General features: G+C 69.0%; 43 protein-coding genes and 3 pseudogenes (1 of these 46 only partly in view). 19 read left to right on the forward strand and 27 right to left on the reverse strand.

What is annotated here, in order from left to right:
* A protein-coding gene (locus tag F0L46_RS12890) for a dienelactone hydrolase family protein (RefSeq protein WP_240539979.1) crosses the window boundary here: on the forward strand, positions 1-273 show its end. It extends 516 nt beyond the left edge of the window; only the last 273 of its 789 coding nucleotides appear in the window; its start codon lies off the left edge, out of view; it ends in the stop codon at positions 271-273.
* Positions 274-282: 9 nt separating this feature from the next.
* Here F0L46_RS12890 and F0L46_RS12895 read toward each other — a convergent pair whose 3' ends face one another.
* On the reverse strand, positions 283-1,005 hold the full coding sequence (locus F0L46_RS12895; RefSeq protein WP_149818121.1) for a protein tyrosine phosphatase family protein: 723 nt from the start codon (positions 1,003-1,005) through the stop codon (positions 283-285).
* 248 nt (positions 1,006-1,253) lie between these two features.
* Between F0L46_RS12895 and F0L46_RS12900 the strand changes: the two genes are divergently transcribed.
* Positions 1,254-1,760: a GNAT family N-acetyltransferase gene (locus tag F0L46_RS12900; RefSeq protein WP_149818123.1), complete on the forward strand. Its 507-nt coding sequence runs from the start codon at positions 1,254-1,256 to the stop codon at positions 1,758-1,760.
* Between the two features lie 3 nt (positions 1,761-1,763).
* Here F0L46_RS12900 and mmsB read toward each other — a convergent pair whose 3' ends face one another.
* From mmsB to F0L46_RS12930, 6 genes are all read right to left on the reverse strand, one after another.
* Positions 1,764-2,645, reverse strand: a complete 882-nt coding sequence (gene mmsB, locus F0L46_RS12905) for a 3-hydroxyisobutyrate dehydrogenase (protein WP_149818125.1) — start codon at positions 2,643-2,645, stop codon at positions 1,764-1,766.
* Positions 2,642-3,076 (reverse strand): DUF4267 domain-containing protein, encoded by a 435-nt coding sequence (locus tag F0L46_RS12910; RefSeq protein ID WP_149818127.1) that lies wholly within the window; start codon positions 3,074-3,076, stop codon positions 2,642-2,644. Before F0L46_RS12910 ends, mmsB begins: the two co-directional genes overlap by 4 nt.
* On the reverse strand, positions 3,073-3,444 hold the full coding sequence (locus tag F0L46_RS12915; protein ID WP_149818129.1) for a DUF5367 family protein: 372 nt from the start codon (positions 3,442-3,444) through the stop codon (positions 3,073-3,075). The genes F0L46_RS12910 and F0L46_RS12915 overlap by 4 nt, the downstream gene beginning before the upstream one ends.
* A gap of 13 nt (positions 3,445-3,457) precedes the next feature.
* The gene (locus F0L46_RS12920; RefSeq protein WP_149818131.1) at positions 3,458-4,609 is read right to left on the reverse strand and encodes an isobutyryl-CoA dehydrogenase; all 1,152 of its coding nucleotides are present in this window, start codon (positions 4,607-4,609) and stop codon (positions 3,458-3,460) included.
* 66 nt (positions 4,610-4,675) lie between these two features.
* Complete coding sequence (locus F0L46_RS12925) at positions 4,676-5,113, reverse strand: hypothetical protein (RefSeq protein ID WP_149818133.1); 438 nt, start codon at positions 5,111-5,113, stop codon at positions 4,676-4,678.
* A 73-nt stretch (positions 5,114-5,186) separates the two neighbouring features.
* Complete coding sequence (locus tag F0L46_RS12930; protein ID WP_149818135.1) at positions 5,187-6,683, reverse strand: CoA-acylating methylmalonate-semialdehyde dehydrogenase; 1,497 nt, start codon at positions 6,681-6,683, stop codon at positions 5,187-5,189.
* Between the two features lie 173 nt (positions 6,684-6,856).
* Here F0L46_RS12930 and F0L46_RS12935 point away from each other — a divergent pair, with 173 nt between their 5' ends.
* Positions 6,857-7,753: a LysR family transcriptional regulator gene (locus F0L46_RS12935; protein WP_149818137.1), complete on the forward strand. Its 897-nt coding sequence runs from the start codon at positions 6,857-6,859 to the stop codon at positions 7,751-7,753.
* A 216-nt stretch (positions 7,754-7,969) separates the two neighbouring features.
* Here the strand turns inward: F0L46_RS12935 and F0L46_RS12940 are convergent, their stop codons facing one another.
* From F0L46_RS12940 to F0L46_RS12960, 5 genes are all read right to left on the reverse strand, one after another.
* The gene (locus F0L46_RS12940; RefSeq protein ID WP_149818139.1) at positions 7,970-8,608 is read right to left on the reverse strand and encodes a GGDEF domain-containing protein; all 639 of its coding nucleotides are present in this window, start codon (positions 8,606-8,608) and stop codon (positions 7,970-7,972) included.
* A gap of 61 nt (positions 8,609-8,669) precedes the next feature.
* Complete coding sequence (gene trpS, locus F0L46_RS12945) at positions 8,670-9,710, reverse strand: tryptophan--tRNA ligase (protein ID WP_149818141.1); 1,041 nt, start codon at positions 9,708-9,710, stop codon at positions 8,670-8,672.
* Positions 9,711-9,784: 74 nt separating this feature from the next.
* Positions 9,785-11,341, reverse strand: coding sequence for a murein biosynthesis integral membrane protein MurJ (murJ, locus tag F0L46_RS12950; RefSeq protein WP_149818143.1), 1,557 nt, complete (start codon positions 11,339-11,341; stop codon positions 9,785-9,787).
* Between the two features lie 609 nt (positions 11,342-11,950).
* Positions 11,951-12,232 (reverse strand): hypothetical protein, encoded by a 282-nt coding sequence (locus tag F0L46_RS12955; protein ID WP_149818145.1) that lies wholly within the window; start codon positions 12,230-12,232, stop codon positions 11,951-11,953.
* Positions 12,233-12,246: 14 nt separating this feature from the next.
* Positions 12,247-12,618, reverse strand: coding sequence for a hypothetical protein (locus F0L46_RS12960; RefSeq protein WP_149818147.1), 372 nt, complete (start codon positions 12,616-12,618; stop codon positions 12,247-12,249).
* A 230-nt stretch (positions 12,619-12,848) separates the two neighbouring features.
* Between F0L46_RS12960 and clpB the strand changes: the two genes are divergently transcribed.
* The gene (gene clpB, locus F0L46_RS12965) at positions 12,849-15,476 is read left to right on the forward strand and encodes an ATP-dependent chaperone ClpB (protein ID WP_149818149.1); all 2,628 of its coding nucleotides are present in this window, start codon (positions 12,849-12,851) and stop codon (positions 15,474-15,476) included.
* 50 nt (positions 15,477-15,526) lie between these two features.
* Here clpB and F0L46_RS27070 read toward each other — a convergent pair whose 3' ends face one another.
* Both F0L46_RS27070 and F0L46_RS12975 read right to left on the reverse strand, forming a co-directional pair.
* Positions 15,527-16,606: a lytic transglycosylase domain-containing protein gene (locus tag F0L46_RS27070; RefSeq protein ID WP_188311951.1), complete on the reverse strand. Its 1,080-nt coding sequence runs from the start codon at positions 16,604-16,606 to the stop codon at positions 15,527-15,529.
* 52 nt (positions 16,607-16,658) lie between these two features.
* Entirely contained in the window at positions 16,659-16,877 is a 219-nt protein-coding gene (locus F0L46_RS12975) for a hypothetical protein (protein WP_149818153.1), read from the reverse strand.
* Positions 16,878-17,139: 262 nt separating this feature from the next.
* Between F0L46_RS12975 and osmF the strand changes: the two genes are divergently transcribed.
* The 7 genes from osmF (at position 17,140) to F0L46_RS13010 (ending at position 22,748) form a co-directional block, all read left to right on the forward strand.
* Entirely contained in the window at positions 17,140-18,081 is a 942-nt protein-coding gene (gene osmF, locus F0L46_RS12980) for a glycine betaine ABC transporter substrate-binding protein OsmF (RefSeq protein ID WP_149818155.1), read from the forward strand.
* Positions 18,082-18,140: 59 nt separating this feature from the next.
* Positions 18,141-19,274, forward strand: coding sequence for an ABC transporter permease subunit (locus F0L46_RS12985; RefSeq protein ID WP_149818224.1), 1,134 nt, complete (start codon positions 18,141-18,143; stop codon positions 19,272-19,274).
* Positions 19,271-20,197 carry an ABC transporter ATP-binding protein gene (locus F0L46_RS12990; protein WP_149818157.1) on the forward strand — a complete coding sequence of 309 codons (927 nt, stop codon included), beginning with the start codon at positions 19,271-19,273 and terminating at the stop codon, positions 20,195-20,197. Before F0L46_RS12985 ends, F0L46_RS12990 begins: the two co-directional genes overlap by 4 nt.
* Positions 20,194-20,934: an ABC transporter permease gene (locus tag F0L46_RS12995; protein WP_149818159.1), complete on the forward strand. Its 741-nt coding sequence runs from the start codon at positions 20,194-20,196 to the stop codon at positions 20,932-20,934. The genes F0L46_RS12990 and F0L46_RS12995 overlap by 4 nt, the downstream gene beginning before the upstream one ends.
* 74 nt (positions 20,935-21,008) lie before the next feature.
* Positions 21,009-21,464: a tellurite resistance TerB family protein gene (locus F0L46_RS13000; protein ID WP_149818161.1), complete on the forward strand. Its 456-nt coding sequence runs from the start codon at positions 21,009-21,011 to the stop codon at positions 21,462-21,464.
* Positions 21,461-22,231 carry a glutamine amidotransferase gene (locus F0L46_RS13005; RefSeq protein ID WP_149818163.1) on the forward strand — a complete coding sequence of 257 codons (771 nt, stop codon included), beginning with the start codon at positions 21,461-21,463 and terminating at the stop codon, positions 22,229-22,231. The genes F0L46_RS13000 and F0L46_RS13005 overlap by 4 nt, the downstream gene beginning before the upstream one ends.
* A 223-nt stretch (positions 22,232-22,454) precedes the next feature.
* The gene (locus F0L46_RS13010; RefSeq protein WP_149818165.1) at positions 22,455-22,748 is read left to right on the forward strand and encodes a hypothetical protein; all 294 of its coding nucleotides are present in this window, start codon (positions 22,455-22,457) and stop codon (positions 22,746-22,748) included.
* A gap of 17 nt (positions 22,749-22,765) precedes the next feature.
* On the opposite strand, the gene F0L46_RS13015 is transcribed toward F0L46_RS13010, so the two are convergent.
* The 7 genes from F0L46_RS13015 to F0L46_RS13045 all read right to left on the reverse strand — a co-directional run bounded on the left by F0L46_RS13015 (position 22,766) and on the right by F0L46_RS13045 (position 29,655).
* Positions 22,766-23,374 carry a DUF2939 domain-containing protein gene (locus tag F0L46_RS13015; protein WP_149818167.1) on the reverse strand — a complete coding sequence of 203 codons (609 nt, stop codon included), beginning with the start codon at positions 23,372-23,374 and terminating at the stop codon, positions 22,766-22,768.
* A 48-nt stretch (positions 23,375-23,422) separates the two neighbouring features.
* On the reverse strand, positions 23,423-24,274 hold the full coding sequence (locus tag F0L46_RS13020) for a DUF1206 domain-containing protein (RefSeq protein ID WP_149818169.1): 852 nt from the start codon (positions 24,272-24,274) through the stop codon (positions 23,423-23,425).
* A 71-nt stretch (positions 24,275-24,345) separates the two neighbouring features.
* Positions 24,346-26,802 (reverse strand): EAL domain-containing protein, encoded by a 2,457-nt coding sequence (locus tag F0L46_RS13025; RefSeq protein WP_149818171.1) that lies wholly within the window; start codon positions 26,800-26,802, stop codon positions 24,346-24,348.
* A gap of 327 nt (positions 26,803-27,129) precedes the next feature.
* Entirely contained in the window at positions 27,130-27,315 is a 186-nt protein-coding gene (locus F0L46_RS13030) for a hypothetical protein (protein WP_149818173.1), read from the reverse strand.
* A gap of 62 nt (positions 27,316-27,377) precedes the next feature.
* Positions 27,378-27,596: a hypothetical protein gene (locus F0L46_RS13035; RefSeq protein ID WP_149818175.1), complete on the reverse strand. Its 219-nt coding sequence runs from the start codon at positions 27,594-27,596 to the stop codon at positions 27,378-27,380.
* A gap of 976 nt (positions 27,597-28,572) precedes the next feature.
* The gene (locus F0L46_RS13040; protein WP_149818176.1) at positions 28,573-28,761 is read right to left on the reverse strand and encodes a hypothetical protein; all 189 of its coding nucleotides are present in this window, start codon (positions 28,759-28,761) and stop codon (positions 28,573-28,575) included.
* Between the two features lie 129 nt (positions 28,762-28,890).
* Positions 28,891-29,655, reverse strand: coding sequence for a thermonuclease family protein (locus tag F0L46_RS13045; protein WP_149818179.1), 765 nt, complete (start codon positions 29,653-29,655; stop codon positions 28,891-28,893).
* Between the two features lie 394 nt (positions 29,656-30,049).
* Here F0L46_RS13045 and F0L46_RS13050 point away from each other — a divergent pair, with 394 nt between their 5' ends.
* The 4 genes from F0L46_RS13050 to F0L46_RS13065 all read left to right on the forward strand — a co-directional run bounded on the left by F0L46_RS13050 (position 30,050) and on the right by F0L46_RS13065 (position 35,245).
* The gene (locus F0L46_RS13050; RefSeq protein WP_149818181.1) at positions 30,050-31,405 is read left to right on the forward strand and encodes a UDP-glucose dehydrogenase family protein; all 1,356 of its coding nucleotides are present in this window, start codon (positions 30,050-30,052) and stop codon (positions 31,403-31,405) included.
* A 106-nt stretch (positions 31,406-31,511) separates the two neighbouring features.
* On the forward strand, positions 31,512-32,141 hold the full coding sequence (locus F0L46_RS26185; protein WP_188311952.1) for a hypothetical protein: 630 nt from the start codon (positions 31,512-31,514) through the stop codon (positions 32,139-32,141).
* Positions 32,142-32,243: 102 nt separating this feature from the next.
* On the forward strand, positions 32,244-34,493 hold the full coding sequence (locus tag F0L46_RS13060) for a polysaccharide biosynthesis tyrosine autokinase (protein ID WP_149818184.1): 2,250 nt from the start codon (positions 32,244-32,246) through the stop codon (positions 34,491-34,493).
* Positions 34,494-34,600: 107 nt separating this feature from the next.
* Complete coding sequence (locus F0L46_RS13065; RefSeq protein ID WP_149818186.1) at positions 34,601-35,245, forward strand: hypothetical protein; 645 nt, start codon at positions 34,601-34,603, stop codon at positions 35,243-35,245.
* Between the two features lie 154 nt (positions 35,246-35,399).
* Here F0L46_RS13065 and F0L46_RS13070 read toward each other — a convergent pair whose 3' ends face one another.
* The 6 genes and pseudogenes from F0L46_RS13070 to F0L46_RS27190 all read right to left on the reverse strand — a co-directional run bounded on the left by F0L46_RS13070 (position 35,400) and on the right by F0L46_RS27190 (position 41,406).
* Entirely contained in the window at positions 35,400-36,533 is a 1,134-nt protein-coding gene (locus tag F0L46_RS13070) for an O-antigen ligase family protein (protein ID WP_149818188.1), read from the reverse strand.
* 350 nt (positions 36,534-36,883) lie between these two features.
* On the reverse strand, positions 36,884-38,131 hold the full coding sequence (locus F0L46_RS13075) for a polysaccharide biosynthesis/export family protein (RefSeq protein WP_240539985.1): 1,248 nt from the start codon (positions 38,129-38,131) through the stop codon (positions 36,884-36,886).
* Between the two features lie 103 nt (positions 38,132-38,234).
* Positions 38,235-39,314, reverse strand: a complete 1,080-nt coding sequence (locus tag F0L46_RS13080; protein ID WP_149818192.1) for a glycosyltransferase family 4 protein — start codon at positions 39,312-39,314, stop codon at positions 38,235-38,237.
* Positions 39,315-39,353: 39 nt separating this feature from the next.
* The gene (locus tag F0L46_RS13085; RefSeq protein ID WP_149818194.1) at positions 39,354-39,797 is read right to left on the reverse strand and encodes a hypothetical protein; all 444 of its coding nucleotides are present in this window, start codon (positions 39,795-39,797) and stop codon (positions 39,354-39,356) included.
* A gap of 165 nt (positions 39,798-39,962) precedes the next feature.
* Positions 39,963-40,664 (reverse strand): annotated as a pseudogene (locus F0L46_RS13090) (transposase family protein).
* A gap of 85 nt (positions 40,665-40,749) precedes the next feature.
* Positions 40,750-41,406: a transglutaminase-like cysteine peptidase gene (locus tag F0L46_RS27190; RefSeq protein ID WP_149818196.1), complete on the reverse strand. Its 657-nt coding sequence runs from the start codon at positions 41,404-41,406 to the stop codon at positions 40,750-40,752.
* A gap of 259 nt (positions 41,407-41,665) precedes the next feature.
* Here F0L46_RS27190 and F0L46_RS13100 point away from each other — a divergent pair, with 259 nt between their 5' ends.
* From F0L46_RS13100 to F0L46_RS26860, 4 genes and pseudogenes are all read left to right on the forward strand, one after another.
* Positions 41,666-43,099 carry an oligosaccharide flippase family protein gene (locus tag F0L46_RS13100; protein ID WP_149818198.1) on the forward strand — a complete coding sequence of 478 codons (1,434 nt, stop codon included), beginning with the start codon at positions 41,666-41,668 and terminating at the stop codon, positions 43,097-43,099.
* Between the two features lie 114 nt (positions 43,100-43,213).
* A pseudogene (locus F0L46_RS13105) lies at positions 43,214-43,928 on the forward strand (IS5 family transposase).
* A 323-nt stretch (positions 43,929-44,251) separates the two neighbouring features.
* Positions 44,252-45,367: an acyltransferase family protein gene (locus F0L46_RS13110; RefSeq protein ID WP_149818202.1), complete on the forward strand. Its 1,116-nt coding sequence runs from the start codon at positions 44,252-44,254 to the stop codon at positions 45,365-45,367.
* A gap of 253 nt (positions 45,368-45,620) precedes the next feature.
* A pseudogene (locus F0L46_RS26860) lies at positions 45,621-46,433 on the forward strand (integrase core domain-containing protein); the annotation flags it as partial.

The raw sequence follows: 46,433 nt of genomic DNA on the forward strand, positions 1-46,433 counted from the left end.
CGGATCAAGGCGCTCGTGGACTATTTCGGGCCCGTGCCCGAGGGCTCGCTCCAGGGCGCCACGCGCCTGCCGCCGACCCTCGTGCTCCATGGCGCGTCGGACCCCATCGTGCCGGTCTCCAACGCCCGCGCGCTCGAGGCCTTCCTGGAGCGCAACGCGGTGCCGCACGAGGTGAAGATCTATCCCGGCGAGGGCCACGGCTTCGGCCGTGCCGCGCAAGGCGATGCCGACGCGCGCGTGGCGGCGTTCCTCGACCGGCACCTGAGGCGCTGAAGCCAGCCGCTATTCGCGCCGGATGATGCGGTCGACGATGATGTCCGACCAGAAGCTCGGCTTGAACTCGGCCCGCAGCGCCTCCGGGTCGTAGACCCGCTCCACCCAGTCCAGGAAGGTGAGCCCCCGCGGCTCGCCCTCCTGGAGGTAGCGCTCGAAGAACGCGTCGAGGATGCCGGTCTTGGCGAAGCGGAAATGGCCGAAGCGCGGATGGAGCTGGCGCATGGCCTCGCGCACGGGCCGGTTCTCGTGGAGCACGAGGAAGAGCGCGGCGAAGAAGCCCGCCCGGTCGGCGCCCGACTTGCAATGGACGAGCACGGGATAGTCCACGCGGGCGAACAGGTCGCGGGCCGCGAGGATCGTCTCGCGGTCGGGGGCGTCGCGCGAGCGCACCACGAACTCGGTGAGGGTGAGCCCGTGCCGCTCGCAAGCCTCCTTCTGCAGCGGCCAGGCGCCGTGCTCGCGCCCGCCCCGCAGGTTGATGATGGTGCGCACGCCCTCGCGGGCGAGGCGCCCGAGCTGGTGAGGCGCGGGCTGCGCCGAGCGCCACATCCGCTCCGAGACCCGATGCAGGTTGAGGTAGGCGAGCCGGAACACGCCGTGATCGACGAAGACCATGTTGGTCCAGGCGCGCAGCCGCGACGCCAGTCCGCTCAAGGGTTGATCCCAGCGCGCGATGCGCGCCAGCCGGCGGGCGCGGCGATCGTCGTCCGATCGGAAGCGGTTGAGCAAGGTGCGGTCGTCTCCTGAGCGATCCGGAGGGCGCGGGAGCGCCGGGCGCGCATAGCAGCGCGCGACCTGTTCGCCAAGCGTTTCGATGGGGCGGATGACTCCGGGCAGGATCTGGGGGGCCACTCGCGCCTGCCGGCGCGGGTGAAAAAAGCCGCGTCGTGGGCCCTCGCACCTGCCCCTGCGGGAGCGCGGGATGCCGCAACGGACCCCTCTTCCGCCCGTGCCGAACCCGTCCTAAGCTCCGATTCATGAGCGAACTCGTCATCGGAATCCGTCACGCCAAGCCCGCCGACGCCGACGCGATCGCGGGGGTTTTCGACACGGCCTGGCGCGAGGCCTATCTCGGCGTGATTCCCACCGTCGCCCTGGAGCGGATGATCGCCCGGCGCGGGCCGGCCTGGTGGAGGACGGCCGTGGGACGGGGGCGCCCCCTCGTGGTGCTCGACGCCGGCCGGCGGATCGCGGGCTATGCGTCCTACGGCCGCTGCCGCGACCGGGCCCTGCCGGCGCAGGGCGAGATCGACGAGCTCTACCTTGCCCCCGAATACCAGGGCATCGGCTTTGGCCGGCGCCTGTTTCGCGCCGTGCGCAACGACCTCGCCGACCGCGGCCTTCACCGCATCGCCGTGTGGGCGCTCGCCGACAACGACCGCGCCCGCGGCTTCTACGAGGGCCAGGGCGGCCGCGTGATCGCCGAGACGAGCGAGCGCATCGGCGGGGTGCGGCTCTCCAAGGTGGCCTACTTCTTCAACTGACCCTCACCCCTCCCCGCGCAGCATCTCGATGATGCCGGAGAAGTCGGCGCCGCCCTCGCCTTGGGCGTTGTGGAGCGCGTAGAGCTGGGCCGCCGCCGCGCCCAAGGGGGTCGCAGCGCCGCTCGCCGCGGCCGCCTCCTGGGCGAGGCGCAGATCCTTGAGCATCAGGGCCGAGGCAAAGCCCGGCTTGTAGCCGTTGTTCGCGGGGCTCGTCGGCACGGGTCCGGGCACGGGGCAATAGGTGGTGAGCGACCAGCACTGGCCCGAGGAGGTGGAGGCGACGTCGAACAGCGCCTGGTGCGAGAGCCCCAGCTTCTCGGCGAGCACGAAGGCCTCCGAGACCCCGATCATCGAGATGCCGAGGATCATGTTGTTGCAGATCTTCGCCGCCTGGCCCGCGCCCGCCTCGCCGCAATGGACGACCTTGCGTCCCATCCGGCTCAGGATCGGCTCGGCCCGCCCGAAGGCCTCCGCCGAGCCCCCCGCCATGAAGGTGAGCGTGCCGGCCGTGGCGCCGCCCACGCCCCCCGACACGGGCGCGTCGAGGGACGGGCAGCCCCGCTCGGCGGCGAGCGCGTGAGCCCGCCGCGCGCTCTCCACGTCCACCGTCGAGCAGTCGACGACGAGCGTGCCCGGCGCGAGCTGCGGCAGGATCTCCCCCCAGACCGCCAGCACGTGACGGCCGGCGGGCAGCATGGTGACCACGGCCTCGGCGTCCCGCGCGGCCTCCACGGCCGAGGCGGCAATCGTCGCGCCCGCCGCGCGCGCGGCCTCGCGGGGGGCGGGGCTGAGGTCGAAGCCGCGCACCGCGTGCCCGGCCTTGACGAGGTTGGCGGCCATGGGCGCCCCCATATTGCCCAGGCCGATGAAGGCGATGACGGTCATGCTGAATCCTCCCCTGTGTTTTTGTCCGTGGCCGAGCGGCCGGAGCCCGCAAGCAGCCAGGCGCCGGTGCCTCCGACCACGAGGCCGCTGACGAGATGCCCGACGAGATAGACGGACAGCCCGCGCCCGAACGCCACGAGCGCCATATCCCCTAGGGGGATCAGCACCGTGACGGCGAGCACGATGCCGGTCGCCCGTCTCGTCGAGAACAGGGCGAGCCCCACGAGATAGAGCCCGAAGGCGACGTCGCGCAGGCCGATCGCCGGAAGGTAGAGCAGCGCCTCGCCCTCGGGCGGGCTGAGGCCGAACAGGGCCGCGCCGGCCCGGGGGACGATGATGAACAGCGCGCCCAAGGCCACGAACCCACCCCCGAGCGCCACCACGGCAAGGCGGGCAGGCTCGCCCCGCCGGAGCGGCCGGTCGGGGATCATCGCGTGCGCCCGGCCAGGGCCGCGCCGGTGAGCGCGAAGCCGTAGAACCAGAGCATCAGCGAGCCGAAGACCTTGTCGAGCGAGGGGTTGAGGCGGGGGAAGAACACCGCGAAATGCGAGCCGACCGCCGCGAGCACCAGGAGCCCCGGGATGGCGGCGAGCGCCACGGCCCGCACGCCCTCCGCGCCCGCAAGCCGCAGGAGGCGGGGCAGGCCGAGGCCAAGCACGAGGCCGAGCGCCGCGCCGGCCGCGAAGTTGAGCTGGAACGGGCGGCGTCCCTCGAGGAAGAACACGGGCCCGGCGAGCCAGAACAGGGCCATGACGGCGCCAGCAATGCCGGTGCCGAGGAGGAGCGGGCGCAGGGTCATGGGCAGGGCCGGTTCACCGGTTTCCCCGGCCCACGAGGCCGCGCGCCACGATCATGCGCATGATCTCGTTCGTGCCCTCCAGAATCTGGTGCACCCGAAGATCGCGCACGATCTTCTCCACCCCGTAATCGGCCAGATACCCGTAGCCCCCGTGCAGCTGGAGCGCCTTGTTGGCCACCTCGAACCCTGTGTCGGTGGCCACCCGCTTGGCCATGGCGCACAGCCGCGTGGCGTCGGGCGAGCCCGCGTCGAGGCTGGCTGCCGCCCGCCACAGGAAGGTGCGCGCCGCCTCCAGATCGGTCGCCATGTCGGCGAGGGTGAACTGCAGGGCCTGGAACTGGTCGAGCCGGCTGCCGAAGGCCTGGCGCTCCCCCGTATAGGCGAGCGCCTTGTCGAGGGCGGCCTGTGCGCCGCCGAGCGAGCAGGCCCCGATGTTGAGCCGCCCGCCGTCGAGGCCCCGCATGGCGATCTTGAACCCGATGCCCTCCGGGCCGAGCCGGTTCGCGACCGGCACCCGGGCCTCCTCCAGGATCACGGCGCGGGTGGGCTGGGCGTTCCAGCCCATCTTCTTCTCCTCCGCCCCGAAGGACAGGCCCGGCGTGTCGCGCTCGATCACGAGGGTCGAGATGCCGCCCGCGCCGCCCTCGCCCGTGCGCACCATGGTGACGTAGAGGTCGGAGGTGCCCGCGCCCGAGATGAACTGCTTGACGCCGCTCACCACGTAATGGTCGCCGTCCCGCACGGCCTTGGTCTTCAGGTTCGCGGCGTCCGAGCCGGCGCCGGGCTCGGTGAGGGCGTAGCTTGCAAGCAGCTCCATGGTGCACAAGCCCGGGAGCCAGCGCCGGCGCTGCTCGTCGGACCCGTAGGCGTCGATCATCCACGCGGCCATGTTGTGGATGGAGATGTAGGCCGAGACCGTGGGGCAGCCCAGGCTCAGCGCCTCGAAGATGAGGGCCGCGTCGAGGCGCGACAGGCCCGAGCCGCCGGCGTCCTCGCGCACATAGACCCCGCCCATGCCGAGGGCCGCCGCCTCGCGCATGACGTCGACGGGGAAGTGCTTCGCCTGGTCCCACTCGACCGCGTGCGGCGCGAGGTTGTCGGCCGCGAAGGCCCGGGCCATGTCGCGGATCGCGATCTGGTCGTCGGTGAGGTCGAAGGCGGACATGGGCTCGTGCTTGCGCTCCAAGGGCGGCGCGGGAGAGGGCTGCTTGCCGGGTCGAGGCTGCGCGGCCTAGCGGTCCGCGCGCGGATCGCCGCCTTGCTCGATGACCCGGGTGCCGGGGGGCAGGATGCGTCCGTCGGGGACGACGGCGGGCCGTCCCTGGGGGTCGCGAACGACGACCGGCGGCGTGGACGGACGGTCCGCGTAGTTCGGGCGCGTGACCGGCCCGGCATAGGGCCGCTGGTAGCCGTAGGACCGCTCGGGATACACCCGCTCGGGGTAGGCCCGCTCGCGGTAGGACCGCCGGGCCGGGTAATCCTCGTAATAGGTTTCCTCGGACCGGCTCCGGTAGGTCGGGCGGGGCGCGTAGTAGGGGTCGTAGCCGCGCTCGACGACGTAGGTGCGCCGGACCGCCGGCGTCTCGACGTAGCTCGCCTCGTAGGTCTGGCAGGCGGTCAGGAGCAGCGGCAGGGCCGACAGCAGCGAAAGACGGATGAAAGGACGCATGACGAACGGCTCCTTGGAGGGCGTGGTGTCGCCTGTAAGCTTAACCACGCCCCGCCTGAATGGATCCTGACGTTTATTGCATGGTCGGGATGACGAAGCTCGCCCCGTCCTTGATGCCCGACGGCCAGCGCGAGGTGACGGTCTTGGTCTTGGTGTAGAAGCGCACCGCGTCCGGCCCGTGCTGGTTCAGGTCGCCGAAGCCCGACCGCTTCCAGCCGCCGAAGGTGTAGTAGGCCAGCGGCACCGGGATCGGCACGTTGATGCCCACCATGCCCACATTCACCTTCGCGGCGAAGTCGCGGGCGGCGTCGCCGTCGCGGGTGTAGATCGCGACCCCGTTGCCGTATTCGTGCTCGTTGGGCAGCCGCAGCGCTTCCGTGTAGTCCTTCGCGCGCACCACCGAGAGGACGGGCCCGAAGATCTCCTCCTTGTAGATGCGCATGTCGGCGGTCACCCGGTCGAAAAGGCAGCCGCCCATGTAGAAGCCGTTCTCGTAGCCCTGCATGCGGAAGTTTCGCCCGTCGACCACGAGCTCCGCCCCCTCCTGCACGCCGATGTCCACGTAGGACCGCACCTTGTCGAGATGCGCCTTGGTGACCAGCGGCCCCAGATCCGCCGACGGGTCGGTGGAGAGGCCGATCTTGAGGCTCTCGACGCGAGGCACGAGCTTGCTCATGAGGGCGTCGGCGGTCGCCTCGCCCACCGGCACCGCGACCGAGATCGCCATGCAGCGCTCGCCCGCCGAGCCGTAGCCCGCGCCCACCAACGCGTCGACCGCCTGGTCGAGGTCGGCGTCGGGCATGATGATCATGTGGTTCTTGGCGCCGCCGAAGCACTGCGCCCGCTTGCCCGTCGCGGCCGCGCGCGAATAGACGTACTCGGCGATGGACGAGGAGCCGACGAAGCCCACGGCGCGGATGTCCGCGTCGTCGAGGATGGCGTCGACCGCCTCCTTGTCGCCGTTCACCACGTTGAGGATGCCGGCCGGCAGGCCCGCCTCGATCATGAGCTCGGCCAGGCGCATCGGCACGCCCGGGTCGCGCTCCGAGGGCTTGAGGATGAAGGCGTTGCCGCAGGCGATGGCGGGCGCGAACTTCCACATCGGGATCATGGCGGGGAAGTTGAACGGCGTGATGCCGGCCACGACGCCTAAGGGCTGGCGCATGGAATACATGTCGATGCCGGGGCCCGCGCCCTCCGTGTACTCGCCCTTCTGGAGGTGCGGGATGCCGCAGGCGAACTCCACCACCTCGACGCCGCGCTGGATGTCGCCCCGGGCGTCGGGGACGGTCTTGCCGTGCTCGCGGGCGAGCAGGTCGGCGAGGCTGTCCATCTCGCGGGCGACGAGGTCGAGGAACTTCATCATGATGCGGGCGCGCCGCTGCGGGTTGGTGGCGGCCCAGGCGGGCTGAGCCGCGGCGGCGTTCTCGACTGCGGCCCGCATCTCGTCGCGGGAGGCGAGGCCCACGCGCCCGATCACCTCGCCCGTCATGGGCTGGAAGATCTCGGCATAGCGGCCCGACCGGCCCTCGACCTCACGGCCTCCAATGAAATGACCCACCGTCCGCATGGCGTCCCCTCCGAATTAAAATCTTGGCTTCCCCGTATCATTGTCATATTCGCACGTCGATACGAGAAACAGAAGCTGTCGCGTGCGTGAATGCCAAAGTTGCGTAGAGGAACGGGGGCGACGATGACGGGTAGGGGAGGAGCCGGCCACGGCCGTCGGGGCCGGAGGCACCGATGAGCCGTTTCGATTGGGACGATCTGCGGTTCTTCCTCGCGGTGGCGCGGGTGGGCCGGCTCACCGTCGCGGCACGGCGGCTCGGCGCGGATCACGCCACCGTGTCGCGCCGCATCACCGCCCTGGAGGACGCCCTCAAGGCGAAGCTCTTCGAGCGCCGGCCGCAGGGCTATGCGCTGACCGAGCACGGCGAGCGGCTGCTTGCCAAGGCGGAGGCGATCGAGACCCAGGCGCTCGCGGTCTCATCCGAGATCGGCGGCGCCGACCTCGCGCTCTCGGGAACCGTGCGGATCGGCGCGCCCGACGGCTTCGGGACCATGTTCCTCAGCCCCCGCACGGCGGCCCTCGCGACGCATTATCCCGATCTCGAGATCCAGCTCGTGGCCATGCCGCGCCTCCTCTCGCTGTCGAAGCGCGAGGCCGACATCGCGATCTCGCTCTCGCCCCCGAAGGAAGGCAAGATCATCGCGCGCCGGCTGACCGACTACCGGCTCGGCCTCTACGCCACGCAGGGCTATCTCGACCGCACGGCCCCGATCCTGCGCCCGGACGACGTCCACGAGCATCAGGTCATCGGCTATATCGACGACCTGATCTTCACCCCTGAGCTCGACTATCTCGACGAGGTCTCCAAAGGCCTGCGGGCGCGGCTCCAGAGCTCGAACCTCGTGGCCCAGATGCAGGCGACGCTGGCAGGCGCCGGGATCTGCGTCCTGCCCCACTTCATGGCCGTCACGGACTCGCGCCTCGTGCCCGTGCTGCCCGACCAGGTGGCGATCACCCGCTCGTTCTGGCTGATCGTCCACGCCGACCTCAAGGACATCGCCCGCATCCGCGCCACGATGGACTTCGTCATCAAGGAAGTCCGCGCCTGCCGGCATCTGTTCCTGCCGTAGCAGGGGCAACTCCCCTCTCCCGGATGGGAGAGGGGTAGGGGGTGAGGGGGGCCAGGGTGGAGGGTTCGCATGACCCATCCACCTGTCATCCCCGGGCTTGACCCGGCCATCCAGTCGAGCCGTCGTCCTGGGTCCCCGGGTCAAGCCCGGGGATGACGGGCGCGCGGCGGTAGAGTGCTGCGAATCTCCCAGCGTGACCCCTCACCCCCTGGCACTCTATGCATCCCTCTCCCATCCGGGAGAGGGGAGGAGCCGCCCGTGCTTTCGCGCGTACATCGCCGCGTCGGCGCGGGCGAGGATGGATTCGGGGGTGTCGTCCGGCTCGATTTGCGACACACCGGCCGAGATCGCGAGGGGAAGGACGCCGTCGCCGTGGGGCAGGGGGGTCGCCGCGACGATCGCCTCCAGCGACGCCGCCTTGGCCGCCGCCGCCGCGGGCTCGATCTGCCAGACGACGAGGCCGAACTCGTCGCCGCCGAGCCGGCCGATCGTGTCGGAGGCGCGGACATGGGCTCTCAGGAGGGAGGCGACATGCGCCAGGGCGCGGTCGCCCGTCCCGTGCCCGTAGGTGTCGTTGACGCGCTTGAAGCCGTCGAGATCGATCAGGATCACGGCGACCGGCGTGCCGTAGCGCGCCCGGTAGGCGAGCGCGCGGGCGAGGTCGCGCCCGAAACCCCGGCGGTTGCACACTCCCGTCAGCGGGTCCTCGTAGGCCAGGGCCTCGAGGCGCGCCGCATGGGCCCGCGCGGCCTCGAGCTCGGCGGCAAGGCGCGCGAGCTCCGAGCGCAGGTCGCCCGCTTCGTCGCGGGGCGCGCGGTCGTCGGAGGGGCGGCGTTGAAGGCGGGTCCGGGTCATGCGGTCCGGAGCCTCGCAGCGGAGGGTAAACGTTCCCTCAAGGGCGCACCCCGCCGCCGGCTCAGCGCCGGCGCACGAAGCCCACGATGTCCTTCACCGCGTCGAGCGTCTCGCGGGCGATGGCGCCCGCGCGCTCGGCGCCCTCGGCCAGCACGCCGTCGATATAGGCCGGATCGCCCGTCAGGCGCTTCATCTCGGCCGTGATGGGCGAGAGCTTGTCGACCGCGAGATCGATGAGCGCCGCCTTGAAGGCGGAGAACTGCGCGCCGCCGTGATCGGCCAGGACCTCGGCCTTCGTCCGGTCGGCAAGCGCCGCGTAGATGCCCACCAGGTTGTCGGCCTCGGGCCGCGCCTCCAGGCCCCGCTCCTCGGAGGGGAGGGGTTCGGGGTCGGTCTTCGCCTTGCGGATCTTCTGCGCGATGGCCTCCGCGTCGTCGGTGAGGTTGATGCGCGAATTGTCGGACGGATCCGATTTCGACATCTTCTTCGTGCCGTCGCGCAAGCTCATCACCCGCGCCGCAGGCCCGCCGATCAGGGGCTCGGTGAGGGGGAAGAACGCCTCACCGAAGCCGTTCGCCGCGATCGCCGCCGACCAGTCGTTGTTGAACTTCTGGGCGATGTCGCGGGTGAGCTCCAGATGCTGCTTCTGGTCCTCGCCCACGGGCACGTGGGTGGCGCGGTAGGCCAGGATGTCGGCCGCCATGAGGGTCGGGTAGGCGAAGAGGCCCACCGACGCGGCCTCGCGGTCCTTGCCGGCCTTCTCCTTGAACTGCGTCATGCGGTTGAGCCAGCCCATGCGGGCGACGCAGTTGAAGATCCAGGCGAGCTCCGCGTGCTCGTGCACCTGGCTCTGGTTGAAGACGATGTTGCGGGCGGGGTCGATGCCCGCGGCGATGAACGCGGCCGTGACCTCGCGGATCTGGCCCCGCAGCTCGTCCGGGTTCTGCGGCACGGTGATGGCGTGCAGGTCCACCACGCAATAGATGCAGTCGTAGCCGTCCTGGAGCGCCACGAACCGCTTGATGGCCCCCAGATAATTGCCGAGATGCAGGTTCCCCGTCGGCTGGACGCCCGAGAACACGCGCTCCTTGAACCCGCTCATGCCTGATCCTCTGCCCGAGCAGGGGGCCTTATGGCAAGGGTGGCGGGAACGCAAGCCGCGAGCGTGCCGCGCCCTCAGCCGCGCCCGCGCAAGGCCGCGAGATCCGCCCGCGTCACGGCCCCGAACAGGAGCGCGGCGCCCGCATAGACGGCAAGTCCCAGGGCGCAGAAGCCGCCCAGCAGGAGCGTGTCGATCCAGCCCTGGCGAAGCGAGCCCACGAGCCCCTGGAGGAGGTCCCGCATCCCGAACAGCGCGGCCCCCATGGCAAGGCAGGCGCCCGCCATGCGGCCAAGGCGCTCGCGCAGGCGCGCATCGACCCGCCACAGGCCCTCGGCCGCTAGGACCAACCCCAGCGAGACCGCGTGCGCCGCAAGGCCCAGCGCGGTGCCGATCCCGATGCCTGCGACCCCGACGATCTCGGCCAGCACGAAGGCCGCCGCCGCGGTGACGAGCACGGCGAACCCGCCCGTCGCCAGCGCCGCCCGGGCCCGTCCGCGGGCGAAGAGCGACTGCGAGAGCACCTTGCCCACCGCCGCGAAGGGCAGCCCGAGGCTGAGGCCCGCCAGGATCAGCGCCGTGCCCGTGGAATCCACGGGCCCGAAGGCGCCGCGCTGGAACAGGACGACGGCGATGGGGTAGGCCAGGAGCCCCAGGGCCAGGGCGGCGGGCAGCGCGAGCAGGAGCGCCGCCTCCAGGGCCCGGTTCTGGGCGTCGAGAAAGCGCGCCCTGTCGCCCTCGGCCTCCCGGGCCGCCATCTCGGGCAGGAGCACAAGCCCCACCGCGACGCCCACGAAGCCCAGGGGCAGCTGGAACAAACGGTCCGCGTAGTAGAGCCAGGACACGGCGGAGGGGGTGAAGGAGGCGACCTGCGTAGCGGCCACGATCATGAGCTGCGCCGCCGCGCTCGCGGCGAGCGCCGGCCCGCCATGGGCGAGAAGCCGCCGCACCTCCGGCGAGAGGCGCGGGCGCGCGAGCCCGAGGCCCGGGATCCCCCGGGCCGCGACCGCCACGACGGCAAGCTGCACGAAGCCGCTCCCCGTGACGGCCGCCGCAAGCCACATGGCCCGGGTCTCGGGCGCGAGCCCGCCGATCCGGTTCAGGGCCGCAAGCACGAGGATGAGACCCGCATTCACGGTGAGCGGCGCGAGCGCGGCGGGCAGGGCGCGGCGATGGGCCGTGAGCAGCGCGCCGAGGAACGCGGCCGCCGAGACGCCGAGCACGAAGGGAAAGGCGAGCCGGATCAGGGTGGCGGCAAGCTCCCGGGTGCCCGGATCGCCGGCATAGCCGCCCGCCAGGAGCAGGACCACGCCGCCCGCCGCCACCTGCACCACGGCCACGAGCGCCAGCACGAGAACCACGAGGCCCATGAGGGCCTCGCCCGCGAAGCGGCCCGCGGCCTCGTCCCCGCGCTCGGCGCGCAGGCGTGTGTAGAGGGGCACCAGCCCCGCCTCGAACCCGCCCTCGCTCAAGGTGCGGCGCACGAGGTTGGGCAGGCGAAAGGCGACGAGGAAGGCGTCGGCGACGGGCCCCGCGCCGAGGGCCGCCGCGATCATCACGTCGCGCACGAACCCGGCCACCCGCGACAAGGCGGCGACCAGGCCCACGATGGCGGCGGAGCGCATGAGCGACATGGCCGCCTTATGGCAGGGCGAGACGGGCAGGGCTAGGGTGCCGGGGGAGGGCGGACGCCGTGGGTCGTCGGCGATCACCTGAGAGGCTGGGCTTCGACGACCGCGCCATCCCCCTCATACGAAAAGAGGTTCCAGCGGGGGTGAGCCGGGCGGAATTCCCTGGAGCGCCCTTCGAGGCTCGCTTTGCGGGTATCTCAGGACGAGGTCGAAGGTGGGAGCCGGATGTAGCCACCCCTCCTCATGCTGAGGAGCCCGCGCGGCGGGCGTCTCGAAGCACGCAGGACGCTCTCACAGCCCTCCAGGGACCACGAGTCATCGGCCGTGGCTTCGCACTCTGGCACATTCAAACAGGCGCCCGGCTGGCGCGTCTTGGAGCGCAACGCGCCGCGCCAGGGCTTTCACCTCCTGGCGCGGGACAGGCCCAGAGATCAAGGCCCGTCTCACCCTCGTCCTGAGATGCCCGCCGAAGGCCGGCCTCGAAGGGCGCTCCAGAGGGCTCCGAAGGGCTGTGGCCGGCGTCCGGCGTGCTTCGAGACGCGCTCTTCGAGCGCTCCTCAACAGGAGGGAGGCAGGAGCAAGCCTTTTCGGGCCGGCCCCTGAGACCCCTGCCTAGCCGAGGTCGCCCTGGCGGTTGCCGTGGGTGCGCTTGAGCTGGGGCTCGAAGGCACCCTGCTGCTGCTGGCGGCCCACATTGTCGTTCTCGGTGGCGTGCGAGCCCTCGTTGCCGTCATGGGCGCTGACGTGCTCGGGGATGTGGGTCTGGGGACCCGCCGCCTTCTTCATCTCCAGGGCCTTTTCCATGTTCTTCTGGAGATCGGTCTTGCCGTGGGAGCCGCCCTGGGCGTCGGAGCCCCGTCCGAGCCAGCCTGAGATGCGCGAGAAGAAGTTCATGATCGCCTCCTGATCTATTTCTTGCCCCGGGACATAGCGTCGCCGTCCCGTCCGGTGACCACGCGCTCCAGGTCCGAGAGCATGTCCGAGTTCGAATGGCCGAACTCGGTGTCGGCGATGCCGAAGCCGCCGGTGGTGGGGTCGTTGTCGGTGCCCGGGCCGTGCTCGGCCGGGTTCGTGCTGGTGCGCCGGGCCTCTCCGCCCGCCGTCACGCCGTCGTGCCCCTCGAGGTTCTCGGCCTCGCGGCCGTGGACCCCGAAGGTCTCGGGCGTCGTCGAGGGGCGGCGCTCCATGTCGCTTTCGGGCGGCGCCATGCCCATCTGGTCGTTGGCGCGAAGGGCGGCCCGGGCCTTCTCGGCCTCGGTGCGCGGGTCGTGGGTGCTCATGGTCAAGCCTCCTGTGCAGGAGCCGCTGCGTCGTGCGGGTCAACGGGAGGCCGGGGCCAAACGTTCCGCAGCCCTCGGGGGCTTGTGTGACGTTTGGGACACACCCACATCACCGGAGCGGGCGGCTCAGGCTTGAGCGTCCGCGCCTCCGGCCCGCAGCGGCGGAGGCGGGTTTCGAAGAGCCGCGGCGTGCCTGCCAGAGGGCGCCGGGGCGGCAAGGGGCGACAGAGATGAACATCGAGAAATACACCGAGCGGGCGCGGGGCTTCCTGCAATCGGCCCAGATGACGGCGATGCGGGAGGGGCATCCCCAGTTCACGCCCGAGCACATCCTCAAGGTTCTGCTCGACGACACCGAGGGCATGGCCTCGGGCCTGATCGACCGCGCCGGCGGCGATTCACGCGGGGCGCGCGGGCTCGTGGACGCCTGGATCGCCCGGCAGCCCCGCGTCTCGGGCGCCGCGGCCCAGCCGGCCGCCACCCGCGAGCTCCTGCGCCTGTTCGACACCGCCGAGAAGGCCGCCGACAAGGCGGGCGATTCGTTCGTCACCGTCGAGCGCCTGCTGCTCGCGATCGCCATCGAGCGGGACACGGAGGCCGGCCGCATCCTGGCGAAGAGCGGCGTCACGGCCGCTTCCCTCAACGAGGCGATCAACACCCTGCGCAAGGGCCGCACCGCCGATTCCGCCTCCGCCGAGAACGCCTACGAGGCGCTCAAGAAATATGCCCGCGACCTCACCGAGGCCGCCCGCGAGGGCAAGCTCGATCCCGTCATCGGCCGCGACGAGGAGATCCGGCGCACCATCCAGGTCCTGTCCCGGCGCACCAAGAACAACCCCGTCCTCATCGGCGAGCCCGGCGTCGGCAAGACCGCCATCGTCGAGGGGCTGGCGCTGCGCATCGTCAACGGCGACGTCCCTGAGAGCCTCAAGGAGAAGCGCCTGCTCGCCCTTGATCTGGGCTCGCTCATCGCCGGCGCGAAATATCGCGGCGAGTTCGAGGAGCGCCTGAAGAGCGTGCTCCAGGAGGTGACCGCGGCCGAGGGCGGCATCGTGCTGTTCATCGACGAGATGCACACCCTCGTGGGAGCCGGCAAGGCGGACGGGGCCATGGACGCCTCGAACCTCCTCAAGCCCGCCCTGGCGCGGGGCGAGCTGCACTGCGTCGGCGCGACGACGCTGGACGAGTACCGCAAGCATGTCGAGAAGGACGCGGCGCTCGCCCGGCGCTTCCAGCCCGTCTTCGTGGGCGAGCCCACCGTGGAGGACACGGTCTCGATCCTGCGCGGCCTGAAGGAGAAGTACGAGCAGCACCACGGCGTCCGGGTCACGGACTCGGCGCTGGTCGCGGCAGCGACGCTCTCCAATCGCTACATCACCGATCGCTTCCTGCCTGACAAGGCGATCGACCTCGTCGACGAGGCCGCCTCGCGCCTGCGCATGCAGGTGGATTCCAAGCCCGAGGAGCTCGACAGCATCGACCGCGACATCGTCCGCTTCAAGATCGAGGCGGAGGCGCTGAAGCGCGAGACGGACGCCGCCTCCAAGGACCGCCTCGCCCGGCTCGAGAAGGACCTCGCGGATCTCGAGGAGCAGTCGGCCGCGATCACGGCGCGCTGGCAGGCGGAGAAGAACAAGCTCGGCCGCGCCGCGGAGCTCAAGAAGCGGCTCGACGACGCCCGCAACGCGCTGAGCCAGGCACAGCGCGCGGGCGACTGGGCCAAGGCCGGCGAGTTCGCCTACGGCATCATCCCGGGGCTCGAGAAGGAGCTCAAGGAGACCGAGGAGACGGCCGACGGCGCGGGGCTCATGGAGGAGGCGGTGACGCCCGATCACGTGGCCGGCGTCGTGTCGCGCTGGACCGGCATCCCCGTCGACCGGATGCTCGAGGGCGAGCGCGAGAAGCTCCTCAAGATGGAGGAGGCCCTCTCACGCCGCGTCGTGGGGCAGGCAGAGGCCGTGGAAGCGGTCGCCACCGCCGTGCGCCGCGCCCGCGCCGGGCTCCAGGATCCCAACCGGCCCATCGGCTCGTTCATGTTCCTCGGGCCGACGGGCGTGGGCAAGACGGAGCTCACCAAGGCGCTCGCGAGCTTCCTGTTCGACGACGAGACGGCGCTCGTGCGCATCGACATGTCGGAATACATGGAGAAGCACTCGGTCGCCCGCCTCATCGGCGCGCCCCCAGGTTACGTGGGCTACGAGGAGGGCGGAGCGCTCACCGAGGCGGTGCGCCGCCGGCCCTACCAGGTGGTCCTGTTCGACGAAATCGAGAAGGCGCACGCGGACGTGTTCAACGTGCTCCTCCAGGTGCTCGACGACGGGCGGCTGACCGACGGGCAGGGGCGCACGGTCGACTTCCGCAACACGCTCATCATCATGACCTCGAATCTCGGTGCCGAATATCTCGTGAACCAGCCCGAGGGCCAGGACACGGACGCGGTGCGCGAGGAGGTCATGGGGGTGGTGCGGGGGCATTTCCGGCCGGAATTCCTCAATCGGGTCGACGAGATCATCCTCTTCCACCGCCTCCAGCGGGACCAGATGGGGGCGATCGTCGACATCCAGATGCGCCGGCTCCAGCGGCTCCTCGACGAGCGCAAGATCACGCTTACCCTCGACGACGCCGCCCGCGACTGGCTCTCCGCCAAGGGCTACGACCCGGCCTATGGCGCGCGCCCCCTCAAGCGCGCGATCCAGAAGGCGGTGCAGGATCCGCTCGCCGAGCTGATCCTCTCGGGCCAGATCCACGACGGCGAGACGGTGCCCGTGACCGTAGGCCCGCTCGGCCTCACGATCGGCGGCTTCCCGGCGCCAGGGTCCGAGCGCAAGGCTCCGCCGTCGGGTGTAGCCCTGCACTAAACGGCGTCGGCGCCCCTCTCCCGCCGGGAGAGGGGCGCCATCGTATGAGCTTACTTCTTGCCCTCGCGCTCCAGGCTGCACGTCTTCGCCGTGCAGGTGAGCGCGGTCTTGCCTGAGCCGCCCTGGCGTGTCTTCGCCACGAGGGTGACGCCCTGGGTCGAGCCCGTCGTCGTCACGTTGGGCTTGTCCGTCTCCGGGCGCGCGGGCTTTGCGGCCGTCCTCGTGGCGGGCTTCGGGGCCGCCTTCTCGGCCGGCTTGGCGGCGGCCACGAGCTTGGCCGGGCGGCGCGGCGGGGGCGGGTGGCTCACGGCCGCTGCCACGGGCGCGACGGGTGCAGGCTTGATCTCCGGCGTCGGCTCGGGCCTCGCCTCCGCCGCGGGAGGAGCTTCGGCGACGGTCTTGGGCCCGGGGGCCGGTTCGGCGCCCGTGTCGCGCGGGCCGGGACGGGCAGGCGGCGGCGGGTGATCGATCGCCGCCACGGCCGGCGCCTCGGTGGGGGCCGCGATCTCCGCGACCGGCTTGGCGTCGGGCTTCGGGGCGTCCGCCGTCTTCGGGTCGGCGGCCCGGCGCGCCTGGGCGACGAGGGCGGGCTGCTCGGCGAGCGGCGAGTTCATCGCCGCGAGCGTGGTGCCCAGGCGCGCGCAGGCGCCGGGAAAGCGGGCGGCGCGCTCCTCGCCGTAATGGCTGCGATATTTCACGAGCGTCCGGCAGACGTCGCCCTCGGCGATGCGCCAGGCCTGCGCCAGGTGCGCGACGCCGTAGCTCACGTTCAGGGCCGGATCGAACAATTCCGCCTGGTCGCCGCGAAAGCCGAGCATCATCGCCGTGGCGAGCCGCACCTGCATCAGGCCGATCTCGCCCATGGGGCCGGCCCGGGTCGGGTCGCCCTCGCTTTCCAGCATCATCACGGCCTGCGCGAGGTCGGGGGGCACGCCGAGCCGCTCGGCCTGGCGGCGCACGAGGGCGATGGAGCGGCCGAGCCGGTGCGGCCCGCGGGGCTGCACCGCGTCGCGGGCGGGCGCTGCGCCCTCGGGCTGCGGGGCGGGATCGAGGGCCCAGGCGCTCGCGGTGCCGCCTGAGGCGAGCGCGGCCGCGAGGACCAGCCGGGCGAGGGGTCGGATCAGGAACAAGGCTGTCTCCCGGTCGAGAGCCCCTCGCCGACGGCGTCCCTCGCCCGAGCCGTCATGCGGCTTGAGCGTCGCCGTCGGGGAGGCCCGAACGCTTGTTGTGATAGGCAATGCCCAGACGCGCCCTCGCGTTGCGTACGGGCTCGGCCGTGCGCTCCAGCTTGAAGGCCTCGATCTCCTGGGACAGCCGCTCGATCCGGCCGATCAGGTCCGCCGCCGCGATGATCGCCGCGCCGGGCTGGTCCGCCGCCGTCGTGAGGGCAGGATGGGTCAAGGCTTGGGTTTCCTCGGGGGTCCACGTCATGGCGTCGTTAACCACATCAATGAGAGGAGGAATGCGGCGACGGAAGGGCATGGTCCGGGCGTCGGCGTGATCCCGGGCCACCCCCGCAATCGTCCGGATCGCGGCGCGACCCGCTTAGACGGTCGCGCCGCAGGGTTAACGAATGGTTAACGCCGGCCCGGCGTCCTCATGCGGCTTGGCATCGGCGTCCGGCCGTGTTCAAGTTGCCTTAAGTTAAGCGTCGGGAGTTCCCATGCGTCTGCCATCCACGTCACGCCGTCGGGCCCTCGCCCTGATTCTGGGCCTCGTCGCGGGCCTCCCGGGCATAGGTCCGGCTCTCGCGCAGGGCGCCGCCCCCGAACGCGTGCGGGTCGCCTCGAAGATCGACACCGAGGGGGCGCTCCTCGGCAACATGATCGTCCTCGTCCTCGAGAATCTCGGCATCCCGGTCGAGAACCGGGTCTCGCTGGGGCCCACCAAGATCGTGCGCACGGCCCTCGTGTCCGGCGAGATCGACGTCTACCCCGAATATACGGGCAACGGCGCCTTCTTCTTCGACCGCGAGGCCGACCCCGTCTGGAAGGGCGCGCAATCCGCCTACGACACGGTCAAGCGCCTCGACGCGGAGGCCAACAAGCTCGTCTGGCTCGACCGCGCGCCCGCCAACAACACCTGGCTCGTCGCCGTGCGGGCCGACGCCGCCAAGCGCGCGAACCTCAAGACCATGGAGGACTTCGCCAAGGCGGCGGGCTCGATGCGGCTTGCCGCCTCCGCCGAGTTCGTGGAGAGCGCTGCGGCGCTGCCCTCCTTCGAGAAGGCCTACGGCTTCACCATGCCCCGCGACCGGATCGTGGTCCTGCCGGGCGGCGACACCTCGGTCACGATGCGGGCCGCCGCGCAGGGGATCGGCGGCGTCGACAGCGCCATGGTCTACGGCACGGACGGCGCCATCGCGGCCCTCGACCTCGTGGTGATGACGGACACCAAGGGCGCGCAGATCGTCTACGAGCCCGCGCCCGTGGTGCGCGCCGCCGTCCTCGAGCGCCATCCCGCCATGGGGCCCGCGCTCTCGCGGGTGTTCGGTTCCCTCGATCTGCGGACCCTCCAGGAATTGAACGCCAAGATCGCCGTCGAGGGCCGCCCGGCCCGCGACGTCGCGGGCGCCTACCTGCGCGACAAGGGCCTGCTGCGCTGAGCCGGATCCGGGGGATTGCGGCGGGGGCCGAGGGCGGCGCCCAAGTCGTCGCGGGCGCCCTGCGGGCGGCCGCCGTCGCGCTCGCCGTCGGATCGCTCCTGGGCGGCGCCTGGCTCGACATCGCGCCAAACCGCCTCCTGCCCGGGCGGCCCGCCCTGGCCGTCGACCTCCTGGGCGCGTGGGCCTTCCTCCCCGTCGCTCTCGCCGCCGCTGCGGCGCTCCTCGCCGGGCGACGCGGGGCGTGGCGCTGGCTTGCCCTGGCGCTTGCAGGCGCGGCCCTGCTCGCGGCCGCGTGGCTCACGGGATCCGCCGCCGCGGGCGCGCTGGCGGGGCGCGGGCCCGCGGCCCGCGCCATGCTCGGCGCGGGCTTCTGGGGCGCGGCCTCGGGGCTCCTCCTGCTGGCGCTCGCGATCGCGGCCGAGATCCCGTCCCGGCGCGCGGCGCCGCTGATCGGGGCCGCCCTCGCGATCGGCCTCGTGACGCTCGGCCTGTCGGGCGCCCTCGACGCGCTCTCGCCCGTGGTCGAGGCGCGGGCCCGGGGCGACCGGATCGCCGTGGCCCTCGTCGAGCACCTGCGCCTCGCGGGGACGGCGCTCCTCCTGGCGCTCGGGCTGGCCGTGCCCCTCGCCTGGGCGGCCTTCCGCTCGCGGGCGGCGGCCCAGGCGGCCGACGCGGCCCTCGGGCTCGTCCAGGTGGTACCGGCCATCGCGCTCTTCGCGCTGCTCATCCCGCTTCTTTCGCTCGTGCTCGGCGCCGTCCCGGCCCTGCGCGGCCTCGGGCTGAGCGCGCTCGGCGCCACGCCCGCCCTCGTCGGGGTGGCCCTCTACGCGGCCCTGCCCCTGTTCCGGGCCCTGCTCGCGGGGCTCACCCAGACCGATCCGGCCGCCGTCGACGCGGCGCGCGCGATGGGCATGAGCGAGGCCCGCATCGTGGCCGAGATCCGCCTGCCGCTGGGCCTGCCCCTGTTCTTCGGCGGCCTGCGGGTGGCCGCCGTCCAGACCATCGGCCTCGTGACCCTCGGCGGGCTCGTCGGCGCGGGCGGGCTCGGCGCCGTGGTGTTCGAGGCGATGTCCCAGTTCGCCCCCGACCTCATCCTCGTCGCGGCGGCGCCCGTGGTGGCGCTTGCCATGGCGGCGGACGGAGCCCTGCTCGGCCTGGAGCGCCTCGTGCGCCGCCTGGAGGGGCTCGCGTGATCGCCTTCGACGGCATCAGCGTCCGCTTCGGCGGCGCCACCGCCCTCGACGGCGTCACGGAGGAGGTGGCGGAGGGCGAGCTGTGCGTGCTGGTCGGCCCCTCGGGATCGGGCAAGTCTACCCTGCTGCGCCTCGTCAACCGGCTCGTCGAGCCGACCGAGGGCGCCGTGCGGGTGCGGGGCGTCGACGTGCGGGCGGTGGAGGCCGCGCGCCTGCGCCGCTCCATCGGCTACGTCATCCAGTCGGTGGGGCTCTTCCCCCACCGCACGGTCGCCCGCAACGTCGCGACGGTGCCCCGGCTCCTGGGCTGGCCCGAGGCGCGCATCGAGGCGCGGGTGCGCGAGATGCTGGCCCTCGTGCGCCTCGACCCGGCGGAATTCGCGAGCCGGCGCCCGCGCGAGCTCTCCGGCGGCCAGGCCCAGCGCGTCGGCATCGCCCGCGCGCTCGCCGCCGACCCGGACATCCTGCTCATGGACGAGCCCTTCGGGGCCGTCGACCCCATCGCCCGGCGCGACCTGCGCGCCGAGCTGCGGCGCATCCATGCCGCCACCGGCAAGACGATCCTACTCGTCACCCACGATCCCGGCGAGGCGATCGAGCTTGCAAGCCGCCTCGTGGTGCTGCGCGACGGGCGCGTCGTGGCCTCGGGAGGCCCCTCCGAGGTGCTGGGAGGAGGCGGCGCCTTCGTGCGGGCCCTGCTCGGGGGCGACGCGGCGCTTCGCGCCTTGAGCCTTGTCCCGGCCCGCCGGCTCGCCGAGCCCGATCCCGCCCCCGACGCGCCCGCCCTCGCGGCCGACGCCACCCTCCAGGACGCCCTGAGCCTCATGATCGAGAGCCGCCGCACGCGGGTGCGCCTCCCTGCGGCGGAGAGCGGGGCGGAGGCGTCCTTGTCGCTCGCGCGCCTCGTGGAGCGCCGCCCGTGACGCGCTTCCAGGCCGCGCGCGGGCCGTTGGCTCTCGCCCTCGCCCTGGGGCTCCTCGCCCATCCGGGCGTCGCCGGCACCCTGTGGGGGGCGCTCGGCCAGGGGCGCGTCGTGCCGGTCCCGGCCGCGCGGCTCGCGGCTCTGGCGGGCCAGCACGCCCTCGTGGCGGGGCTTGGCGTGCTGGGGGCCGCCGTGCTCGGGATCGGGCTCGGCCTCGTCGTGACCCGGCCGGCCGGGCGGCCCCTGCGTCGCCTCGTCGAGACCGTCGGGGCGGGCCTGCAGGCGATCCCGCCGGTCGTGGTGGTGGCGCTCGCCTTCCCGGCGCTCGGCTTCGGCCTCGCCCCGACGGCGCTGGCGCTCGTCGCCTATGCGGTCCTGCCCATCCTGCGCGCGACGATGGACGCCCTCGACACCGTGCCGCAGGACCTGCGCGAGGCGGCGCGGGCCATGGGCCTCACGCCCCTTCAGCGCCTGCGCGAGGTCGACCTGCCCCTTGCCGCGCCCGTGGTGGCCGGCGCCGTGCGCACCGCCGCCGTGCTCGCGGTCGCCACCGCCGCGGTGGGTGCGCTCGCCGGGGCCGCGACGCTCGGCACGCCCATCGTCATCGGCCTCCAGACCCAGAACACGCTCTCTGTCCTCCAGGGGGCCGCCGCGACGGCCTCGCTCGCCTTCCTGGCCGAGGGAGGCCTGGTCCTCGCGCTGGGCGCCCCGGCGCGCGCCGCCCGCGCGACGGCCTGACCGGGCGCCCGCACCGCGCCCTTGCATGCGGCGGGCGCTTGCGCGACCATGTGGCCCCGCCGATCGCCCGACCGATGTCCCTCCTCACCCGTCTCACCCGCCTCTTCGCCGCCCGCCGCGAGGGCGTCCCGGCCTCGCCCCAGGTCACGGAGCGCCTGGCCGTGGCGGCGCTCCTCGTCCATGTGGCGCGCGTCGACGGCCGGGTGAGCGAGGCCGAGCGAACCCGCCTCACGGCGATCCTGGCCCGCCGCTTCGGCGCCGATCTCGACGAGGCGGGCCGGCTCGTGGAGGAGGCGGGCGAGCTCGATCATCAAAGCGGGGACGTGGACGCCCTCGTCGATCTCCTGGGCCATGGGACCGACGACGCGGAGCGCCGGCGCATCCTTGCCCTCGCCCACGAGATCGCGGCCTCCGACGGCATCCTGCACGAGTTCGAGGACGGGCTCCTGTGGCGCCTCGGCCGGGCCCTGGGCCTCGACGAGGCGGCGCTGGCGCAAGCGCGGGACGCGGCCTCGCGCGCCGCCCCATGACCCGGCGTCCGCCCACCCGCCGCCCGGTCCTCATCGTCCTCCATCAGGAGACGTCGACCCCCGGCCGCGTCGGGCGCCTCCTCCTGGAGCGCGGCTACCCCCTCGACATCCGACGCCCGCGCTTCGGCGACCCCCTGCCCGAGACGCTCGCGGGGCACGCCGGCGCAATGATCTTCGGCGGTCCCATGAGCGCCAACGATCCCGACGACTTCCTGCGCCAGGAGACCGATTGGGTCGGGACGGTGCTGCGCGAGGAGAAGCCGTTCCTCGGCCTGTGCCTCGGCGCCCAGATGCTCGCCCGGCATCTCGGGGCGCGGGTCTACGCCCACCCGGAAGGCCGCGCCGAGATCGGCTATTACCCCCTCGTCCCGACGCCCGAGGGCGAGGCCATGGCGCGGGACCTCGGCACGCCCTGGCCGAGCCACGTCTATCACTGGCACCGGGAGGGCTTCGACGCGCCGCCCGGCGCCACGACGCTCGCGGTGGGCGACGATTTTCCCGTCCAGGCGATCCGGGTCGGGGCGCGGGCCTATGGCTTCCAGTTCCATCCGGAGGTGACCCACGCCATGGTCTGCCGCTGGACCGTGCGGGCGCACGAGCGCCTGAGCCTGCCGGGGGCGCAGGCCCGCCACGAGCATCTCGAGCGCCGCCTCATGCACGACCCGTGCGTCGCCGCCTGGCTCGACGCCTTCCTCGACCATTGGCTCGGCGAGCCCCGCGTCCCCCGTCGCACGAAACCCCGCCGGAGCCCATCGCTCCGAGCGTGACGCCGTCGTGGGATCGCAGGTTTCGGGGCGACGCCCCGTGAGCGCGGGGGGCCGTGCGGGGCGACACGCCGCATGTCCGGCCGTCGGAACTTTCGAAATCGGGGTGATTTACCTCAGTGGTACCAGTTCACGACGCGGCCCGGCTCGCGTCGGCCGGTGCCCTTGCCCGTTGCATGCGCAGGGCCGTCCCGCTCGCGGGCGGCGCGCCTGAGGAGGCTACGAGATGTCGCTGACCGGTCGCTTCACGTTCCGCCGGACCTGGATGGGTCGGATCGTTCTCCAGGTGGAGGAGGAGGTGAAGGGCTGGTCCCTGTCGAGCCAGGCCCGCAAGCGCCGCTGGCGCGACGCCACCATGGTGGACCTCGCCCAGCCCGAGATGCGCGCCCTCATCGACCTGCGGCACCGGCCGCAATTCATGACGCAGAGCTACTACCCGGCTGCCGAGCCGCGCCATGCGGAGGCCGACCCGATCGTGAGCGTGCGGCTCTATGACGAGCCCGCGAACCGGGCGCGCTGAGGCGGAAGGCCCGCCGGTCAGCTGTTGCGGGCGATGATCTGCTGCACGATGCGGTCGCGGGCCGCCACGGGCAGCTCCAGCCCCGTGACCGTCCACGTGAAGCCCGACAGCTGCATCTCCAGGCGAAAGCGCTCGGGCAGGGGGCGGCCCATCGGCAGGGCGATGAGGAAGGTCCGGAACCCCCGCCACTCCGAGGCGAAGAACAGGTCGCGCGCGTTCGCGAGGGTCAGCGCCCGGGAGACGTCGAGATCCTCGACCATGCCGCGCGCCTGGCCGCCGCCGTCGACCACGCCCCCGGGAAGCCGCCCCGTCGACATCATCTGCATCAGGGCGTCCGAGGTCAGGTAGGGGGCGAGCAGGGGATCGACGATCGCGGCGGCCGCGGCTGCCCCGAACTGCGACGTGGTGCTCTGGTCCTTCTGGGCCCCGCTCGCCCGCATGTAGGCGGCGCCGACCTGCCGGGCGAGCGAGGTGCGCAGCGCCCGCATGTCGATGCGCCGCTCCACGGCCGCCACCTCCCGCGACCTGACGCTGTCGGCGAGCGACAGGAGAGCCCCGAGCGGCGAGACGATGTAGACGAGCCAAAGGATGAACGCGCCGAGAACGACGCCGAAGATGGAGCGCATTCCCTCGTCATCGCGGGCAATTGTGGTGGCGGTGGGGCAAGGTCCGGCTCAGCGGCGCAGCGCGTCGATGCCCCTGTCGATGGCGCGCGCCGCGTCGCGGGCCTCGGGCGGGTCGATCCGGCGGTAGCGGGCCTGGACGAAGCCGAAGATGCCGAAGGCGAGGAGCCCCGCGGCCGTGAGGCCGAGCAGCGCCCAGCCATAGGGCTGGGTCTCGAGGGTTCTCAGCGCGCCGCCGAGGCCCTGCACCTCCCGCGAATTGCTGTGGAGCGCCGCCGCCACCACGAAGCCGCCGATGATCACGAACACGACGCCGCGCGCCGCGAAGCCCAGGCGCCCCATGGACTGCGCCCAGGGCCGCGCGTCGGCGGGCAGGGACAGTCGGTCGAGCACCTTTCCGCGCCACGCCTTCCAGAGCCAGACGAGCCCCGTCCCGGCAACCGCGACGCCGACGAGGCCTACGAGCCATTGCCCGAAGGGTTTGGTCATGAGCCAGGCCGTCCAGTCCCGCGCCGCCTGATCCTCGGGCCCGCCGCCCGACCCCCAGCCCAGGGCGAGGCTCAGCGCCGAAAGGGCGAGACCCGCGTTGATCGCCCCGCCGAGCCCCTGCCCGGCGCGCACCGCGAGGCCCTTGGCGGAGGTGCCGTGCCGGTCGGCGTCCAACAGGGCCGCGATGGCCTGCCAGGCGGCGAAGCAGGCGAGGCCCAAGGCCACGGCGCCGAGCAGCGCGCGGCCGAAGGGCTGGTCGAGGAGGGAGCGCAGCGCGTTGCGGCTGCCCCCGGTCTGCCCGCCCGCCCCGAAGGCGGCGAGGAGGGCAAGGCCGCCGACGAGGCAATAGACCACGCCGCGGGCTCCGAACCCGAGGCGGGCGGCGATCTCCAGGGCGGATCCTCGACGGGGCAAGCGCGTCTCCCAGATGGCCGATGCCAACGGGATTACGGCCACGTTTGTTCCGGGACCGCCCCCGGCCCCGGTCAGGCCACCTGGAGGCGCTGCCCCGGATCGAGGAAGGGCTGGAGCTCGGACAGGGGCAGGGGCCTGGCGAACAGGTAGCCCTGGACCTCCTTGCAGCCCTCCCGCTCCAGGCTCGCGAGCTGCTCGACCGTCTCCACGCCCTCCGCGGTGGTGGTCATGCCGAGGCTGTGGCCGAGACCCGCCACGGCGCGCACGATCGCCACCGAATCGTCCCGGGCCGGCAGGTCGCGGATGAAGGACTGGTCGATCTTGATCTTGTCGAAGGGGAAGCGGCGCAGGTAGCTCAAGCTCGAATAGCCCGTGCCGAAATCGTCCATGGAGATCCGCGCGCCCAAGGCCCGCAGCTGATGCAGGGTCGCGAGCGTGGATTCCGTGTCGTCCAGCATCACGGCCTCGGTGATCTCAAGCTCCAGCCGGGAGGCGGGCAGGTGCGAGGCGGCGAGCGCCGAGAACACGGCCGTGACGAGGTGGCGGCTGCGAACCTGGACCGGCGAGAGGTTCACCGCCACGCCGATGGGGGCGGGCCAGGCGGCGGCGTCGGCGCAGGCCTGGCGCAGGACCCACTCGCCGATGGGCACGATGAGCCCGATCTCCTCGGCGAGCGGGATGAACTCGGCCGGCGAGATCATGCCCCGTTCCGGATGGCGCCAGCGCAGCAGCGCCTCGAACCCCGTCACCGTCCCGGACCGGACGTTGACGAAGGGCTGGTAGTGGAGGACGAACTCGCCCTGGGCCAAGGCCTGGCGCAGGTCCACCTCCAGCACCCGGCGAGCCTGCATGGCGGCGTCCATGCGCGCCTCGAAGAAATGGTAGCCGCCCCGCTCCTCGGCCTTGGCGCGATGGAGGGCCATGTCGGCGTTTCGCAGGAGCTGGTCCGGGTCGTTCCCGTCCCCGGGCGACACCGCCACGCCCGCGCTCGCGCCGACGACGATCTGGTGGCCGGCGACCTCGTAGGGGGCGCTCAGGGCCTCGATGATCTGGCGCGCGAGCCGCCGGGCACCGCCGGGCTGCGCCACGCCCGCCTGCACCACGGCGAACTCGTCGCCGCCCAGGCGCGCCACGAGGTCGGGCTCGCGCACGCAGGCGCGCAGGCGCTCGGCGACGAGCGCCAGCAGCCCGTCGCCGACCGGATGGCCGAGCGAGTCGTTCACGCTCTTGAAGCGGTCGAGATCGAGGCACAGGACCGCCACCGCCTCGTCGCGCCCGGCACGGCGCAGGGCGTCGGCGAGGGCCTCGCGGAACCGCACCCGGTTGGGCAGGTCGGTGAGGGCGTCGTGGCGGGCCATGTGGCTGATGCGCGCCTCCGCCCGCTGCGCCTGCGTGACGTCCTCGTGCGTCGCGACCCAGCCGCCGCCCGTCATGGGCTGGTGGGAGATCTTGATGATGCGGCCGTCCCGGAGCTCCAGCGTGTAGCGGCTCGGCTCGCCGGCGAGCGCCCGGCTGACATGATCGTGGTTGAACCGGTCGGGATCCAGGGGCCCGCACCCGGTTCGCACCCGATGCTCCAGGATTGCGTCGAGGGTCGTGCCCGGCGCCGTGAGAGCCGGCGGCAGGGCGTACATGCCGGCATAGATCTCGTTGCAGAGGATCAACCCGCCGTCGGCCCCGAACATCGCGAGCCCGTGCGACATGTTGTTGAGCGCCGTGTCGAGCCGCAGGCGGTGCGCCGCCGCCTCGAGCGCAAGCGCCTCGCCCTGCCGCAGGCTCTCCTGATAGCCCGCGAAGGTGGCGAAGAGGGCGCCGATCTCGTCCTGCCGGTCGGGGACCTGGATCACGAGGTCGCGCCGGCCCGCGGCGAGCTTGCGCAGGATCCGGGTGCCCGAATCGAGGGGCCGTGCGACATGGCGGACCACGAACACGGTTCCGCCGGCGCCGATGCCGATGCAGGTGACGAGGGCCGCCATGGCGATCCAGACGCCGCCCGCGATCCAGCGCTCCGCGTCGGCCTGGCCTGCCCGGACGCGAGCCGCGAAGGTGGCCCGCAGCAGCCGCAGGGAATCCTGGAGGGGCCTGATGTCCCGCACCCACTCCGTCAGGGGCTGGTGGAGATCGGCGCCCGGCCGCTCCAGCGCGGCGACGATCCGGTCCCGTCCCCGGAGCGCCGCCCCGAGGCCGGCCTGGAGCTCGCTTGAGAGCGCCGACGGCGCGTCCCGGTCGGCGCCGAGCGCCCGCAGGGCGCCGGCATGCGTCTCGATCGCCTCGAAGGCGGCGACGGCTCCGGCCCGCCCCTCGTCCGGGCCGTCCACCCGGGTCAGGACCGAGGCGAGATGGCCCGATACGGCGTCGATCGCGCCCGACAGCGCGGCCGCGCTCCGTTCGATCGCGACGTCCCGGCTCACCAGCGTGTCGACGGAGCGGCGCACCTGCTCGGAGATGGCCCATCCGGTCAGGGCGAAGAGCCCCGTCAGGGCCGCCATGAGAAGGTAGGTGGCGGGCAGCAGGTGCCTGATGCGCATGCGGCTCACCATGGGCCTGCCCCGGACGGGCATCGCCCGGAGCAGGCCCTGCCGTCGCTGGGCTTCGGCCCGCTCACGATGCGGTCGAGCTTGAGCCCACGCCGGCGGGGCGCGGGTCGTTCGGGGCGCGCGGCAGCCATGGCATCCTCGATCCTCCGGGAACGCTATCGTTGCGTTTGCGGCCACTTAGCCGGGAGAACCGTTACGGAACCTGTAAGATCGGGCGGGCCGGGGAGCGATGTCCGGCTGCGCCTGAGCGTCGTTGGGGCGCCGCTCCGGGAGTCGGGGCGACGCGGCCTCGCGCGGGGTCACGCCGCGTCGCGGCCGTCAGATGGCGCCCACGAGGGCGAGCGCCGCCCAGGCGAGCCCAAGGCACCAGGCCAGGGTGAGCACGCAGCCCAGGCCGATGGCGGCGATCGGCCAAAGCTCCGCCAGCATCCGGGGCATCCGGTAGGATTGGTCCTCGCTCAGGGCGAGGGGGCGCATGCGCATGTTCAGGTCGATGATTTTCATGTCTGGAAAAACGGTTTTGAAAGGGCTGAAAGGGCGGCAACGCCCGGCGGTTCGTTCAATCGTCAGGGATGGTGGCAGAGCGGGTCGGCGCTGCGGATGCTCCGGCGGCCGACCGATCCGGCCTGCTCGAGCGCGATGAGGCGGTTGGCGCGATCCTTGAGGTCGCCCCAGGTGCCCACGACGCAATCGCACCGGAAACACCGCACGGGAGCTGAGTCGTCAAGCGAGAAGGGCGGCTTGACGGCGCTGGCGTCGCAAAGCGTGCAGGCGAAGATCGGCATCGTCGGACCTCCCGGCGGTGGCGGACGTCACATCGGACGAATGGGACGGCCTGGTCAACGCCAGGCTCGAACGGTGGTTAACCCAGCGGCAGCCCTCCCGGCAGCAAGAAGGATGCCACCCCTGGCCCGCGTCTCTCGGCACGATGCGCAAGCGGCCATTAACCGTGCCCTCGCAATCGCCGGGATGCTGGCGAACCTGCGGCTTTGCGGCAAGGATGCGATAAGACCTGAGACCCATTCTGTCCCGCAATCCGCTGGGACAGACATCATGATGTGGGTCGCCGTCGCCTATCTTGCGTGCCTTGCCGTCTTCGTCGAAGGCGCGCATCGTGCGCCCGTGATCGAAGGCCTGGAATGACCTGCCGGGCGCCTTGCTGAGCGCCCCTAACGCCGCCAAAACCGGCAGGCGCCGCCCGTCGCGCGACCATGCCCGAGCGTAAGAGGCCGGACCCGCGCCCGCCCCAGCCCGCAAGGGCTCACGCCCTGCGCCGCAGGCACCTCGAACGAAGCCGCCGTCGAACGCAATGCGCCCACCCCACGACTGCCGATCGGCAGGCGTGAGGCGGGAGTATCGGCGCATCACCAGGATCGGGTGGAGCCGAAGCCGCCGGATCCGCCACAACGTGATCTCAAGGACCCACGTCGCCTCTGATCGCGAGGTCCGGCGATCTCCTGCCGCACGAGGGCGCCGAGAGGGGCCCGGACGGCCCAGGCCGGCGGGCTCGCTCGGGCGCCCCGCGAGGGCTTCCGAGCCCTCACATCTCATGCGCTCCGAAGACCTGAGCTCTCGGAGGCTGGGTCATAGCGACGGCCCACCCTCCAACCCTCGTCCTGAGGTGCCCGCCGGAGGCGGGCCTCGAAAGGCCATCCAGGGATCTCCGGAGGGCTGTGGAAGCGTCGTGCGTGCTCCGAGGCCCTGCCACGCAGGGCGCCTCAGCATGAGGGGGACAGGTGCGAACCCTTTCGGGTCAGGCTCTCAGATCCACAGCCCGTCGGTGCAGGCGGCCTGCGGCCTCTCCGGAAAGGCCTGGAGCACGGTGAGCCCCGCATCGGTGCGCGGGCCCAGGGCCTCGCGCGACAGGCCGAGCCAGACGGCGCCGGCGGGGGGCGCCGAGACGGCCGTCAGAAGCGCCGCGAGGGCAAGCAGACGAAAACGCGTGACCATGGAAGTCCCCGAAACTTGTCTCGCCTCCAGGTCTAGCAGGAGCGCCTTGAGGTCACGTGAGCGCAACGAGGAGAATCGGGACTATGGCGGTCAGGTCCGCTTAACCTTGCCGGGCCCGGGGCGCGGCCGTCACGGGAGGATGGACCAGTTCCCGTTCCACAAGCCCCTGCGCTCCTGCCGCGCCTCCTCCGCCTCGGCCTGGAACCGCCCCTCCTCCGTGGGGCGGGCCCAGCCCTCGCTCACGAGCCGCGCCGCGAGGTCGCCCTCCGGCGTGGCGCATCGGGCCTCGACCTCGGTGACGTCGGCCTTGTCGGCGCTGCACCGCAGGAGGCCCGTTCGCGTGGCGTTGTTGAGCGCGGCCCGTCCCCGCAGGCCGCAGGCCCAGCGCCGGCCCCAATCGTCCGAGCACACCGCCTTGCCGTCGGGACCCGTCACGCCCTTGAGCCGCACGGTCATGAGCGGGGTCCGCAGCGTCACGGCATCGACGAGCTCGAAGGGCGCTTGCAGCTCGAAATAGCTCTCAGGAGCCGCTCCGGCCGGTGCGGGAACGAGCGCCTCCTGCGCCTTGGGCCTCGGCGGCTCCGCGGGAGCCGGCACGTCGGACGGCGCCTCGATGGACGGGGCAAGGGACGACAGAGCCGTCCGTCCCAGAAACGCGAGGAGCACTGCCAGCCCGGCGATCGCTGCCACCGCCAGGGCGGCGGTTCCGCCGTGCCGTGCCCCCACGATGCGGCCTGCCGCCCGGTCCCAGCCCCGCCACGCGGCCGCGAGCCGGCGTCCCAGGCGGTCGTAGCCGATCGGCTGCCCGTCCCACGGCAGGGCACGGGGCCCGGGCGCCGGCGGATGGCGGAGCCGGCCGGCTCTATCCGGCGTGGGATCGGGACGGGACGGCATGCGTCGGCGCGGTCATCTGGGGTGGGCCTCCGGTCCGGCGGCGTTCATGGTTCTTAAAGCCGGCAACGGCGCTGTGGCGTCAAGGGCCGGCGCCCGGCGCCGATCGACGCGAATCGCTTGCACGCCCGCATCCCCGCGACGGTTTGGCGGCAGGTGTTGCCGGCCTGCATCAGGGGCTCGCCCGGCGCCCGGCTCGTGCCGTTGAGGCATCCGGACACGCCTTGGGAAAGCAACGGATCGCACCCATGATGTGAAGCGTGATCAAGGCGTTGGCCCTCGTGCCCGACCGTTAGGCGGCCGATCTCAGTATTTACCAGGATATTAAGCCAAGCTTGTAAACGGGGTTTTCCGCGTTTAGACCCCGTTCGCATAAGCCGAGTTCTTGGGGGACTTCATGCGGATTGCGATGATTGGTTCGGGCTATGTTGGCCTCGTGTCGGGCGCCTGCCTGGCCGACTTCGGCCACGTGGTGACCTGCGTCGACAAGGACCCGGCCAAGATCGCCGCCCTCCAGGCCGGCCAGATGCCCATCTTCGAGCCGGGCCTCGCCGAGCTCGTGGCCAAGAACGTGGCGGCCGGCCGCCTGTTCTTCACCACCGACCTCACCCAGCCCGTGCGCGAGGCCAAGGCCGTGTTCATCGCGGTGGGCACGCCTTCCCGGCGCGGCGACGGCCATGCGGACCTTTCTTACGTTTATGGCGCGGCGCGCGAGATCGCGGCGGTCATGGACGGGTTCACCGTCGTGGTGACCAAGAGCACCGTGCCGGTGGGCACGGGCGACGAGGTCGAGCGCATCCTGGGCGAGACCCGCCCGGACGGGGACTTCGCCGTGGTGTCGAACCCCGAGTTCCTGCGCGAAGGCGCGGCGATCGGCGACTTCAAGCGCCCCGACCGGATCGTGATCGGCACGCACGATCCGCGCGCCGAGGCCGTGATGCGCGACGTCTACCGTCCGCTCCACCTCAACCACTCGCCGCTTCTCGTCACCGGCCGGCGCACGGCCGAGCTCACGAAATACGCCGCCAACGCATTCCTCGCGACCAAGATCACCTTCATCAACGAGGTGGCGGACCTGTGTGAGCGCGTCGGCGCCGACGTGCAGGACGTGGCCCGCGGGATCGGCCTCGACAACCGGATCGGGTCGAAGTTCCTGCATGCGGGCCCGGGCTATGGCGGCTCGTGCTTCCCGAAGGACACGCTGGCCCTCATGAAGACGGCACAGGACTCGGGCGCCCCGATGCGGATCGTCGAGACCGTCGTGTCGGTCAACGACCAGCGCAAGCGCGCCATGGGCCGCAAGGTGATCGCCGCCTGCGGCGGCTCGGTGCGCGGCCGCACGATCGCGGTCTTAGGTCTCACCTTCAAGCCCGACACGGACGACATGCGCGAGGCGCCGTCCCTGTCGGTGATCACGGCCCTCCAGGATGCGGGCGCGCGGGTTCGCGCCTATGACCCCGAGGGCATGGGGCCTGCGGCCTCGATGCTCGACGGTGTCGAGTACGCCGCCGACGCCTATGCCTGCCTGGCGGGCGCGGACGCGGCGGTCCTCGTCACCGAGTGGGAGGAGTTCCGGGCACTGGACCTGGAGCGTGTGCGCGACGTCATGCGGGCCCCGGTGCTCGTCGACCTGCGCAACGTCTATCGGCCCGACCACATGGCCCAGGCAGGCTTTACCTACGTCTCCGTGGGACGAGCCTTCGTGGCCGACGTCGCGAGCGAGTCCTCGCCGGCCGGCGTTGCTGCGGAATAAAACACGGGGCGGGCCGTTGCTTGGGCCCGCAGGGAAGTCCGGGCGGGGCATTGTTTGTGCAATGCGGTCATGCTAGACAGTTACGACAGTTTGGGGGTGTAGACACATGAACAAGACACGTTTTGCTGCAAAGGCCTCGGCCATGGCGCTGGGCTTGGGCGTTGCCCTCCTCCCGGGGGCCGCCCTCGCCGTGTGCGCGGCGCCGGTGGCGGGGACGACGCTGGTCGCGCCCGACCAGCTCCTCTCGCGCTTCCCTGAGGGTGGAGGCGGCCTCGTCTCCGAGGTCCGCAACCTGGTGGCGACCAATCCGGCCAATCTCGACGCCATCGTGGCACTCGCGGCCCGGGGGACGGCGGCCCAGAAGCGGGCGATCGGCGCGGGCCTGGGCCAGGCGGCCGGCATCTGCGCGCGGCCTGATCCCGACACGGCCCGCCGCATTCAGGAGGCCACGGTGCGCCTCGATGACCGGGAGATCCTCCTCGCGTTCCAGGCCGTGACCGGTGACCGGCAGACGGCCGCGGCCGGGGGCCGGGGCGGTGGCGCCGGCGGCAACGGAGGCGGGATCGGCGGCGGCGGCGTCGGCGGCAATGGCGTGGGTGTCGGGGGCGGGGGCGGAGCCTCGAACTTCTTCGGCAACTCGACGAGCGTGCTCGGCAACACCAATGCCAGTGGCCACACGATCGGCGGCCCCGCGCTTGCCCTGCGGCCGAGCCAGGGCGCCAGCCGGAACCGCTAGCCCGGGCGCCAAGCCCCACAACGCTGCACGCATGAGGCCGGGTGGAAATCTTCCTCCCGGCTCTTTCTTTGAGGCCCGAAGCTAAGCAGGTTGGCACAACCGATGTTGAAACTGAAAACCGCCGACATTGAGAGGGCCGCGCCGGCTCAAGCCGAGGACGTCCTCCCGTTCACGCTGGACTTTGCCTATTACTGGACCGTCATCCGGCGGGAGTGGCCGCTCATCGCGGCGGTCGCGGCGGCGGCCGTCGGCCTGGGCTTGGTCTATGTGCTGACCGCGCAGCCGCTCTTCACGGCGTCGGGCTCGATCATGATCGACGTCCGTAAGAACCAAGTCATGCAGAACCAGCAGGTCATCGGCGACATGCAGATGGACGCGAGCGGCATCGAGAGCCAGGTCGAGCTGATCAAGTCCGAGAGCGTGGCCCTCGCGGTCATCCGCGAGTTGAAGCTCCTCGACGATCCTGTCTTCAACTCCGGCGGCAGTCTCCTCCGGCGGGTGTTGTCGGCCTTCTCCAGCGACGAAGGCGTGGCTTCGGACTCGGAGAGAGAGCGCCTCGCCGTGACGGCATTTGTCCAGTCGCTGAAGGCGAAGCGGGCCGGCCTGACCTACGTCATCGACATCGAGTTCACCTCGCCGTCCGCGGAGCGGTCGGCTGAGATCGTGAACGCCATCGCTGACGCCTACATGGTCAACGAGCTCGACGCCCGCTACCAGGCGACCAAGCGGGCCAGCCGGTGGCTGCAGGACCGCATCAAGGAACTCCGGGAGCAGGCGAACGTCGCCGAGCAGCGGGTCCAGGAGTTCCGGGCGAAGAACGGCATCGTCGACACGGGCCGGGGCCTCCTCTCCGAGCAGCAATTGTCGGACGTGAACACCCAGCTTGCCATGGCTCGCGCGCTCACGGCCGAGACCAAGGCAAAGCTCGACCGCATCACGGACGTGGCCCGGGGGGACGTCCCCGACGCGACCGTCACGGACGCCCTGCGCAACGAGGTCATCACGCGCCTGCGGGCGCAATACCTCGACATCTCGGCCCGGTTCTCCGATTGGTCGGCTCGCTACGGCGCGAACCACACGGCAACCGTGAACCTCCGCAACCAGATGCAGGAGATCCGCCGGTCGATCCTCGACGAATTGCGCCGCATCGGGGAGACCTACAAGAGCGACTATGAGATCGCCCGGGCGCGTGAGCAGTCGCTTCAGGACAGCCTCGCGGGCCTCGTGAGCCAGGCGGGCGTGACGGGGCAGGCGCAGGTACAGTTGCGGGACCTCGAGAGCTCCGCGCAGACGGCGCGGAACCTCTACGACAGCTTCCTGCAGCGCTTCATGGAGGCGACGCAGCAGCAGACCTTCCCAATCAGCGAGGCGCGCCTGATCACGGCCGCGACCCCGCCCCTGTTCAAGAGCGCCCCCCGCACGAAGCTGATCGTGCCCGCCGCGGGCCTCTTGGGCTTGATGCTCGGCATTGCGGCGGCCCTGATCCGCGAGCGCCTCGACAACGTCTTCCGGACGGTGCGGGACGTGGAAACCTTCACCGGCGCGGAGTGCCTCGGCATCCTGCCCAAGGTCGACCCGGCCCCCGCGGAGACGCCCGCCTTGCGCGACGTCAGCGCCGGCGTGCGGTCCATCTCACGCCAGAAGACGGTGACCCGGCACGTCCTCGACGCGCCCTTCTCACGCTTCACGGAGACGCTCCGGAGCGTAAAGGTCGCGGCCGACATCCGCGGCCTGACCAACGAGACCCGCATCATCGGCGTGGTCTCGGCGGTGCCGAACGAGGGCAAGACGACCATCTCGGCCAACTTCGCGACCCTGCTCGCGCAGACCGGGAACAAGGTCCTCCTGATCGACAGCGACCTCCGCAATCCGTCCCTCACCAAGACCCTTGCGCCGGACGCCGAGGCGGGCCTCGTGGAGGTGATCACGCGCGCGAAGTCTCTCTCCGAGGTGATCTGCACCGAAGCGGCCACGGGCCTGCACTTCCTGCCGGCGGTCCTGAAGGGCCGCATCTCTCACACGGCAGAACTCATCTCGTCGCGGGCCATGGCGGCCCTGCTCGAGGGCGCGCGCGAGCACTACAATTACGTCATCGTCGACCTGCCCCCGATTGCACCCGTCGTCGACGTGAGGGCCGTGGCTCACCTCATCGATGGCTTTGTCTGCGTCACCGAGTGGGGCAAGACCAGCCGTGACGTCGTGGGGGAGGCCTTCACGAGCGTCGACCTCCTCCAGGAGCGCCTGATCGGCGTCGTCCTCAACAAGGCGAACCCGGGCGCGCTCAAGCGGATCGAGAGCTACAAGGGCCGATACTACGGGAAGTACTACCAGGACTACGGCGCCGCCGCATGAGGCCGGGGCGAGTGCTCCTGCGGGGCCTGTGCCTCGCACTCGCCGCGGGCGCCCTCGGGTGGGCGGCCGCGGCCTTCCGGGCCCTCCCGCCCGAGCCGCGCGTCCTCGTGATCGGCGACCGCGTGGCCCGCGGTGACACCTTCCGGCCTGACGTGATCCGCGCCTGGGCCGGCCGCGTCGAGGCGTCCCTCGGCGCCACCTGCGACGTGCCCTACCTGACACACGGGCTGTTCATCCTCATGAAGGCCCTGGAGGTCGAGCGTGAGCAGGCCGATCTCGCCGCCCTCGACCGGCGGACTGAGGCGGCGAGATCGGCGGCAGTGCGGACGCTCACGTGCGCCCCGACCCACTCCTTCGCTTGGCTTTCGTTGTACTGGATCGACACGGCCCGACTTGGGGCCGGAACCGCCCTGCAGGGTCTGCTCGCGCAGTCGTACCGGACCGGCCCCAAAGAAATGTGGATCGCCGTGCGGCGTAACCCGCTCGCTATGAACATATTCGAGGAGTTAAGCCCCGAACTGCAATTGCGAGCCGTCGATGAATTCCTCGACCTCGTGCAGGTAGCGCCATTCGACTTTACCGCCGCGATCTTCACTTCGCTCGCGCCTGAAACTCAGGCTGCGATCTTACCGCGCTTGGCAGAGGTTCCAATCGATCGGCGGCGCTTCCTTGCTCGCAGGCTTGAGAGCCGCGGGCTCGAACTCGAAATCCCTGGGCTCCCCGCACGGGACGAACGTCCCTGGCGGCGCTGAGCCGGGAGAACGCCGCAACTCGGCACGACGAGATGGGGGTGAACTCATCCCTGCCCGTGCGAGCCGGCGGAAGGACGAGTGATGCCGGCCCTGGCCCCTTCTCGGGCCTGATCCCAAACTTTCGCTACGCCCGAAAACAGCTCTCAGCTACTAATCAGCTCCGCGCCTTGAACGGGAGTTTAGGAGCGGGGCCCTCAACACAAGAGGCGAGGTCGGCCTCGGTTGCCGCACGGCCTTGCGCGGCTGCGCTAAGGCCCTGCGCGGCTGCGCTCTCCTCAACCGATGACGCCACAGCTTGCGCCAGCCCCGTCGCTGTCACGGCCGCGAACACCACCGCGTAGCCCGGAATTTGCAGCGAGAAATCCACGATGGCGTGAAGGCTGCCCAGCAATCCGACGGCCATCCCGCCGACAGTGAGAAAGCGCGCGCGCCGCCGCCGGACAACGCCCCGTACAAGCGCCGCCGCACATAACGCCCAGGCTGCGAGCACCATTGCCGCCACGGGGAGCCCCAATTCCACGGCAATCTCAAGGGGCACTGAGTGGGCTTTATCGAATACGCCGGCCGTGGCACCGACCCCGCTGCGGTAAGCTGGAAACACGGTCTCGAATTGGCCCAAGCCGATCCCGAGCCAGGGGTGGTCGCGGATCATGCCAAGCACCGCCCAGTACGTATCCGTGCGGCTGATGTCCTCAAAGCCGCGCGTGCTGATGCGCCCCATTACGAGGCCCCCCAGCAGTTCCAGGGCCACGGCCACGACTGCCGCCATGACGGCGAGAGCCCGCAGCCCCCCGAAACGGCGCTGAGTGCGCGCAGTCCAGGCGAGACCCGCCACCGCGAGGGCGAGTAGGGACAGGACGAGGCCGGCGCGAGAGCCTGTCATGCCGAGGGCCGTCATGCAGGCTACAAGACCTATACTCGCTAGGATGACCTCCTTCGGCACGCCATTGCGGGACCAATGGGCCAGCGTGAGCCGGACGCCGAGTTCCCCGCCCGTGGACCGGCGCACGGCACGCAGGAGGAGCAGTAGCCAAAGGATCGAGATGGTGCCGAAGTAGGTCGCGGCCGTGTTCCGGTTCACAAAAGTCCCGGTGAGATTCGAGAGATAAGCCTCCTTCTCACGCCACAGCAGGCTTTTTGGGTCGATCACGACGGCGGGTATGGAGTAGAGGGCGTATGCAAGGCCCGCCAGGGCGATGAAGCGCACCAGTTGGTTCGCCTCGTCCTTATCGGCCGCGAGCAGGAACGCCCGCACGAACGTGAGCGTGACAAGGAGGGGCAGGCCCAACGCGCGCCAGGGTCCGTCCCCTGATGGAATGATTTGCGCCGGGAGGGTGACGCCGAGCAGGCCCGAGGCTTCCCCCCAGGCCGGGTGGGCCGGTAACAAGCCGTCAGGGGGGAGGCTCTGAAGGAGCGCCGCCGCGACGACAGCCGTGAGAGCGAGGGGAACGGGGACAAGCCAGGGCAGCTGGCTCGGGCGGACGCGGGCCACGTCGGCGGTGGCGAGGCTGACCCCCAGGAGGAGGCACCAGGTTATGATCCAGGTCGAGTCGACGGAGCCGAAGGGTAGGGGAGACAGGCCGAAGGCGGCGTAGGCCGCCGCCTTCGAGAAGCCGACTCGCGGCAGGGCGGCGAGGGTCAGAACCGGCCGCCCTTGATTGCGATCCGGCCGACGTTCGTGTCGGACACCGTATTCGCGCCGAGCTGCAGGAAGGCGAGGAACTTCGCGAGTTCGGACGCCGCCGAGTTCGAGACGAACAGGATATCCTGGTCACGCATCGGGAACTTCGTGGCGAGGAACAGGCCGTCTGGCTCGCGCATGTTCACCCGGTAGATCACGGGCACCATGGGGCTCATGTAGGGCGTCACGTCGATCCCCATCTCGGCCGCGAGAGCCTTGGGCTCGAGGCGGTAGACGAAGGTCTGGGTCGGGTCACCCCGCAGGTCGAGGATGCCGCCCGAGCGGCCGACGGCCTGCGCCAGCGTGAGTGTCTCGTTCTCGAAGTTGATCTGCCCGTTCAGGCCCGAGGCGCCGAGCGCCATGAAGCTGCGGAACTCGCGGTTCAGGACGACCGTGTCGCCCGGGTAGAGGTAGACGTTGTTGTCGGCGCTTGCGATCACGTTATTAAGGTAGATTTTTGCCGTGCGGTTGCCCCGCTTGAGGGTCACGTATGTCTCATAAGCCGGATATTTCGGGCCGCCCGCGCGGGCCACGGCGTCGAGGAGGCGGTCCCCGGCCGTGATCGAGAAGCGCACCGAACTGTTCACCTCACCCGTGACGGTGACGCGGCTTGAGCGCCCGTCTTGGAGCGTGACAACGGCCTGGGGCTCGATGGCCCGGTTGCGCAGGCGTTCCTCAATCGCGGCCTGCACTTCCGCGGGGGTGCGGCCTGCGGCTTGGACGGCGCCAGCGTATGGAACGGAGATAAAGCCTCGAAGGTCAACTTCCTGATTCGGCAGGCTAACGAAGTTCCCCGCGCGAGAACCGGCGTCTTGAGGGATGAAAAGGCCACCGGATGCTGCCTCAAAAATCGTGACGCTGACCACGTCGCCAACGCCGAGACGGATCGCCGGAGGTGGGCGGCGCTCGCCGAAGGTCCGCGATAGGGCTGGCTCCCGCGCCTCCTGCACCTTCGCGAGAACGGCCGGGCTCACATCAAGTAAGGCGTACTGCACCTTGTCCGGATCCGCCGGCTTTGATGTTACAACGTCGATGGAGCTTGGGCCTTGGTTAGGAAAAAACGCGCATCCGGCGGAAAATGCAGCGATAGCTGTCGTTAACACGAGTGAATACGGCGCGCGCAGCCGCGGTCGCCCTGCAGTTACGTTTTTCAAGTGAGGCCCCCATAAGAGTCTGGTTCTTACGGTGTGTCTAGCATGGAGCATGGCTGAACGTGTGTTGCGCGGCGACAACACTTCCGAACGATCCACCGGGCGTGGGAACCCCGTCGTGGTCGCATTCAGAGGCTTAGTCCGCTATCTCAGTGGATCAGCGTGGATCGGGTGCTCTGGAGGCTGTAGGGTTCGCCGCGCTTGTTTCAGCGTAAACGGCGTCAAGCAGCTTTATGACCACTCCGTGGCTATAATGCTGCAAGACGCGCGCTCGGGCGGCAGCACCCAGGCGCTCGCGCTCCTCTGCGGTGTACGCGAGGCGCGTGATAGCCGCTGCAAGGGCATTGATATCGCCGGGCGTCACCAGAACCCCGTCTCGGCCGTTGGTGATAAGCTCGGGAATCCCGCCGACATCGGTCGTAATCACCGGCAATCCGGCGGCCATGGCCTCAAGCACGCTCATAGGTAGCCCCTCATTATAAGAGGGTAACACGTACACATCAGCGTCGGCCAAGAGCGACACACGTTCCTGCGGGCCCACCCAACCTCTGAAATCGACCCGCTCTGCGATTCCGAGCTCAGCTGAAAGACGGCGCGCCTCTTCCACCTCTCCGTTGCCGCCCAATACAAGCCGCAGGCTGGGATATTCGCTCGAAGCACGCGCAAAGGCGCGCAGGAGATCGTACGTCCCCTTTCGCGGTCCAATCAAACCCAAAAACAGGAGCGTCGTGTTCGAAGTCCGCGGTCGCACGATTTGAGGCGGAACGGTCACGTAGTTGGGCACTACTACAACCCGAGCCCCCGGGGCTACTATTTGCACGAAGTCGCGCCAGCTCTCGGAGAGGACGAGAACCCGCGTCGCAAGCTCTAATTGCCCGGTGATTGCGGCCTGCAAGCGCGGGGACTGGCGCTCGTAGAAGGCCTTCATCTCCGACCCATGCAGATGGAGCAGGACTGGCACCCCGCGTGCGCGCGCCATCCGCGCGAAAAGCGACTTGCGCCAGAAGCTTCCACGCATGGCCGCATGTATATGAACGAGTCCGACTGGCTCTGTAACTAGCATGCGGGCGAATTGCGCAAGCGCGCGGGCGAGTACCATCTGGCGGTGCACGAAACTTCCGTCAGCATAGGAGTGGATGAGGTGGACACCCTGACTGGCAACAAAGCCATCTTGGACGTATCCCTCGACCACGCTGCGCATTCCGCCGCGCGCAGCATTCCAAATCATGATCTTCATCGCGCGGAGACCTGTTGACAGGCGATTGTAGTTGAGCCGTCAGCGCCGCGGCGCAAACGGGTCAGGTATGCTCTCGGGCCGGAATGGACTAATCTGTGGGTCGGCGATGGAGCCACGGCCAAGGGAGTTGGACGGTTCTGGGACCATGGGTTTTTCGAGCAGGGTTGGGGATGAGCCCCGGTCGGAGACGGCCGCGGTGAAGCCGGTGTTTAATTCCGCATCGCTGTGTCGGCGGACGGTGTCCTGCAAGCGACGAGCGAGTGCTGCCTCCGAGGCGGTGAGGCACATCCGTGCAGCCGCACCAATTCCGACCCCAATCGCTCGTCGCTGAAGGCCGTTGGCGCTGTTTAACAGTCTCATCACCGGATCGAGCGTCTTGATGTCACCAGAGACCAAGTCGCGTATGTCGTACGAGAGGGCTTGGTCGCCCTTGGGGTATCGCTCGAGAAGCCCACTCGGGCGAATCAGGAAGCTGTCGATCATCGGTCGAATCTGTGCCGATGGTTTCTTGCTGCAAGCAGCTTGAGCGGCACTCGTCGAGGTCGCAAACGCAAATGCCAGAAGGGTCAGGCGAAGAAGAGTCATCCCGAGGTACCGTCGAGCTTTGATGCATCTCCCCCAGCCCTAACACGGACGGCGGCAAGGGATCTAGACAAGACGAGCAGCAGGTCGCGTGGGTCTTGTAGACAGCTGATCAAACCAGAGCACGATGGCGGCGAGGGTGACGACAGCGAGATAATTGTGGGTTGTTTTCTCGTAGCGAGTGGCGAAGGCTCTGAGCTTGGCAAAGCAGCACTCAACGAGGTGGCGCACGCGATGGAGGTGCGGGTCCAAGGATTGGTTGCAGGTCCGGCCCGGGTTGTCGGGGATTGCCGCCTGCGCGCCCTTGCCGGTGATTTCCCCAAGGGCAGGTGGCCGGTATTGCCAGCCGCGCTTGCCATGAGGGCCTGAGCCCGCAGCGGTTCGACCTGGGGCACGTCGCCTCGGTCGCCGCCTGTCAGGTACAGCCGGATCGAGCAGCACAAGCTTCGCGACGCTATATGGATCTTGATGTTCAAATCGGTGCGCAAGCGGCCAAGGGCCTGATCCTCGGAGCTTCTAAGTGCGCGCCAAGCGCGTGCTGCTGGGCATGCACGATGTGGAGGCGATGATCAGGCATTATATGACGCTCGAGCGGCTGAAGTTGTGGAACACGCTATCTCAAGCCCGAAGCGCATCGGGCAGGTCGCGCCACCGCGGGACGGTGCGCGCGACCCACAGCACGCCTTTGTCGCGCCTCGCTCGTCAGGCCGCCCGATGATCAAGGGTGATACGCTCCTGTTACGCGTTGCTGAGAACAAGCCGATCCAGAACACCCAGAACTGCCCGAGGGCAGCCTTGAACCACAGAGCGCCTGTGGTTCTACCTAAACCAACATCGGGTAGAGAGAGAAACGTTAGATACGCTCAACTGTGGTGTTTCGGCTCACGGCGGTGAGGGATACCCAAGTGTTGGCGTCGGCCGCCGACTGGCGACGCACCCACCGGTAGTCCGTCGCGCTCCAAGGCCGGACTGCTGCTGATAAATTGTCTAACACGTAATCGCCGTTGCTTGTGCGAACGGTGAGGACAAGGTGGGCCTCGCCCCAGGAGGTCTCCACCTCCGTGAGTAGAAGTGCCCCCGCTGGCCAACCTCGCTGTATAAGGTGGTGACGTTTAGTGACCGCGTAATCGTTACAATCCCCCGCATGCGGGCCAACCTCCCATGTGCCCACGCCGGCGAATGCGGACTTCCGTATGGGGCGGATGCTTTGGTTGACGGACCGGTTCACCTCAATTAGATCGCGAACTGCCTGCGGATCAATCGGCACCGACCCGCCCGATCCGACGCTTGTGCACTCAGTAGGTTTTCGCAAGCAGAAGCGGACGAAGGCCGTGGGGGCAAGCACCCGCTCGCCCTCGTTCATGCCGGAGGCTCGTGGCAAAGGTGGCTGAGGGCGATGCACCGGGAAGGGCACAGCCAAGGCCTTAGTACCGGAGACGATGAGGGCAGCTATTATCGGTAGCCGGGAGATGCGATGGAAATGCCTGATCCCAGGGGCGGAAGTCGTCATAGCGGGGCACCTCGAATGTGTCTGCCCCTTGTCTAAATATTAGAAATGAATATCACGCTTTAGACGGTCACTTAGATTTAGTGTCGGTTTTTACATGCACTTAACCGTTCAAGCTTCGCCGCTCCGTGCGTCTCTTCGTGCCTGTCCACTTGCACAGATTCGCCTACCGTGAGACTAACCTCTTTGCGTTCGGGCTGGGCGCGGTCAGGTCCACCGATCGACCGAAGCCCGGGCCGGGCGCCAACATTCGGACCAGACCTTGCACCCCGACGAACCAACCTCGCCACCTTCAGACGATGGGCTTCGCCGCAAGGCTCTGACCGGTGCGGCTATGATGGCCGCGCGCCAGCTCGTCTCCATATTCCTGAAACTTATTGGTGTTGTGCTAATCACCCGCTATCTCGGACCTGAGCGATACGGCAGTTATGTAGCTGCTCTCGGCGTGTACCAGTTCCTGGTTGCAGTTGGCAGCGTCGGCATTAACATCGCACTCCTGCGTCACGAAGGAGATCTCGATAGATCATATATTGGGACCGCCACAACAATCGTGGTTATCATCTCAGCAATCCTCCTTATATTAATTGAGCTGGCTATGCCCAGCTTGGCGTGGTTCATCGGCGTTCAAGGTTTTGCGGAATTAGCGCGCTGGCTTTTTCTAGCGCTTCCGCTCCAGCTCCTGATCCTCATACCGATGACGCAGATTGAGCGTCGGCTTGACTACAAGCCGCTTACGATGATCGAGATCAGCGGTCAGGTACTTTACTACTCCATTGCGGCCCCTCTGATCATCAGCGGTGAAGGACCGGTCGCGCTCGTTGCGGCGTATCTCCTACAGCAGATTGCAACGATCATCATCACACATTTATATATTGGCCGTGCTCCCAATTTGAATTGGGACACCAATATAGCTCGAACGATAATAAGTTCAGGTATTACTTTTTCTCTTGCGAATTGGATCTGGATGGGGCGTTCATTGGTAAACCCATTGATAATTGGCAGCCAACTCGGGGCATATGCGGTCGGCATTGTGAGTCTAGTAGTCGGTATTTTAGAAATGCTCACGATTCTTAAATTCGTTGCTTGGCGGCTTACGATCGCTGTGATAGCGCGCTTTCCTGATGACCATGATCGAATCAGGCGCGCGATAACGCAAGGTATGGAGCTCCAGATTATCAGTACGGGAACATTCTTGTTGGGCTTTGGTTGGTTGGGCCATTGGATTGTACCAATTGCTTTCGGCGAACGATGGCTACCTGCACTCGAACTGTATCCATATGTTGCGATTGTATATCTTACGACAGCGCCTTTTAATATGATGACAGCCACTATGTCTGCGCTTGGATTTAATAAATATCTGGCGTATTTCCATGTTTCATACATAGTTTCTTTCGCTACTGCAGCCTTCATTCTAGTACCTATATTCGGAATACGCGGTTACGGTCTAGGAGAGATCGCCGCCCTTCCTACATATCTACTACTCCATGCCCTCTTGACGCGGCAGATTGGTGCACCGAATTATCGTATCGCAGCACTCTGGTGGACGGCAGCGGCGATCGGATTATTCTGGCGCGAACTTGGCGTATGGGCGATAGTCGCGCCATTTGCAGTACTCGGCCTTCCGGTTTCCTGGAAGCGACTTTATGGATACATAACATCAGTCTACCCAGGAATGTCTCAGCGTCGTTCGCCCTAGGGTCCGGACCCATAAATGTGTTTGAGCGCGCTGGCGTCCTGTGATTCAGGGTCTCTGAGGAGACCGCCGATGGATTAAGACCGCTTCTGGCTTACGGACGATCAGTTCGCGAAGATCGCCCCGCATCTGCCCACCAACATGAGGGGCAAGGCGCGGGTCGATGATCGACGCGTGATCTCCGGCATTATCCACGTGCTGAAGTCAGGCGGGCGCTGGGTGGACGCGCCGGAGGTCTACGGCCCTTGCAAAACCCTCTACAACCGCTTCGTCCGCTGGGCTGTGAAGGGGATCTGGACGGCCCTCTTCCAGGCTCTCCCGCAGGCAGGCGGCCCGCCTGCTCACGTTTTAATGGACTCGTCTGCCGTGAAGGCCCACCGCTCGGCTGCTGGCGGTAAAGGGGGGAGCAGAGCCAGGCGATCGCCCGCTCGCGTGGCGGGCGCTCGACCAAGATCCACGCGCTCACGAATCGCCACTGCTGTCCCATCGGCTTCATACTCACGGGCGGGCAGGTCGCCGATTGCAAGGCAGCAGCGGCGCTTTTGCACCACCTGCCGCCCTCGGCTCGGGTCCTCCATGGCGACAAGGGCTACGACACCAACGCTATCCGCCAGCAGCTCGAGGCCACTGGCACCCTGCCCAACATACCGCCCAAAGCGAACCGGATCTGGAAGAGGGGCTTCTCGCCCGTGCTCTACCGCGCCCGCAACGCCATCGAGCGCATGTTCTGTCGGCTGAAAGACTTCCGCCGCGTCGCGACCCGCTACGACCGGCTCGCTGCCGACTACCTCGCCGCCGTCTGCCGCGCTACGCCGTCAGCTACTGGTTATGAGTCCAAACCCTAAGTAGCCGTTCTTACAAAATGCTGCTCTTTTGGGGCCATCGACTGAACGGGAGATACTGGCGGAACCATTGCCTTTTCCGTCACAAATAGCTGGGCCCGGCTGCGCGCTTCGTGGAATACCGGAAGCGCGACGCAGCCGTTGAAAACGGAGGACGCCTCTGTTAAAGCGCGTAGAAGCGTACGCGAAAAACATGTATGTCGCTTTTAGCGGCCTAGTTCGGTTTGGATCGAACGAACCTAGGCTTGGCTCGCTTGAAATCCTCTCTAAAGAGAATAGTGGGAGGATATATCTCGGATGGAGAAGTGAATTAATGTACCGTCCTTTTGGTGTTTTTAGGACATTCCTTGCATTGCTGGTGATTGTGCAGCATGGGCATCATGTGGCGCCGGCTGGTTGGGTACTAGGGCGCTTCGGATCCGGCACTCTTGCGGTAATAGCCTTCTTCAGTCTTTCCGGATTTGTGATCACCGAGGCCGCAGTACGTTTCTATTCAAATCGACCTTGGGCCTTCATCGCCAATCGGGGGCTTCGCATTGTGCCGCAATACGTACTAGCGGTACTCTTAAGCATGGCCGCAATTCTGATTTGTTCCAAAATCTCTCCCGAGATATTTCCGAACGGCCTTGTCGGCAATACTTCGGAACAGATTTTTTCTCCATACAACATCATGATGAACATCATCAATATTTTTCCCGGTGTTCGGGCTGAGCCACCATTTGTCCCTTATTCATGGGCCCTGCGTGTCGAAATAACCTTTTATATCTTGTTAATGGCCGGAATTTGGTTAAATGTCCTCGCGCCTAATAACGGTATCAAGATTTTTGGAACAACAATACTCGCCGTATTCATGCTTTATATACTAGGGATTGGCCCATCTATTTCACAATACATACCAATTTTTGCATTTGGAGCCGTTCTCTATCGCGTCGTGGCTGCGCCAAGCGTCGCAAGTTATCTCACCCTTGGTGCACTTTTATCGGTCTCGTTTTATATCTGTATAGCGGTCACCCTTCCCGAGGCATTGGCGCAGCCATTCACGATTGGTGAGCGGTCGATACATTTGTTAATCTTCTTTGGCCTGATGTTAGCGCCATGGTGGCTGGCGACCTGCCGCGTCGGGCCGGCGATAGCTCACCTTGACCGGCGAATTGGGGATTTATCATTCCCCATCTATCTTCAGCAGTATGCCATCCTCGTTTTCGCCAAAACCTTCATGCCTGTGTCTTACACAACTTTTATCTTCGTAGTGATTGCGGCGATCATTCTAGCTTGGTGCTCGGACGCGGTCGTCGAAGCACCGTTGCGCATCCTGCGCGATCGTATTCGAGGACGGTCACTGCAGAACGTAGCAGCGGTTCACAACACGGTCATGGCGCCAGGTTCCCTTACGAAGCCCGAGGCACCTCAGACTACAAGGGCTTGTTAGGCTCCGGACTCAACACGAGTAAATAGCGGCGATGGCGAGGCACACGCTGGTGAGGAAGTCAGTTGCGAGCCGTTCGTAGCGGCATCGATGCGGCGAAGGTCACCATGGCGGCAAAACGTGCGCTCGGTGGCGTTGCGAGCGCGATAGAGAAGAAGTGCAGAGCAATTCTTCCAAACCCGGTGTCTTTGCGCGGCATGTAGCGCAGGGTGCCACGGGCTTGAACTTGCAGGCGAACAGGGCTTAGGTGCCGATGCTCGAACTCGAGAAGCAGTGCCTGCGTACAGCCATGGCCGACCTCACGTTCGACAACCTCCTCCTGGCTGGGGCCGAAGAGCGAAACTCCTGAGCCCCGCCCGCCGACGTACCTACATCGAGCACATGATGCTGACCCTCGCGGTCTCCCAGCGCAGTGCCTGCCGCGCGCTTGGTCAGCGTCGCTCGATGCAGTCTAAGGTGCCTCGGGGCAGAAACGACGAGGAGGCGCTCACGACCGACCTGATCGAGCTTACGCGCCGGTACGGCCGTTACAATCACTGCAAGATTCGTACCCTAGTACTGGAGGCAAGCTGGCTCGTGAACGATAAGCCGATGGAGCGGATGTGGCGACGCGAGGACCTGAAGGCGTCAGTCCGCCACCCAGGCGTGGACGGATGTGACTAGCGGGCGCCTCCTGCGTACGGTTGCGGCCACAGAATCGGGATCACGGCTGGAGCTCCGACTTTGTCGAGGACCGCACCTTCGACGGTCGGAAGTTCCAGATGCTCGACGTGGTGGACGAGTTCACACACGAGTGTCTGGCGATCCGGGTAGCGCGCAAGCTGAAAGCCGCGGACATGATCGACGTGCTCTCAGACCCGTTCATCCTACGTCGGGTGCCGGGTGCGTGCGGACGATTGGCTGGAGGTCGTAGCTCGGTCCGTTCAGACGTTGGGGCCAAGACGACCTCCATCGCGCCGCGCTCGCCCGGCGAGAATGGGTACGTCGAGTCGTTCAACGCCCGGCTCCTGGACGAGCTTCTGGGCGGGAACTCCTTCAACAGCTTACCTGAGAGGCTGGCCCGAAATGT

The organism is Salinarimonas soli, assembly GCF_008386575.1.
Taxonomy (GTDB): domain Bacteria; phylum Pseudomonadota; class Alphaproteobacteria; order Rhizobiales; family Beijerinckiaceae; genus Salinarimonas_A; species Salinarimonas_A soli.

Excerpts from the sequence above, each read along its gene's own strand:
- F0L46_RS12925 (WP_149818133.1), bottom strand. The coding sequence starts at position 5,113 with ATGCGTCCTTTCATCCGTCTTTCGCTGCTGTCGGCCCTGCCGCTGCTC.
- F0L46_RS12910 (WP_149818127.1), bottom strand. The coding sequence starts at position 3,076 with ATGATCCCCGACCGGCCGCTCCGGCGGGGCGAGCCTGCCCGCCTTGCC.
- F0L46_RS12920 (WP_149818131.1), bottom strand. The coding sequence starts at position 4,609 with ATGTCCGCCTTCGACCTCACCGACGACCAGATCGCGATCCGCGACATG.
- F0L46_RS13035 (WP_149818175.1), bottom strand. The coding sequence starts at position 27,596 with ATGCCGATCTTCGCCTGCACGCTTTGCGACGCCAGCGCCGTCAAGCCG.
- trpS (WP_149818141.1), bottom strand. The coding sequence starts at position 9,710 with ATGAGCGGGTTCAAGGAGCGCGTGTTCTCGGGCGTCCAGCCGACGGGG.
- F0L46_RS13040 (WP_149818176.1), bottom strand. The coding sequence starts at position 28,761 with ATGGTCACGCGTTTTCGTCTGCTTGCCCTCGCGGCGCTTCTGACGGCC.
- F0L46_RS12930 (WP_149818135.1), bottom strand. The coding sequence starts at position 6,683 with ATGCGGACGGTGGGTCATTTCATTGGAGGCCGTGAGGTCGAGGGCCGG.
- F0L46_RS13015 (WP_149818167.1), bottom strand. The coding sequence starts at position 23,374 with ATGCGCTCCATCTTCGGCGTCGTTCTCGGCGCGTTCATCCTTTGGCTC.
- F0L46_RS27190 (WP_149818196.1), bottom strand. The coding sequence starts at position 41,406 with ATGACGACTTCCGCCCCTGGGATCAGGCATTTCCATCGCATCTCCCGG.
- clpB (WP_149818149.1), top strand. The coding sequence starts at position 12,849 with ATGAACATCGAGAAATACACCGAGCGGGCGCGGGGCTTCCTGCAATCG.
- F0L46_RS13005 (WP_149818163.1), top strand. The coding sequence starts at position 21,461 with ATGACCCGGCGTCCGCCCACCCGCCGCCCGGTCCTCATCGTCCTCCAT.
- F0L46_RS12915 (WP_149818129.1), bottom strand. The coding sequence starts at position 3,444 with ATGACCCTGCGCCCGCTCCTCCTCGGCACCGGCATTGCTGGCGCCGTC.
- F0L46_RS12960 (WP_149818147.1), bottom strand. The coding sequence starts at position 12,618 with ATGAGCACCCACGACCCGCGCACCGAGGCCGAGAAGGCCCGGGCCGCC.
- murJ (WP_149818143.1), bottom strand. The coding sequence starts at position 11,341 with ATGTCGCTCATGCGCTCCGCCGCCATCGTGGGCCTGGTCGCCGCCTTG.
- F0L46_RS13110 (WP_149818202.1), top strand. The coding sequence starts at position 44,252 with ATGTACCGTCCTTTTGGTGTTTTTAGGACATTCCTTGCATTGCTGGTG.
- F0L46_RS13025 (WP_149818171.1), bottom strand. The coding sequence starts at position 26,802 with ATGCGCATCAGGCACCTGCTGCCCGCCACCTACCTTCTCATGGCGGCC.
- F0L46_RS12935 (WP_149818137.1), top strand. The coding sequence starts at position 6,857 with ATGAGCCGTTTCGATTGGGACGATCTGCGGTTCTTCCTCGCGGTGGCG.
- F0L46_RS13010 (WP_149818165.1), top strand. The coding sequence starts at position 22,455 with ATGTCGCTGACCGGTCGCTTCACGTTCCGCCGGACCTGGATGGGTCGG.
- F0L46_RS13085 (WP_149818194.1), bottom strand. The coding sequence starts at position 39,797 with ATGATCGACAGCTTCCTGATTCGCCCGAGTGGGCTTCTCGAGCGATAC.
- osmF (WP_149818155.1), top strand. The coding sequence starts at position 17,140 with ATGCGTCTGCCATCCACGTCACGCCGTCGGGCCCTCGCCCTGATTCTG.
- F0L46_RS13045 (WP_149818179.1), bottom strand. The coding sequence starts at position 29,655 with ATGCCGTCCCGTCCCGATCCCACGCCGGATAGAGCCGGCCGGCTCCGC.
- F0L46_RS13050 (WP_149818181.1), top strand. The coding sequence starts at position 30,050 with ATGCGGATTGCGATGATTGGTTCGGGCTATGTTGGCCTCGTGTCGGGC.
- F0L46_RS12955 (WP_149818145.1), bottom strand. The coding sequence starts at position 12,232 with ATGAACTTCTTCTCGCGCATCTCAGGCTGGCTCGGACGGGGCTCCGAC.
- F0L46_RS12900 (WP_149818123.1), top strand. The coding sequence starts at position 1,254 with ATGAGCGAACTCGTCATCGGAATCCGTCACGCCAAGCCCGCCGACGCC.
- F0L46_RS13000 (WP_149818161.1), top strand. The coding sequence starts at position 21,009 with ATGTCCCTCCTCACCCGTCTCACCCGCCTCTTCGCCGCCCGCCGCGAG.
- F0L46_RS13080 (WP_149818192.1), bottom strand. The coding sequence starts at position 39,314 with ATGAAGATCATGATTTGGAATGCTGCGCGCGGCGGAATGCGCAGCGTG.
- F0L46_RS13030 (WP_149818173.1), bottom strand. The coding sequence starts at position 27,315 with ATGAAAATCATCGACCTGAACATGCGCATGCGCCCCCTCGCCCTGAGC.
- mmsB (WP_149818125.1), bottom strand. The coding sequence starts at position 2,645 with ATGACCGTCATCGCCTTCATCGGCCTGGGCAATATGGGGGCGCCCATG.
- F0L46_RS13075 (WP_240539985.1), bottom strand. The coding sequence starts at position 38,131 with ATGCTCCATGCTAGACACACCGTAAGAACCAGACTCTTATGGGGGCCT.
- F0L46_RS12940 (WP_149818139.1), bottom strand. The coding sequence starts at position 8,608 with ATGACCCGGACCCGCCTTCAACGCCGCCCCTCCGACGACCGCGCGCCC.
- F0L46_RS13060 (WP_149818184.1), top strand. The coding sequence starts at position 32,244 with ATGTTGAAACTGAAAACCGCCGACATTGAGAGGGCCGCGCCGGCTCAA.
- F0L46_RS26185 (WP_188311952.1), top strand. The coding sequence starts at position 31,512 with ATGAACAAGACACGTTTTGCTGCAAAGGCCTCGGCCATGGCGCTGGGC.